This window comes from Proteiniphilum sp. X52 (genome assembly GCF_003712195.1).
GTDB lineage: Bacteria > Bacteroidota > Bacteroidia > Bacteroidales > Dysgonomonadaceae > Proteiniphilum.
Genome location: NZ_RDSD01000029.1, coordinates 1 through 47,947, shown reverse-complemented (window position 1 = coordinate 47,947; position 47,947 = coordinate 1). Strand labels below are relative to the sequence as shown.

Genomic DNA, 47,947 nt, shown 5'->3' with positions numbered 1-47,947 from the left:
TTTTTTTTCGTGGTAAATAGTTTACATTTATACTTTTCTTGCATACCTTTGTTTTGAATTATAATTTGTTACCAATAAATTAGATTCACTTCGTAGATTTTGCTATTGCTTGGCATGACCCCAACAAGTTTGGTCTCTGCTCTTGCTTAAGCGCAAAATTCACGCTCGGGTCGAATAATGCGGCAACATTATTCGACTTTTTTCATTTTTCATCTCTCATAGGCATAAAATATTTTTGAGTTGATATATTCATAAAAGTTAGATCCTTCCTTTGCTTGTGGTATAGGTAAAACTTGTTTTGCCTTTACTTATTCTACTTGATGAAATCATTGATTCTTTGGTTATTTATGGATGAAAATTGCTTTATCACTTTGTTTGTCATAGTGATAATAAGTCATTTTAGAAAAAGCTTCAAGCACATCGTTCAAGTTCTCCGAAAGGAATAGTTTTCCCGAACAACTCTGGTTATGCATATTCAAATCTGAAGCAAATTGAAACTCTATATTGTAGTATCTTCCTATTTTCTTCAATACCTCGTTGAGGGGCGACTTGTTAAATTGCATATAGCCCCTTGTCCAACCTATATAATCCGAGACATCCACCTCTTTTCGCATGATTTGTCCGTTTTCGATCTCTGCCATTTCATTGGGGTTTAATAATAGGGTGCTTTTTTTACTTTTCACCTCCACTGAACCATTGACCAAAACCACGGATTCCCTTCTATCCTCAGAATAGGAAGATACATTAAAGGAGGTGCCATGGACGGTGATTTGAGAATGTGGCGTGTGGATCACAAAGGGAGTGTTGTTTTGTTTTGCCACTTCAATGAAAATTTCTCCTTCCACATTGATTTCTCTTTTTTTGCCGGAAAATGTGGTGGGAAACTCCATTTTCGTACCGGAATTCAAATGTACTTTCGAGCCGTCTGCCAATATCATGGTCGATCTCTTTCCATAGGGAACCAGAAGCGTGTTTGTCCTGTTATCGTTTAAATTAATTTCTTGCTTTGTAAGGGGATTCCGGATCACTGCGCTGTGTTTCTTTTCAGACAGGTTCAGCGTGGAATTGTTATCTATTTCCAACACTTCGTTGCCGGTAAAAAGTTGAATATTGTTGTTACTCATCACTTCTCCGATGGAAGACATCCGGAGATCCGTCTCTTCGGGTTTTTCGCGGAATATAAAAAGGGTGGATATGATCATAAGGAGTAATACCGCAGCGGCAGAAGACGTGAGGATGATATTGGATTTGCGTTTCTTTTCTTTTTTAATCCTATTTTTTAATTTGAGCAGAACGGAAGTATCTTCTATTTGAAATGGATCTTGCTGGCTACGTATCGCGTCGAAAGTTTCAATGGCTTTATTGAACGCTTCCTTATATTCTTCGTTTTCCCTGATAAAACTATCCCAAAAGGAATTCAGTTCCCTTGTGGGGTGAATTCTCCAGTATACAAAAAGGTCGTCACACAAAAAATCCTTATAATCCATATTCAGGCTCTTTTATTATACTAAGGACTAAATAAAAGATAAAACAAGGACAAAATTAACCAATATTAACCATATGGGGGGGTTAAAAGATAGTAATAAACCGTCTCCCTTATCCATAATCCTGGTGGATGCATATTGAGGATAATGAATGAGCGGTCGTTACACAAAAAATTCATTTAGAGATATATCGATCACTTTTTCATTCAAAAATATCGAAAAAGACCAAAATATGGGTAATATTAATAAAAATTAACAGCTCAGGTCTAAATGAGAGGAAGTAGAAAAGTGAATATAGGATTCTTAAGTTGTTGACTTTCTCTCATTTTCTGTAGTGCCCTGTAAGTCGATTTTTTTACCGCTTCGGGAGTCATGTCGAGTAAGGCGGCTATCTCATCGAAAGAGAGGTTGAGCTGATAATGGTAGTAGATTATCTTTCTTTGTTTGGGAGGTAATGTTTTCAGCGATTGTTTGATCTTTCCTTCCAATTGTAATTCGGTTTCTTTTTCTATGATGCTTTCGATCACACTGTTCTCTCTTTCAACTATAATCTCATTATAATTTATATGGTTGATTTTAGTTTCCACATTATGGAGGTCGAATAACCGGTTTTTCAGACAGTGGAGCAGGTAGGATTCTATATTTCTGATATGGGACAATTGAGAACGGGAGGTGTATATCTTATAAAAGACATCCTGTATGGCATCTTTGCATGTCTCTTCGTCGAATCCGATTTTGAGGCCGTATGCCAAGAGTTCATTGAAATAGAAGCAATAGAGTTTCGAAAAAGCATTTTCGTCACCTTGCAAAAATTCTTGCCAACTGTCCACACACATTCTTTTACTACTCTCTTTTTGTATAGGTCAGAAACGAGTAATCATATTTGTGTTTTTCGTCCGCATCATGCGTTTGATTATGAATTAATTCCCATTCATCGGGATTGATTTCAGGGAAAAAAGTGTCGGCATCGTCGAACGTATGATGGATACGGGTAAGATAAAGCCTATCGGCCAGATGAAGGGATGAACGGTAAAGTTTTCCCCCACCGATAATAAAAACAGTCTCTTCACCTTTGCAGCGGGCCAGTGCTTCATCCACAGAACGGACAACAATGCATCCGGGGTAATTTTCCCTTTTATCGGAAGTAATCACTATATTCGTGCGGTTGGGAAGTGCCCCTTTGGGCAACGACTCATAGGTCTTTCTTCCCATGATGATACTGTGTTCGGTGGTAAGTTCCTTAAAATGTTTCAGATCGGCAGGAAGATGGCAAAGCAGTCCGCCATTGCGCCCGATACCATTTTGTTCATCGAGTGCGACGATAATGGCAATCTGTGGTTTGTTGTGGTTCATCATATACTGACAGCGCCTTTAATGTGTGGGTGTGGATCGTAATCTACCAGTTCGAAATCTTCAAATCGGAAACTGAAAATATCCTTGACATCAGGGTTGATCTTCATCTTTGGCAATGGTCGCGGTTCACGCGACAGTTGAAGATTCACCTGCTCAAGGTGGTTCAGATAGATATGGGCATCGCCGAAAGTGTGGATGAAATCTCCTTCCTGCAATCCGGTCACCTGCGCCATCATTTTCAGCAGCAGCGCATAGGACGCTATATTGAAAGGCACTCCCAGAAAGATATCGGCACTGCGCTGATAGAGTTGCAGGCTCAGTTTGCCATCGGCCACATAGAACTGGAAAAAGGCGTGGCAGGGAGGGAGGTTCATATTGGGGATGTCGGCCACATTCCACGAACTGACGATGATACGGCGCGAATCGGGATTGTCTTTAATGGTATTGACCACCTGCGATATCTGATCGATGTGACCGCCATTATAATCGGGCCATGAACGCCACTGATATCCGTAGATATGTCCCAGGTCGCCATTTTCGTCCGCCCATTCGTTCCAGATACGTACACCGTTTTCATTCAGATATTGTACATTGGTATCCCCGTTCAGGAACCAGAGTAGTTCGTGAATGATCGATTTCAGATGCAGTTTTTTTGTGGTGAGTACCGGAAATCCGTCGCTCATCCTATATCGACTCTGATGCCCGAAGATACTGATGGTACCGGTTCCTGTACGGTCTTCTTTTTTGACACCTTCATCAAGGACACGTTGTAATAAATCAAGATATTGTTTCATATTGTTGAACTTAGAACTTAGAACTTAGAACTTAGAACTTGGAACTGAGAACTTAGAACTTGGAACTTAGAACTTAGAACTTAGAACTTAGAACTTAGAACTTAGAACTTAGAACTTAGAACTTAGAACTTTGAACTTAGAACTTAGAACTTTGAACTTAGAACTTAGAACTTGGAACTTAGAACTGAGAACTTGGAACTTGGAACTTAGAACTGAGAACTTGGAACTTGGAACTGAGAACTGAGAACTGAGAACTGAGAACTTAGAACTTGGAACTGAGAACTTAGAACTGAGAACTGAGAACTTAGAACTTGGAACTGATTTTAGCCATTGTTCTTTTTATATTAAAAATTTATCATCCATAATAATGTGGATGGACAAAAATAACGCTTTTTTTTACAGTTGGCAATCCAATGTTGAAAAGTAATTGTAATTACTGCGATTCCAGTGTGTGGTTTTATTCCTCTTTACGCTAATTATAAGAACTCAACCGGGATAGAAATTGTTTAATTAGTATATATTTGGACTCTATTATTAATTACTCACGCAAATGGATCTATCAGAATTATTAAACAGCACGATGGGGCAATCGATCGTGAAAAGTGTTGCCGGTCAATTCGGCATGAATGAAAAAGAGGCGTCGGGAGTCGTCAATATGGCTGTACCGGCGATATTGGCCGGAATTACCAGAAATGCACAATCCAGCGATGGAGCGGAAAGCCTGAACAAAGCGCTCGAATCGAAACACGACGGTTCCCTCCTGAATAACCTTTCCGGCATATTGCAGGGCCGTACACAGGAATTGCAGCAGGATGGCAACGGGATACTGGGGCATGTGTTCGGGAACAACCTTCCCGCTGTAGAACAAGGCCTTTCACAAAAGACGGGTGTCAGTATGAGTAAGATAACTCCTTTGCTGGCTATGTTAGCGCCTATTGTGATGGCTTACCTTGGTAAAGAGAAACGCCAGGCCAATACCGGTGCCGGCGGTTTGGGCAATCTCCTGGGAGGCCTTTTGGGCGGCTCACAGCAGAACAGATCCGGCAGTGGAATTATGGATATGCTGGGCAGCGCGCTCGATAAGGATGGCGACGGCAATCCACTGAACGATATTCTCGGAGGATTTTTAGGAGGAAGATAATTTTGAGTACTAAAATTTTAGGATAAGTGCTTAAGAGTGTTAAAATCAGATGTTTATAGTGCAGGATTGAGCAACTTATTCAGTTTCCAGGTAGATATGTATATAGAGAGGGGAAAAGGAGTTAAACTTTTTTCCCTCTTTTACTGTTTTAAATTAAACGTAAGAGCTTTTTTCAAGTCTTTGCATATAAATAAGCTGTATGGGCTTCAAAATTCCGAATATTATGAAAAGAAAATTATTTTCCTCCCTATTTGCCGGTCTCCTATTTCTAGGCATTGGCTTTTTTGCCTCATCCTGTAGTGATAATAATGATGATATAATTGAAACGAAATGGGATATACAGGATTATGAAGTGAGGGCTTCGGACTGGAGTTGGAATCCTGCTTTCGAAAGATGGGAATCAGTACAACGAATGGATATCGATGAGTTTATCTACGAAAGAGGAGCAGTGATTGGTTATGTTTTTCTGGGTACGCAAAATCAAGATGAGGTGCAGACTCAACTTCCCTATACAAGGCGTGCTTATGTGGATGATGGCACTTTTTTTACTGAAACGCTGGGTTATGAATATAGCTTTTTGACCAACAAGGTAACGTTTTATATTGAACCAGCCGATGGCATTCAAGATCCAGTGGCAAGAGTAGGGTACGTATTCAGGCTTGTACTGATTTGGTGAGATTATATGCGTAATTTAAATAAAACACCTATTTTTGTGCCTAAGCTAGGCAACAGTAATTAAAAAAGTCTACATGAAAAATTTATTTAAAACAGCTATTGCATCATTGCTGTTTGCGGCCTTATTGATCGGAGGGTATTCCTGTTCCGATGATGGTCCTTATTATCCGGATGATTATCTGACTGAGGCACAAGTAAGGAGAATGATTGAAGAGGCATTAAGGCAGAATAACGAACAACTTGAATTTACGAAGTGGAAAATTGTAAATATCACAGTCGGGAATGGTCATTGGAGTTGGGACGATATTGCCAAACGTTATGAAGCGGTATATGAATTACTCGACCTAGAGGAATTTATTTATGAAAACGGTGCCGTGTTAGGATATGTTTTTATTGGGGAGAAGAATATAAATGAAGTACAAAAGTTACTTCCCTATGTGCAATCTTATGATGATGCGGATCCTCCCTATACCGAAACAATCAGTTTTGATGTACAATATAAAAAGGATGATGTAGAGAAGCCATCCGTTGCATTTTATATTCAGTCTTCAGACTTGTTCGGTAGTGAAGAATTGGCGGAATTTCTCCCTGCTTATAATTTTCGGCTCGTATTGATATGGTAATCACGCAAACAGTGGGAGTGCCTCCGCTACAATAAAAGAACTACCGCCGATGAAAATGAGATCGTTTTTATCGGCGTTTTCTTTCTCTCCAGTACAGGACAGCCAGCCTGAAAATGCTGAATAGGGATGAATGATGAGTTTTTTTGATTTTGAGAAATTGAGGATATGAGAACGAGTCAGTATTGTTTAATAAAGTCGGCGGCGGAAAGGATGGGAATACCTCTGAAAGGATGTAACTCCAGTAAATGATTATCGCCGCTAATGATGCATGAAGCATTAGCGGCGATGGCAAGTTCTAGGAATATGTTGTCCTTCGGGTTGCGTCATGCGGTAATTGTTTCTGTTGACGAAAAAATGCTCACTCTTCATCCCTGAGTATTTGTTGGAGAATTTCTTCCGTCAAGCCCCGTTCTTCCATTGTTTTTCCGACTTCGTCCAAAAACTGAAGGAATTCTTCGCGCGTATTCGACAGGTCCCTGGCAAGTTTCAGATTGATTTCCTGAGCTAACTGCGCTTTTCTGTGCTGGGAAGTAATACGCCATTTTTTCGCGGTTTCGCTGTCTACTTCCAATACGATTCGTTCCATATACATCAATGTTATAAGGATTGCACACTACATAATCAACAACAAAGATAATGAAAAGTTATAAACGATGTCGATGAGCTCTCCACTTTATAACCTTCGAATCTTTTCCCCGGACTCAATTCCCATTTTGGTAGAAGAAGGTAATCCTCTATGACTTTAAGAATAGCGGCAACGCGTCCGCCACCATAAAGGAACTACCGCCGATGAAAATGAGATCGTTTTTATCGGCATTTTCTTTTGCGGCTTCTATTGCTTCTTCTACGCTGCTGAAGCTTTCTCCCTTTAATCCACGGGCTTCGGCTTGCCGTGCCACTATTTTTTCATCCAAGGCACGCTCTACCGATGCTTTTGTAAAATAATAAATGGCTTTCTGAGGCAAGAGGGAAAGTACCGCATTGATATCCTTGTCGTTTGCCATACCGAACACAATATGAAGGCGATTGAAATTTTCTGATTGCAACTGTTCCGCCACATATCGTATGCCGTGAGCATTATGCGCGATGTCGCAGATGATCCTTGGTGAGGTTTGCAACTGCTGCCAGCGACCCATTAGTCCGGTAATCGCGGTTACGTTGGCAAATCCTTCGTACACCGCTTCCTTCGGTATATCATACCCTGTTTCGAGGAGAACTTCCACGGCTGTCAAGACCGTCCGGGCATTTTTATCCTGTGCCGGTCCTTTCAGTTCTCCCTTTACCTCCGGATATCCATTGGCATGAAAGAGCCACCCTGCCTCTTTTCTTTCCGCCTTAAAATTGTTCATATAGAGTTCTGCGAAGACAATAGGAGCATTTACCGACTGTGCTTTATCGATAAAAACCTGTGTTACTTCCGTATTGCCCGCTTCTCCAATCACCACAGGGGTATATGATTTTATAATCCCTGCTTTTTCAGCAGCGATCTTCGGCAACGTATTGCCTAATTGTTTCATATGATCGAAGCCGATATTGGTGATGACGCTAAGGTCGGGAGAGATGATATTGGTGCTGTCGAGCCGTCCGCCCAGACCGACCTCGATCACAGCTACATCCACCTCCCGTTGAGCAAAATAGAGGAAAGCCATCTCCATAGTCAACTCGAAGAACGAGGGCATTAACGGCTCAAACTGTTCCCTGTACTGCTCTACAAAATCCATCACGAACTCACGACTGATCATCTCTCCATTGACACGGATTCTTTCGCGGAAATCGATCAGATGGGGAGAAGTATATAATCCCACTTTGTAACCGGACTCCTGTAAGATAGCAGCCAACAGGTGTGAAACGGAGCCTTTTCCGTTGGTACCTCCCACATGGATGGTTTTATAACGTTGGTGGGGATGATCGAATATCTCATCTAATGCAAGGCTGTTGTCAAGCCCGGGCTTATAAGCCTTGTCGCCGATCCGCTGGTAGTCGGGCATCTGGCGGTAGAGGTAATCGAGTGTTTCGTCGTAAGTCATTGTTGGATGTTGGGCGTTGGATGTTGGGCGTTGGATGTTGGGCGTTGGATGTTGGATGTTGGATGTTGGATGTTGGATGTTGGGTGTTGGGTGTGGGAAAGTTGGCAAGGTGAGGAGTGAAATGAGGGTGGAACCAGATAAGTGATGCACCCTCATCGTATTGATCATTTCCTGCAGGATCAGTTTTTTAACGGTAATGCCGAATATTGTCTGGAGTAACGCAACTGCTGGTTCACATAGTTTTCGTCGTACGAAACGGTTACATTCGTTACCTTACCTTTGTCATCGGTTACGAGTTTATAAACCGGATTCACAAATCCCTTGTATGGAGCAATATTCAGCGCTTCATAGCGTACCAGCACCTCTTTGTGCAGATTCGCATTTACTTTCACGCCATATTTTTCCACTAAGTTCTTGCCTGCTTCGTAATCGCCTTCCGACTTGATACGCTGCACTTCGGCCAGTAACTCTCCAAAGAGGCTGCGCAGTTTGTCGTAATCGTTGATCACCACGTATGTTTTGCCGTCACGTTGCTGTAATTCCACTACCTTGTCAGCTTTTCCGTTTTCGATCACCCAGTTGGAGATCAATGCCCGGTTGCGCATATGCGCCTGCTCAATGTCTTTACCCGGTTGGATGCGGGTGAGCTGTGTCATGGCACCATTCATGACGTAGCCATAATACTCCGTTTTGTAAGCCTCGTTGTCCGGTAAAAGTCCCAGTTCTACTAATTTGGGGTCGGCAAGATAATAGAGCGCGAACAGGTCGGCCCTTGTCTCTTCCAGTGGTGAACCGTAGGCTTTGAGCGCGTCACCGTCCACCCCCGGAAGCAGTTTGCCTGATCCATGTCCAAGACATTCGTGCAGGTCGGTATGCAGGTTATCGGTCAGGGTGCCATATTTTTTGGCGCGTTCCCGTTCAGTATCGCTCCACATGAATTCTTCTCTGAATCCGTTCCCTTCGGCTGCTTTATCGTAAGCAAAGGTGATGTTATCGATGGTCACCGATTTGGATCCATGGTCGCGTCGGATCCAGTTGGAGTTAGGGAGGTTGATGCCGATGGGCGTTGCCGGATAACAATCGCCTCCCAGCATGGCGGCTGTGATTACCTTGGCCGATACCCCTTTCACCTCTTCTTTCTTAAAGCGGTTATCGATCGGTGAATTGTCCTCGAACCACTGGGCGTTTTCGCTGATGATCCGGGTACGCTCGGATGCCTCTTCGCTCTTGAAGTTGACCATGGACTCCCAGGTCGCTTTCATGCCGAGGGGGTCGGCATAGGTTTCGATAAAACCGTTGATAAAATCCACACGGGAAGCGGTGTCGGTCACCCATTTCACCGAATAGTCGTCGAAGGTTTTCAGATCCCCTGTTTGGTAATAGGAGATCAGCGAGTTGACCGCCTCTTTCTGCTGATGGTTCTCGGCGACGGCAGCCGCCTTCTCCAGCCATCCGATAATACGCTCGATGGCTTTGTCGTACATGCCGCCCCGTTTCCACACCTGTTCGGTAACAACGCCATCCTTTTTCACTACTTTGCTGTTCAGACCGTAAGAGACAGGCGTGTTGTCGTTAGGATCTTTCATCGCATTGTAGAACTCTTCCACTTCTTTCTGTGTCACCCCCTCGTAGAAGTTTACCGCCGAGGTTGCCACGATATCGGCGCCCGGGGTTTGGTTCATCCGTTTGGGCATGACATTCGGATCGAACATCACCGGGAGAATCTCGTTGAGTGTTTCATCGGCGGCCATCCCGTCACGAAAAGGCATACGCCCCGGATCCACCCCTTTTACGATAGAGACGAAGTAGTCCCGCGGGAATTCCGGTATAATTTTATCTTCAGAATAGTGATGGTGGATGCCGTTAGCCATCCATATCCGTTTCAGGTAGGTCTCGAAATGTTTCCAGTTCTCGGACGATTTGTCGCCCATGTAGTTCTCGTAAACTCCTTCGCAAACCCGTCGGATAGTCAAGTTGTAACGGTTGTGTTGATCCCAGAGGATATCGCGCCCTTCGAGCGCGGCCTGCGATAAATAATAAATCAGTTCTTTTTGTTGCAGCGACAGGCTGTTGAAGCCGGGAACCGGATATCGGAGTATTTCGATATCTGCGAACCGGTCTACCTTGTATTCGAAGGTAGCGTAGTCGATTCCGTCATCAGCCGGTATCTGCTTATCTGCTTTATTGCCGTTGTTACAGGCTGCCAGCAGAGTGAGGGTTGTAAACATAAAGAATATTCGTTTCATCTGTTTTTTAGTAAAGATTTTTAGAACCAAGAGCTTAGATGAATTACTGGTTATCAATTACCAAATACCAATTGCCAATTGCCAATTACCAATTACCAATTACTAATTAATCAATTACTAATTACCCATTATCCATTACATGGAAACTAAGAAACTGTTTTGAATTTTACGAGTAATTATTTTACGCTTGTTTTTCCACTCTTTCATATTGTTTTTTGCCCTTTTTCGCGCCTTTGAACTTTCATTTCTTTTAAGTGGCCCGCCACATTTCAATCAATGAAAATCCAAATTCATCAAAAAATGGCTAAAAAACAATGGATGAAAAAATTCAAAACAGCTTCTAAAAGTGAAAAAGTTGAAATTCTCCACTTTTTGGACTTTTTCACTTCCGACTTCTTCTTTAATTAGTCTTATTGGCATATTGACTCATTAGTCACATTATTAATCAGTTGGTTTTGAATTTGTAAGAAACGGAAGCCAATTCCTTGTTCGCCTTGGTGATCTTATTTTTCAGGCTTATTTTGTAGTCCGAGAGTTTTTTCTGTACCGACTCATCGCCTGTAGAGATCATCTGTAATGCCAGGATAGCCGCGTTCAACGCACCATTGATTCCCACGGTCGCTACCGGGATGCCGGGGGGCATTTGTACGATGGCGAGCAGTGCATCCATTCCGTCGAGAGACGATTTGATAGGTACGCCAATTACGGGAAGAGTAGTCATGGAGGCAATCACCCCCGGAAGATGTGCCGCCATACCGGCTGCCGCAATGATCACTTTGACACCTCTGTCCTTGGCGCCCTTGGCAAATTTTTCCACCTCTTCGGGAGTCCGATGTGCGGAAAGGGCGTTCATTTCGAACGGGATTTCCATGTCATTGAGGAACTGGGCTGCTTTTTCCATTATAGGCAGGTCGGAGGTGCTGCCCATAATAATACTTACGAATGGGTTCATTTTTATTTAAGCTATAAGAACCAAGAACCAAGAGCCAAGAATCAAGAAAATCCGGGATGCCGGGTATTCCATTGGCACATTGACACATTGGCACATTGGCACATTGGCCATTAATTTTACTTTCCAATAAATTCCTTGTATTCGGCAGCTGACATCAAATCCGCCAGCTCATCGGCATTATCGACTGCTATCCTGATGATCCATCCTTCACCGAAGGGGTCACTGTTCACTAACTCCGGAGCGTCTTCCAGTTTGGTATTCACTTCCAGGACTTCACCTCCGACGGGCATCATCAGGTCGGATACGGTCTTCACGGCTTCAATACTTCCGAAAACTTCTCCCGAACCCAAAGTTTCTCCTTCTGTGGTCACATCGACATAGACAATTTCACCCAATTCACCTTGCGCGAAATCGGTAATTCCAACGAACGCCTCGTTGCCTTCTACTCTTACCCATTCATGATCGGAAGAGTACTTTACATTTTCAGGGAAATTCATAATCATTATCATTTAAAAAAATATTTATGCGGTAAATATACTATTTAATTTTTTCATGTCAAAAAACAACCATTCTATTCAGGATTGAGCTCCTATCCATACAAAAACGAAGGAGAACAAAAAGCCCAATAAAAATCCCGCGATCACCTGTGCAAGGGTATGACGTTTGAGGATAAGCCTTGAGGTACCCACCAGTCCCGCGATAATGAACAAACCCATAAACATGAAATAGGGATTGGAATGCTCTACAAAATAGCTTACCGACATGGCGCCCCCAATAAGTCCGCCGATGCCGAACATATGCGCGCTGATCTTCCATTTCAGCGTGATGAGGATAGCCGCAATCATGATTGCCACTGAGGAGACCATGATCATCAAGAACCATAAAGGCATGCGCATCCTGTAATAGAAAAAGATCATCACAGAATAGGAGAGCAAGGTGACCATATAGGGGTAAATACGCTCGCGGCGTACTTTCAGCGAAAGGTCCGAAATAACTCTTATCTTGTAGAGCATGAAAATAAGAATGGCCGGGATCACAAATGAAAATAGGATCACCGGGGTAATGATCAACCAGAATTGCTGAAGATAAGTTACTCCAAAGTAGGTGTACACAAACAGGAGCATTACTCCATAGATGGGCATCAGCAGGGGTTGAAAGATTGTGGAAATGAGGCGTGCGATTGACTTCATCCTGTAACCAATTTTGAATCGGCAAAGTTATATCTTTTTTCTCAATCGTGCCACAGGAATATTCAATTGTTCACGATATTTGGCCACAGTCCGGCGCGCAATCACATATCCTTTTTCATTGAGTATTTTCGTGAGTTGATCGTCTGTGAGCGGTTTGACGGGATTTTCATTGTCGATACTTTCTTTGAGGATCCATTTAACCTCTCTTGAAGAGATATCTTCTCCGCTATTGGTCTGCATCGCCTCGGAGAAGAAAAATTTAAGGGGATAAATACCGGTATTGGTCTGCACATACTTGCTGTTGCTTACGCGGGAGACGGTTGAGATATCGAATCCTGTTCTTTCAGCCACATCTTTCAGGATCATGGGTTTGAGTTGGGTTTCATCTTCGGTAAGAAAAAAATCGTATTGTAGGCTTACGATCGCCTCCATGGTGCGCTGCAGGGTGTTCTGGCGCTGTTTCACCGCATCAATAAACCATTTGGCTGAGTCTACTTTCTGTTTCATAAAAAGGATAGCTTGTTTGTCGTCATGCGACATGCTCTCCTTGTTTTCGTTGTATCCCTTGAGCATTTCCGAGAAAGAGCGGTTCACCTGCAGGCTGGGAACATTACTGTTATTAAGTTGGATAGAGACCTCTCCATTATAAGAGTCCACAATAAAATCGGGAGTGATATTATTCATGGCGGTCTGCATTGTGCCGCCCAGCGCGTTGCCTGGCTTAGGGTTCAGTGAGGTGATTTCCCGGATGGCACCGCGTAGTTCGTCCTGCGTGATATTCATCTGCCGGATGATCTTATCGTAATGCTTTCGTGAAAACTCTTCAAAATAATGGGAGAGTATCTCTTTGGCATGTTCCACTGCCGGGGTGGATTCATGCCGATCCAGTTGAAGCAGAAGGCATTCCCGGAGATTCCTGGCTCCCACGCCCGCCGGTTCCAGATCCTGAATTTCATACAGCACATCTTCCATTTGCAGAGGAGATACCTCCATCTGTTGCTGAAACAACAGGTCGTCTGAGATCGATTGCAGGTCGCGTTGCAGATAACCATTCTCATCGAGATTTCCAATAATATACTCAGCGATCAATTGCCTTTGGTCATCGAGTTGCAATAATCCGATCTGTTCCTGTAGCGAGTCGCCAAGCGATTTGTCGTCGTAATAACTGATCTCGACAATGTTGGTCTCATTCTTCCGGTCGTTTCCGTTCAGTCGATAGTCCGGTATATCATCTTCAGAGGCATAGTCGCCAAGTATAATCTCTTCCTGGGACAAAACATCCTCCGGGGCCTCACTGTTCTCTTCGCCGCCAGGGGCGGAATCCGAGACTTCCAGGGCGGGATTGTCTTCTATCTCCTGTTTGATGCGGTCTTCCACCTCCACCGAGTTTAATTCCACCAGTTTTATCACCTGCATTTGCAGCGGTGAAAGACGTTGTGTTTGTTTTAGTTCCTGTTGTTGTTTCAGAGCCATAAACGCAGTTACATGTTATCATACTATCTCGTTTTCAGTCGCTTTTCCGAATATAGAAATAGTCCAAAGCATTTGAATAATCTAATGAAATTCAAGGCAAAGATAATGATTTCTATTCCATAAAACAATCGTCATAGCCTGCCTGGCAAGTAAGGGGCGCAAGGGCGTATGAGTCGTATTCATCATAAGCGGGGCCCGGTATTCCGTTGATCACGACAATTCTGTCGAGACGCACCCGATCGCCGTTCTCAAACTGGAGAAAATGACCCTCCCGGCCTTCATCATCTACCTTGATGATCTTTCCGCGCGACTCTTCCAATTCGGGCTCACTGGCAAAAGCAAAATAGATCACTCTTGCATCATTTTTTTCCATCTCCTGCTCAAAAAGTTCAAAATAGCCGGGATCGATGGGCATATATTTCGGTTTCATACGATTTTTTTATTTTTTATTTTTTATTTTCGCACCTCACCAAAACTCAAACAAGTTTGCTTTGGTTCCAATGAATTTAGTCGTTTTCTCGCTATGGCAGAGGAGAAGCTTGCTTCTTCCTCTGCTCATTTGGCTTAACGAAAAGGTTCGGTTTGTCGTGAGTTGAACTTCGTCATAACGAACCAATGACTCCATTATATCATACTTATAAAACAATTGCTTTTACATTAGGTTCATCCATGTGCCACATAGTATATTGGGTACGTTACATAATTACCTACAATGAATACATATGAAACCGGCCTGTTTAAAATAATCCTTACACACCCGAGGGGAATGAATATTTCCGTTAAGTTCAATGAGCAAAGGACAAACTTGTTTGGACTATGCCATAGCGAGGAATTGAAAATCGAGGCGCGAAGGCGACTCAAATATCTAACTTTAGTGAATATTTTGGACATCAAAGGTTCCACATGGCGAAATAAAACAATAAAACAATCCTGTGAAAAAATAAATCTTTTTATTACCTTTGAGATGTCTAATTAAAAACAATAATCAGCAAACGGAGATCACAATGATATTCAAATTTCTAATTCTGTCCGATGAAGTAGATAACTTCAAGAGAGAAATCAAAATCGATGCGGATGCCACGTTCCTGGATTTTTACAATGCAATTATGGGTTGCACGGGATTCAGTAGTAAAGAGATGGCGTCGTTCTTCCTTTGTGACGACAAATGGCGCAAGAAGCAAGAGATCACGCTGGTGGAGATGGACACCTATTCCGATGAGGATTCTTATATTATGGAAGAATGCATCCTGGGTGATTATCTGGAAGATGAAAAACAAAAGCTGATGTTTGTGTTCGATTATTTTAACGAACGCGCATTGTTTATTGAACTCTCGGAACTCATTCCCGGTAAAAATCTAAAATCCCCTGTCTGTACACTCTCAGTGGGTGAAGCTCCCAAGCAAATCGCAGACATAGAGGTGATGAAAGCGGAATCGGTGTCATTAGATATGGGGGAAACTTTTTATGGCGACGAAAGTTTTGAATTGGACGAATTGGATAGGGAGGGCTTTGATGGGTTAGACGACACTCCGGCGGAGCCGGACCCTAACGATTTATATTAATACAGTCGATCACACTATTATTGTTATTGGCTTCACGTTATTGAGTTAGGCTGTTATTCGCACTTCGTGCGTTATTCACTTCGCGTTATGAGTGCTGCGCATGTTGTTTGGCCTCGCCGTTATTCATTTGTCCCGCTTATGTTTAACAACCGAATGACAAACCAACAATTACTGGACAACAATTGAACAACAATCGAAACAATGAATACCCTCCTGGTGCTGCTTGGCCCCACAGGCGTAGGAAAAACTGAATGGAGCCTGCAAATAGCCGAAGCGTTAGGATCTCCTGTCTTATCGGCTGATTCGCGCCAGATCTACCGGGGAATGACCATCGGTACGGCAGCGCCTACAGAAGAGCAATTGCGGCGCATATCACACTACTTTGTAGGCACACTTTCCCCGGAAGATTACTACAGCGCCAGTGAATACGAGCAGGATGCGCTTTTGCTACTCCGGGAATTGCATGAACAATATCCGGTCGTGGTAATGACAGGAGGTTCCATGATGTATATCGATGCCGTATGCAAAGGAATTGACGATATTCCTACCATCGATGAAACCCTGCGCGGGGAGCTGCAGGATATTTACCGGAAAGAAGGGATCGATCCCATACGGCGGCAATTGAAGATCCTTGATCCCGTTTTTTATAATGAGGTGGATTTAAAAAATCCCAAGCGAGTGATCCATGCTTTGGAGGTGTGCCTGATGGCCGGAAAGCCTTACTCATCGCTTCGCACCAATCCTCAGAAAGAACGTCCGTTCCGGATTGTAAAGATCGGTTTTACCCGTGATCGTGAGGAATTGTATGAGCGTATCAACCGGCGGGTGGATTGTATGATTGGAGAAGGGTTGATCGAGGAGGCGAGAGCTTTCTATCCGCAACGTCACCTGAACTCACTCAATACAGTGGGATATAAAGAACTTTTCGACTGTTTCGATGGAAAATGTAGCCTTGAGTTTGCCATAGAAAAAATCAAACAGCACACTCGTAACTATGCCCGAAAACAACTCAGTTGGTTTAAGAAAGACAAGGAAACGATCTGGATTGACCTTTCCGATGGGGATGAAGACGTAATGAAAAGAGTAATGCTATCTGTTTCTTAGTCACCTTTGCTGTTGCATACAGATTAAGATGACAGCCAGTGGTTCTTTTGTCACAAAAGCCTGCACTTAATTTTTTTCCGTGAGTTATTGGTTTATTCGGAAAATTATACTACTTTTGCATCGCTTTTCGGCAGAGAGAATATTCTTCCTTAGCTCAGTTGGTTAGAGCATCTGACTGTTAATCAGAGGGTCCTTGGTTCAAGTCCAAGAGGAAGAGCGGAAAACGGGTCGAAAGGCTCGTTTTTTTTGTTATAATTAATTGATTGACAATTGATAATTTGTAGTTGATAATTTGTAATTGATAATTTGTAATTGATAATTCGTAATTCGTAATTCGTAATTTGTAATTTGTAATTTGTAATTTGTAATTTGTAATTTGTAATTTGTAATTTGTAATTTGTAATTTGTAATTTGTAATTTGTAATTTGTAATTTGTAATTTGTAATTTGTAATTCGTAATTCGTAATTCGTAATTTGTAATTTGTAATTCGTAATCCGTGATTCTTATGAGAAAAGTATTGATTGCATATCGGCTGAAACCTGAAGGGTTGAAGGCCCTGGAAGGAAAATATGATATCACACTTCCTGTGGATAAATCCTATTTTACCAAAGAAGAGGTACTGGAAATGATCCCTGACTATGAGGTGCTTGTCCCCAACTTCAGTTTTTATACTGATAAGCAGATCATGGATAGGGCAAAAAAATTAGAGTTGATCTCCAATTACGGTGTGGGATTCAACAATATCGATGTGGATTACGCTACCAGAAAAGGAATTGCGGTCACCAATATACCCAACAGCACGCGTGAGCCTACGGCTGAGTTCGCTTTTGCGCTTCTGCTGGCAGCCGGCCGTCGTATAGGTTATTATGATCGTAAATTGCGCGCACCCGAAGGAGTAAGCTGGGGTGTTTATGCCGAGAGCGGCATGCGGGTATATGGAAAAACGTTGGGTATTATTGGTATGGGACGTATCGGACAATCATTGGCGCGTCGTGCCGTGGCATCGGGTATGGAAATCATTTATCATAACAGGAATCGATTGGATGAAACCATCGAACAACAATATAACGCCCGGTATGTGGCATTTGAGGAGCTGTTGAAAACGGCCGATTATATCTCGTTGAACGCGCCATATACGCCTCAAACGCACCATATGATAGGTGAAGAACAATTGAAGATGATGAAATCCACCGCCGTATTTATCAATACGGCCCGTGGCAGCATGGTGGATGAGAAAGCCCTGGCAAAAGCGCTGAGAGAAAATACGATCTGGGCAGCCGGATTGGATGTGTACGAGAATGAGCCGCGTATATTACCGGAATTGCTGGAACTCGATAATGTCGTGCTTGCTCCCCACGCCGCCACCAAAACCATAGAGGATCGTATCAATATGTCGATCGAGATGACACAGAACATTGTGGGATTTTATGAAGGTACCTATTCCGTATCACGGGTGAATTGATTTTTTTGTGATGACACATACACACACTTTATCGAATGGTCTACGCCTCATTCACCGTTCTTTTCCATCCGAGATATCCTATTGCGGGATTGCCGTGAACAGTGGAACCCGGGATGAATTTCCTGCTGAGCAGGGTATGGCTCATTTTGTGGAACACATGCTGTTCAAAGGTACGGAGAAGCGCAGGGCACATCATGTTGTCGATCGGATGGAGAATATAGGAGGAGAGCTGAATGCGTACACTTCCAAGGAGGAGACGTTTGTCTATGCCGCATTTCCGGAAGAATATTTATCCCGTACCATGGAACTGTTGAATGATATTGTTTTTCACTCCCGGTTTTCCGACCGGCAGATCGACAGGGAACGGGAAGTGATCATCGATGAAATTCTTTCTTATGAAGACTCTCCTTCGGAGCAGATATATGATGATTTTGAGAATCTGGTGTTTGCCGGCCATGATTTGGGGCACTATATACTCGGTGATCCTGAGACACTGCGATCATTCAACAGCGGGAACATGAAGCGTTTCGTTGAGAGGCAGTATCGTCCGGATAATATGGTCTTTTTTTCTTTCGGGAAAACCTCTTTTTCAAAAGTCGCGCGGCTGGCCGAAAAGTATTTTTCATCTGCATCTAACCCGACGAATGGGGCATTGCCACTTAAGCAGCGTATATCTCCGGCTATTCTGGTTCCCGAAAAGACGGAGATGCAAAAAGAGACATCCCAGTCGCATGTGGTGATGGGATGGCCCACATTCAATATGCATCATCCGGATAAATATGTATTGTATATGATCAATCATATGCTGGGTGGAGGAAGCCTCAACAGCCGGCTCAATGTCTCCCTCAGGGAAAAGCGCGGATTGGTCTATCATGTGGAGTCAAACCTGACATTGTACTCCGATACCGGCCTGTTCACCATCTACTTTGCGTCTGATCCGAAATTCAGGGAAAGATGCCTGAGACTTATCCACAAAGAAATTGAGAAAATCATACAGACTGAGTTGACTCCCACACAATTAATGCGGGCCAAACGGCAGTGGAAGGGGCAGATGGGTATTGCCGCGGAAAATCATGAAAACAATACGTTGGCAATGGGAAAAGCTTTTCTGCATTTTAACTGCTACATCCCGTTGAACGAGGTCTATGCCCGGATTGACGGCATCACACATCAGGAAATCAAAAAAGTAGCCAACGAAATATTCTCCACATCCCCTTTTCAGTTGAGTTATGTGTGACCTGCCGGATAGGTATTTGTGGAATTTTACCCTTTGATACAATAATCCGATAAAACAATATTCGGCTGCCAGGTGTTGTATATGTAGTTTTTAAACTATTTCCGGAAGAAATAGTCAGAACAAAAATGAAGACATGATCTTCAAACAAACTGGATTTTTAACTAAAAGAATGAAATTATGAGAAAAGTGAAATTTTCGCTGATCGCGGCGATGCTTATCATGGTAACGGCAGCAAGTGCCCAGGTAAACCTTGGAATAAAGGGAGGTGTGAACATGTCGAACTTCTATGGTGACGAACTGAACGACAAAAATGCAAAGATCGGGTTCCATATAGGTTTGGCGGCCGACTATGAGTTTATGTACAACAGTGCTATCCAAACGGGGCTGTTCTTCACTACCAAAGGTGCAAAATACCAAGGTTCCCTCGGATCGGTATCCGGTGAAATTTCGGTCAACCCGATGTACCTTCAATTGCCCGTTCATTATGCGTATAAACTGGATGTTTCACCCGGAACGCGCATTGTTTTTCACGCAGGTCCCTATGCAGCCTATGGAGTAGGGGGGAAAACGAAATTCAAAGTGTCTGCGGGAAGTGGTTCTGCCGAACGTGACGGGGAAAACGTGTTCGGAAAAGACAAGTTGCTCAAACCCTTTGATGCCGGCTTAGGCCTTGGTGTGGGCGCCGAATTCGGCCAGATACTATTTGATCTGGGCTGGGATATGGGATTGGTCAATATCTCCAATGTTTCGAACGGGAATATCAAAAACCAAAACGCCTACCTCTCTGTAGGATATAAATTCTGATCATAGGATAAGTCCAATAATGATTATAAAACGGGATGGCTCTCTAAACGGGGTCATCCTTTTTTATGTGTTTCATTGAATTATTTATATATTTGCAGTTGAGGTGTATGAAATGGGGGCTTATGAAGGCCCTATCTGTGGAATAGAAGATGAACCTCCGTGGAAGTAAATGGATATCCGAGAAAGGTAAATTGAAAAATGAAACCGGGGAATCCGGTCATTCCGGTCAAAATCAGTTTAATCCATCTGTCTGAATAATCAATTGAAAATTAGCATATTAAAAAAGAATAATAATATTAACCAATTCGTATTCCGCACTTATGACAAAATATTTCCTTTTGCTCATTCTGATTTTAGGAACAGGGTTTGTGTACTCACAAACCGCATTGCAGCGTTTTATCAACCATCCGGCACTGAAGCACGCTTCGGTAGGAGTGTCTGTCGTGGAACTGGAAAGTGAGAAAAGTATTGTTGGGCATGATGCCGAAAAATCACTTACGCCCGCATCCACATTAAAACTGCTTACTACAGCCACGGCTTTGGAAACGTTGGGGGATAATTATCGTTATAAGACAGAGGTGGCAATCGATGCCAATGATCCGTCGCGTATCCTGGTGTTTGGCTCAGGCGATCCCACACTGGGCAGTGATGTCTTCGGGGAAAACCGGAACGCTTTTTTTATCAATTGTGCCGACGCGCTTGGCAAGTCGCTTCCAAAAGAGAGGAACTATTCTGTTTTCGTGGTGGATAACCTGTTCGGGTATGACGGAGTTGCGCCCGGATGGACATGGATAGATATGGGGAATTATTATGCGGCAGGCGCTTATGGTATCAGTGTTTTTGACAATAGCTATCGTTTGTTTTTTAATACCACCGACAGAAACGGTTGTCCCCGCATCCTGCGTACAGAGCCGGAAATTAAAGGATTGACTTTCCGGAACTCGCTTTCGTTGAACAGTAGCGGACAAGATAACGGATATATCTATGGAGCACCTTTTTCTTACGAGAGGGAGGTGAGAGGGAATATCCCGGCCGGTAGGACGGAATTCAGCATCAAGGGTGATATCCCTGATCCCGGGTTGTTGCTGGGAGAAATGCTGGCTGATTATCTTTCCCGGATCGGTTTTCAGATTGAAAAAGTGGAAACTGCCCGTAATGATTACCTTTCGGCAATTTGTGCCACAGACCGGAAGTCAGCTTCCTATCGTGTCGGGAAAGTGATATTTACACAAGTGTCGCGTCCCATGAAGGATATTATCCGGGAGATAAATGTGGAAAGTAACAATCACTTTTCGGAGCACCTTATCCGTACCATGGGGCGTTATAGTAAAGGGGACATATACATTGATCCGTTAGAGGCCGGAATCGAATATGCGAAAGGGTTCTGGAAAGAGAGAGGGATTTCAACTTCCTCATTGCAGATGTTTGACGGTTGTGGACTGGCTCCGCAAAACGCAGTAAGCGCGCAATTCCTGACCGACCTGTTGGTATACATGTACAAAAGAGGCAGTCATTCCTCAGTATTCTTCAACTCGCTGCCGAAGGCGGGGCAGGAGGGTACGCTCCAATATTTCCTGCGTAGTACAAAACTGAGCGGTAAGGTTGTCGCCAAGAGCGGAAGCATCGGAGGTGTCCAATGTTTTGCCGGTTATCTGATCGACGGCAGTAAGAAATACGCATTTGCCGTGATGGTAAATAAATTCAACGGCACGCGCCCCCAGGTCAGAGGAGCCATCGAGCAGTTTTTATTATCGGTAGATCACAATATTTGAAACCCAATTACCCATTCATCCTGCTTTATTCTACCTGGCTGATGTCATCGCGTCCGGGCCTCCCCGGGGAGTGGGATGTCCCTGCTTGATGCCGCTTCTACCAGAAGCATGTCGCAAACCTCTTTGCTCAATGTGGCCCTGGCCCCCTCATTGTATCGAATGCTGATGCTTTTGTCGAAAGGCTCAATGTTCTCGATGATGAAGGTGGTGTGCAAGGATATTCTTTTTTCGTTGAGATAGTTCAATAAATCTCTATCGTCGCTATGCAATCTCCTGAGAATGACAACGGAGCCATTCCTCGCGTCCGACAATCGCATATATTTTTTAGGGGTGATGATCCCGTTTTGATTCGGAATAGGCGAACCGTGAGGGTCTGAGGAGGGGTTGCCCAGCATTTCATCCATTCGCTCAAAAAATATTTCCGAATTCACATGTTCTATTTGTTCAGCAATATCGTGGACCTCTTCCCAACCAAAATTCATTTTATTCACCAGGAACATTTCAACAATCCGGTGTTTGCGCACGATAAGCGCGGCCTCTCTCTTCCCTTTGTCGGTCAACGTTACAGGCTGGTATTTCTCGTAAATAACCCACCCGCCATGGTGAAGCTTCTTTACCATGCTGTTGACCGTAGGGATACTTACTCGTAAGCGTCGGCCAAGTTCCGACAAAGAAATGATGCCCATTTCCTCATCGATCATATACATGTTTTTTAAGTAATCTTCTTTTGTTTGAAAAGCCATAGCCTGTTTTTCGTGCAAAGATAAAGAATATTCTTTTATTTTTTTGTTAGATTGGTCTAAATATATATCTTTGCATAGTCTAAATCGGGGTTGGGTCGCATAACGAATTATAACAAACATCGTATGGGGAATTTTTTACATGCCCTCGTTTGGGTATCGATTTTTGCTTTGCTTGTAGTTTTCCTGTCTTGGGTGCTTTGGCCCGAGAAAGGGTTGCTGGCAAAATTAAAAAAGATGGGTGCCCATAGGCAACGCGTGTTGCTGGAAGACGCCCTAAAGTATTTATACGATTGCGAATACAAAGGCGCGGCATTCAAACCGGAAAACCTTTTGCACAATTTGGACTTGTCGCAAGAACAATGGAACCGTCTTTCAAGGCGCCTTCAGTCGCTGGAGCTGGTCTCCTCGGAAAACGGCACCTATATGCTGACCGAGGCGGGACGCTCTTACGCCTTGCGCGTCATCCGGAGGCACCGCCTCTGGGAGCGTTACCTCGCCGATGAAACCGGGTTGCCCCATACCGAATGGCATACCCAAGCCGATTATCTGGAGCACACCCTGTCGGGCGAAGATATTGACAAGCTTGCTGCCCGAATCGGTAATCCGGCTTTTGACCCGCACGGTGATCCCATTCCCACCGCCTCGGGGGAGCTCCCCACCCATAAAGGGAAACCGTTGAGCGGGTTGAAGGAGGGTGATGTGGCACGTATCATCCATATAGAGGATGAACCGGTGGAGATTTATCGGCAACTTGCCATGAAGGGGCTCTACCCCGGATTGCAAGTCCATGTGTTGAAATCGGATGAAGAGGGGATAACATTCGCCGCCGACGGCGAAGAGCGGACACTGATCCCCCCATTCGCAAGGCAAGTCACGGTGGAGACGGTGGCGGCTGAAAAGGTCGCTTGTCTCAAACCGGAACGGCTCTCGTCGCTCAAGATTGGGGAAAAAGCCGAAGTTGTGGGAATTTCACCCCATTTGCAAGGGCCACAGCGTCGCCGATTGATGGATTTGGGCATTGTTCCCGGACAGCGGATTTCCGCCATCATCCAAAGCGCGTCGGGCGACCCGGTCGGTTATCGCATCATGGGCACCACCATCGGGATTCGAAGGAACCAGTCGGATCAGATTTTCATCGGCAACAAAGAAAAGGAGTATTATGGACATACAGAATAATTGCGCGGCCTGCCCGCTATACCACAAGGAAAACCTGATGCGTTTGGGGGTGGACCTGGAAAATACCGATTACGTCATTACCCTGGCCGGAAACCCCAATACGGGAAAAAGCACGGTCTTCAACAACCTCACGGGATTGAGGCAGCATACGGGCAACTGGCCGGGCAAGACGGTCACCCGTGCTGAAGGAGCCTATTCCTATGGCGGGAAACGATATAAAGTGGTTGACTTGCCGGGAACCTATTCATTACTTTCCACGAGTGTGGATGAAGAGGTGGCCCGTGACTTCATACTGTTTGGCCGACCCGATGTTACGGTTATCGTCGCTGACGCGACCCGCCTGGAACGCAATTTGAACTTGGCCCTCCAGATCCTTGAAATAACCGATCGGGCCATACTCTGCCTTAACTTGATGGACGAGGCCCGGCGAAATCATGTCGAAATAAATGCGCGCGCGCTCTCCCGCGAGCTGGGTATTCCGGTCATCGCCGCCTCGGCGCGGAGCAAGCAAGGGATGGACGAGTTGCTGGCTGCCATTGAAGAGGTGGCCTCAGGGAAATATGTCTGCCGGCCCCGCCGGACAAAAAAACAGCCGCCCACTTTGAAACAGGCAATCTCGGTGGTTGCCGAAAAGATAAACGGGGTTTTCCCTGATCTTCCCAATGTGGGTTGGGTCGCTTTGCGGCTACTCGAAGGCGACCAGAGCATTATCGACGCCATTCGCTCGGGTGACCTGGGCCTGTTGAAGCAAGACTTGCCTTCTACCCTTCCGGACAACGCGGATAGTCCCCAGGCCAAACTGCCGGCAGAGAAAGAGCGGGAGGAGATATTGTCCGCGGCAAACGCCGAGCGTTGGAATCTGGGGCTCAACTTCCACGATGCCGTCGTCGAAACCATTTACTCGGAAGCATCGGCGGTTGCCCGGAAAACAGTTTCCACCTCGGGGAGCGGCCCTTACAGCCTCGATCTGAAGATCGATAAAATCGTGACGAGCAGGTGGTTGGGCTTTCCCATCATGTTCCTGCTGCTGGCCGGTGTTTTCTGGATAACCGTCTCGGGCGCCAATTACCCTTCGGGTTTGTTGTTTTCCCTGTTGGTCGACAAGTTGCATCCTTTATTGAAGGAATTGTCCGTCTCGGCCCATTTTCCATGGTGGCTGAGCGGCGTCTTAATTGACGGGGCCTATCTGTCGATGGCATGGGTGATATCTGTCATGCTTCCGCCAATGGCTATCTTCTTCCCCCTTTTCACGCTGCTGGAAGATTTCGGATACCTTCCCCGGGTGGCCTTCAACATGGATAATCTCTTCCGCAAAGCGGGAGCGCACGGCAAACAAGCGCTTACCATGAGCATGGGGTTCGGATGCAACGCTGCCGGGGTGGTGGCGGCGCGGGTCATCGACAGCCCCAGGGAGCGTCTCATCGCCATTATCACCAATAATTTTTCGCTGTGCAACGGACGGTGGCCCACCCAAATCCTGGTGGCCACCATCTTTATCGGGGCACTCGTGCCGGCCGGCGTGGCCGGAATTGTTTCCGCCGGCGCGGTTGTCGCTGTCGCCTTGTTGGGTATCTTCCTGAGCCTTGTCGTTTCGTGGGGACTGAGTAAAACCGTGCTGAAAGGGGAAGCTTCCACATTCAGCCTGGAACTGCCCCCGTATCGTCCTCCACGGATATGGCAAACATTGTATACTTCGCTCATCGACCGGACCATTTTCGTGTTGTGGCGGGCCATTATTTTTGCTATTCCCGCCGGGATGATCATCTGGTTGGTGGGCAATGTTGAAATGGAGGGGATGAGTCTGGCCGAATATTTCATCGACTGGTCAAACCCATTCGCGTTGGTTTTCGGTTTAAATGGCGTTATCCTGCTGGCTTATATCATTGCCATCCCGGCCAATGAAATTGTGATTCCCACCATACTGATGCTCACGGTGCTGATGACCGGCATGCCGGATGTGGGAGAGGGCGCCGGAGTGATGTTCGATGCCGCTTCCATCAACCAGACCCGGGATATTTTACATGCCGGGGGCTGGACAACACTGACAGCTGTCAATCTCATGCTGTTCAGTCTACTCCACAATCCCTGCTCCACCACCATTTTCACGATTTATAAGGAGACCAGGAGTTGGAAATGGACGATGTTTTCCACTTTCCTGCCTTTGGTGATGGGGTTCGCGGTTTGCTTCCTGACCACTCTCTGCTGGTCTTTGGCGCGCCAAGTTATTTGAATTTCCCCGCCCTGTCATGGTTGACGGGCTCTCCGAGACCCTGAGCCGCCATTCCCATAAGCATGATGCTTTGCCGAACGCGAAATCTCTTTGCATGGGGTTTTGAAAGTTATATCTCATTGTTCGGAAAGGAGTCCAAGATTATTTCACTGAGTGTGCGCGCCTTTATAATTGCAAGATAGGCATAAGGACATTATCTTTGCGGCAGTATAAAAATACCGGACAGAATTTTCGTCAGTCCATTCAGTGGAATGTATGCCACTGAATATGCAACTGGCAAAAGCTGAATACTGAATAAAAGAAGATGGTGCGCAAAATCCGGCTATTATGCCTGTTCATGATGTTGCTGCCGGCCGTTTTATCTGCCCAACAGATTAAAACAGCCTATGGGCAAACGTATGCCATATTCGAAGACGATACCCACACCCTGCCCGATGCCCACATCTCGGTACTCGATGCAAAAGACTCCACACTGGTAAAGGGGGGCGCCAGCGGTGCAGACGGACGTTTCACTATCCGGTTCACTGCCGCAAAAGATAAGCGGTATCTGTTGAAAGTCTCCTACACCGGTATGGAACCCGCTTTCCGTAAATTAGACAGCGAGGCGGATACCGTCGATATGGGGCGTATCCTGTTGAAAGAAGGGGTGGAACTGGCCGAATTCACTGTTACGGCACCGATGAGTGAGATCGCGCAGGTAGGCGATACCACCATAATCAACGCGGAAGCCTATAAAACCCCTGAAGGGTCCTACTTGGAGGAACTCGTGAAGCGTATTCCGGGACTGGAATACGACGCGACTGACAAATCCCTGCGCTATAACGGAAAACCCATCTCCTCCATCCATGTGAACGGAGAGGAATTCTTCTCCGGCAACAACCGTATGGCGCTGGAAAACCTGCCCGTGGAACTCATCAGTAAAATAAAGGTATATGACAAACGAAGTGAGTTGGAAAAGGTGACGGGCGTCCGCTCAGGAGGGGAAAATTTCGTGTTGGACATACAGACCAAAGGCGAACTCGGCGGTGCTTTGATGGCATCGGCAAAAGCGGGGCGCGGGAACAACGGTAAGAAGGAACTGGAGCTGGTGGGCAACTATTTCAGGCAGAGCGGCGAAAACCTGTCGCTTATCGCCAATTCGGGCAACCGGCACATGACAACCCGCCATAAGGATAACATCCAAAATATAGTGGGGACAAATTTCACCGTGAAGCCGGTTGAGAGAATTTCGGTGAACGGGAATCTCTCTTATATGGGCAATCGAGACGGAAGCCAAGCTACCGGATTTGCCGAAGAATATCTCACATCGGGAAACCGCTATCGGCTATCCGGCGACGAAAGCACCAACCAACAACGCGCCATAAATTCATATGCCGGTTTGATCTGGGAGATAGATGACAAGACCTTCTTCAATCTCTTCGGCAATTTTAACCTGATGCAGGCGGACAATGCGAACAGCAACCGCCAGGTGATGTTCGATGCCGATCCGGGAGCCGACTTGTCAGATCCGTTCGCGCATACCGATAACCTTCCGGAAGAGATGAAAATAAACGATATCCGTATGCGGTCCCTTTCGTCCAACAGGATGAGCAGCTATTCGCTCAGCGCTAACCTGACACGTAAGGTCAACGAAAAAGGAAGCAGCGTCAGCCTCGTCTTTACGCATTCCCGCAACAGGAGTGACAACGAGAGCTTCATGAAATCGTCTACCACCTATTACCGCCTGCGGGACGGCATGGGGAACGACTCCATCCTTCACCGCGTGCAATCCCATCTCAGCCCGTCCGCGGGCCGCGACCAAAGTATCGGGTTGATGTTTACGCACCCTTTCACCGGGAAATTCAACCTGCAGCTCTCTTACAATCTGGCACGCAATACCCAGGGGAGCGACCGTAACACCTACGACCTTTCCGCTTTTATCGACGGCGAAACCGACGATATACGCCCAGGACACTTGCCTGCGGGTTACGAAACGGGTTATATCGACAGCCTGAGCAACCGCAGCGAGGGCCGCACACTGGCACATGAACTGGCCTTGCGTATGCACTACTCCGATGACAGGTGGGACGTCAATGCCGGCCTTTCCGTCCGGCCCGAGCAGCGCGGTATCGACCAGAAGACCGGTCTTTTGCAAGCCGATACCGCCACCCGGATTATCGGTTTTCAGCCTTCCATGATGGCGGTATGGAAAAAAGAGAAGTTCCAGATCCGGTTCAATTATCAGGGCAATACGCAGCAACCCGCATTGACCGATTTGCTATCGCTCACCGACAACAGCGACCCGCTCAACATCACCCGGGGTAATCCCGGCCTGAAACCCGCCTACAACCAATCAATCCATTTAGATCTGAACGACAGCCGCCGTGATATCGGCGCATATCTCAACTGGAATAACACCATCCACAGCTTCACCCGCACCGTGATTTACAACCTCCAAACCGGTGGACGAGAAAGCTATCCTGTCAATATCAACGGCAACTGGGGCGGCAACGTCACGGTAAGATACCAGAAACGTATCCGCAAATTCAGGATCGGTGCCCACACAGGGAGTTCGTACAACCGCAACGTAAACTTGGTCAATGAGGGTCAAAGTGAACAACCCGAGCGCAGTATTACCCGAAGCACGGGATTGAACAGCAATTTAAGACTGTCATTCCTGCCTCAGTGGGGAAGTTTCGATCTGATCGGCCACTGGTGGTTCCAACACTCCCACAATTCTTTGCGGAAGAACGATAACTACACACGCAATTATTCCATCACATTGAATAATTTCGCCAACCTGCCCGGTAACCTGCAACTGAGGAGCGATGCCACCTATCTGTTCCGGAGCGGCACCAATATCAGCAGTGGTGATGACCAGTTTATCTGGAACGCCGGTGTAACGTGGCGGTTCATGAAAAAGAAACAAGGCGAATTGTCCGTTTACTGGTCGGATATCCTCAGCAGAAAGAAGGACTATAACCGCAATGTCACTGCCGACGGTTTCTATGAACGCCGTACCCAACAGATCGGGAGTTACTTCATCGTATCATTCAGGTACAGTTTTAACCGCATGTTGCAGAAATAAAAAGATCCTTTTTGATGATATAATATCAACAAAGACTGGTTATTGCCCTTTTTGAATATTAGTAATACGAATTCCTCTAAAACAATCGTCCATACATCCGTTTGGCACGTATCCGCATGACGATATGAGTCCTTCGTTGTTTGTTTCAAAATATGTCTGTACATCTTTTCGTTTTACAAGCCACTCTTTTTGTGCTTTGGCATATATTTCATCTAATGTTAAAGGTTCGGCAGCCGCAGTGCTTCCATGTGAATTGATCTGATTTTGATATTCGATCCATTCTAAATCCTCTTTTTGCATATTTTCTGGTAAACCCTGGGTGAAAGTATATTTGAATTCCCTTTGTGAGATTACACCTTTTGATACTGTTATTTTTGTTTCCCATGCTATTCCCACCCATGAAACTCCGGTTACTGTATAATTGTATGTATTGCCGGATGATTCTTTGAAATCCAACCATGCCCGATAACTTTTCTTATATTCATCTTCAAAATCGATGTCGTTTTTCTCACAAGAGGAAATTAAATAGCCTGTTAATAAAAGGGTTAAGAGAAAGATTGTAGGTTTCATAATAATAAATTAAAAAAAAAGGTGTTACATTTTAATGACGAAATGGAATGATGGAATGCTGCATTGATAAGGTTAAATAATATTAATAAATATTGTGCGATAGGGGAGTGTTTTTTACAAAAAAAAGAGCGCTACTTTATATAACACTCTTTTTTCAATTCTACAAAAATCTTGGTCTCCGCTTGACGAGTTATCTTACAATACTCACCAATTCAACTTCAAAAACCAGTGTTGTATAGGGTTTTATATCTCCTCCATTTCCGGCAGATCCATAACCTAAATTCCAAGGGATCCATATCTCCCATTTATCTCCTACCTGCATGTGTTGCAGCGCCGTAGAAAATCCATCTATGAGTCCTCCACCTGTAGCCTTGGGATTGATGGCGAATGTGCTGGGATTATCATTCCTGTTTTTGGTAGAGTCGAAGATATATTTGTTAATGACGGTTTGGCCCTGATTGTCGGTATAGGTATCTCTCTCTTCCAACCAGTCATATTTAAACCATCCGGTATAAAGCACTTTTACCTTGTCGGTGAAATAAGGGGTTTCCCCGTCTCCCGACTTGAGTTCCTTATACATGATATAGCCGGCGGTAGATGCGGAGTTGATCCGGGTATATTCCGAATTAGCCGTAATAAGCGCGAACTGTGCTTCATTCGCGTTTTTCCATTGATCGTCGAATGTTTCCGTCTTGTCGCATGCGGCAAAGAGCATACATGCGCAGAAGCTGAAAACCAGTGATAGTTGTTTTTTCATCGGGGTGTTTTTTTATACTTTATACAGCCAGTTGTTTCAACAAATTTTTCATATCCGTTTTTTCGGAGATGGTTTGTTGCAGTGAATCGATAGAAACTCTTTCTTGCTCCATCGTGTCGCGGTAACGGATGGTCACCGTGTTGTCTTCCAGCGTCTGATGGTCGATGGTGGCGCAGAAAGGAGTGCCGATGGCATCCTGACGGCGGTAGCGCTTGCCGATGCTGTCTTTCTCGTCGTATTGGCATGCGAAGCTGAATTTGAGCTCATCCATGATCTCACGCGCTTTTTCGGCCAAACCATCCTTTTTCACCAGCGGAAGTATGGCCAGCTTGACCGGCGCAAGGGTGGGAGGGAGCTTCAACAGCACACGGATCTCACCGCCTTCCAGTGTCTCCTCATGATAAGAACCGGCAAGGATTGAAAGGAACATCCTGTCCACCCCGATGGAGGTCTCCACCACATAGGGGACATATGATTTTCCCTGTTCCGGATCGAAGTATTGGAGTTTCTTTCCGGAATACTTTTCATGCTGGCTCAGGTCGAAATCGGTGCGGGAGTGAATGCCTTCCACCTCCTTAAAGCCGAACGGCATCTCAAACTCCACATCGGTGGCGGCATTGGCATAGTGTGCGAGCTTGTCGTGGTCGTGGAACCTGTACTTCTCTGCACCAAAGCCCAATGCCTGGTGCCATTTCATGCGAAACAGCTTCCAGTGCTCAAACCATTGCAATTCCTCACCCGGAGCGACGAAGAACTGCATCTCCATTTGTTCGAACTCCCGCATACGGAAGATGAACTGACGAGCCACGATCTCGTTGCGGAACGCTTTCCCTATCTGGGCGATACCGAACGGGATCTTCATACGACCTGTCTTCTGCACGTTCAGGAAGTTCACGAAAATACCTTGCGCCGTTTCAGGACGGAGATAGACCTTCATGGCTCCGTCGGCCGTCGATCCCATCTCGGTAGAGAACATCAGGTTGAACTGACGCACTTCCGTCCAGTTACGCGTGCCGCTTATGGGACAGACGATCTCACAATCGAGAATGATCTGTCGAAGCTCATCCAGATTATTGTCGTTGAGCGCTTTGGCAAAACGGGCATGGATTTCGTCGCGTTTCTGCCGGTTTTCCAGCACACGGGGATTGGTCTCGCGGAACATCGCCTCATCAAACTGGTCGCCGAACCGTTTCGCCGCTTTCTGTACCTCTTTCTCAATCTTTTCGTCGTATTTCGCGAGATGGTCTTCAATCAGCACGTCGGCACGATACCGTTTTTTACTGTCCCTGTTATCAATCAGGGGATCATTAAAAGCGTCCACATGTCCCGATGCTTTCCAGATGGTAGGGTGCATAAAGATGGCGGAGTCGATCCCCACTACATTTTCGTGCAACAGCACCATGCTGTCCCACCAGTATTTCTTGAGGTTGTTCTTGAGTTCCACCCCCATTTGTCCGTAATCATACACGGCGCTCAATCCGTCATAAATCTCACTCGACTGGAATACAAATCCGTATTCCTTACAATGCGATACCAGTTTCTTAAAAACGTCCTCCTGTGCCATAAACTTCATCTGCATGCTTTCGGTCCGTATGGTGACAACCGTTGCCTGCCTTACATATTGTTGGTTTAATTTCAACCTGCAAAGTAAGCTTTTTTTTTCTATATTTTAGCCATCATTCTTCATAAAGATAAATAATGATGGGCTACAGAGCAGATGCTTCTGGGAAAAATCGTATATTTGTACCCGCATTATACGATGGATGTGTCAATAAAGAACTACCGTGTAAGTATACGGTATTTTTGTTGATACCTTTTGCTTTTCGTATTCACTATTAGTTTTTCTACAACCAATCTTCAAAATTTTCAGGGAAATATGGCAGGAGGAATGAAATCATTGGCAAAGGAGACTTTCTTCTATGGGATAGGGAGTGTCTTGCCTAAACTCCTTAGCTGGTTATTGTCACTTTATTGGGCGTTCGCTCTGCCGCAGATCTCCGACATCGGGGTGCTGACCAACTTTTATGCCTGGGTGGCACTTTTGCAGGTGATCCTCACTTACGGCATGGAAACCGGATTTTTCCGTTATGCCAATAAAGAGAATGACCCCGTGAAGGTTTTCTCCACCACCTTTATCAGTATCGCCTTCACAACATTGCTCTTTTTCCTGGCTGCACTGTTGCTGTTGGAACCCGCGGCGTTCGCATTGGGAGGCGCGGCCATGAAGCCGCGTTACCTGTTTATGCTGGTGATCATTCTCTGTTTCGACGTGTTGGCTGCTATCCCCTTCGCAAACCTCCGCTTCAAGAAGCGGCCTATCCGGTTTGCGGTGATCAAGCTCATCAATGTGGTGATGACCATCCTTTTCAACCTCTTCTTCTTCCTGGTTTGCCCCTGGCTGCAAACCCTGTTTCCGGATGCCTTTTCATGGTTCGATATCAGTCGCGGGGTCGATTACGTGTTGATCTCCAATCTTGCCGCTTCGCTTATCCAATTCCTGATGGTGTCGCCGGAACTGAAGATCAGGTTCACATTCGACCGGGCATTATTACCCCAGATGCTGCGATACTCATTTCCCATCCTTATCCTGGGCGTGGCCGGGATATTGAATCAGACGGTCGACAAGATCATCTTCCCCTGGGTCTATCCCAACGAGGCAGCCGCGTTTACCGAATTAGGCATTTATGGACAAAACTTTAAGATCGCCGTCATTATGGTGATGTTTACCCAGGCTTTCCGCTATGCTTTCGAACCCTTTATCTTTGCGAGGAACAGGGAGGCTGCCGACGACCGACGGTCATTCAGTGACGCCACCAAATTTTTCATCATCTTCGGATTGCTGATCTTTTTAGTGACCACCGGTTATATCGATATTATCAAGAAGCTGATCCCCGAAAATTATCATGTGGGGCTGAAAGTGGTGCCTATTGTCCTTCTGGGTGAGCTCTTCTTTGGTGTCTATTTCAATCTCTCGTTGTGGTATAAACTCACCGACCAAACCAGGTGGGGAGCATATATGTCAATCTTTGGATTTATCGTCACCATAGTCATCAATATTCTTTTTATTCCCCGATTTGGCTATATGGCTTGTGCATGGGCTTCCTTTATCGCTAACCTTGCCATGATGCTGGTCTCTTATTTCCTGGGACAAAAAAACTATCCTATTCCTTACAACCTCAGATCGGCCGGGTTCTTCTTCCTGTTATCGATGATCCTTTTCGCGGGGATTGCACTGACATACAATAATATATCAGGCCTATGGCTCCGACTGCTGATCAATACACTGTTGATTGCGGTATATATCTTCGGGGTTGTTAAAAAGGAAGTGCCTCTGCGGGAATTGCCGGTGATCGGAAAGTGGTTTAAGGGAAAAACGAAAAATTAAGAGTAAGAAATGAAAATGAAAAGTTAAGAGTGAAAAATGAAAAATTAAGAGTGAAAAATGAAAAAAGAAAAATTGAGTCTGCTCCGAAATCCCAAAAACCGATTTGACCAGTTTCCAACTCATTGAAAATCAATGGTCGTTTAGAGGAGCATTTGGATAAAAAAGACTTTTCGGAGGGTACTCATGATTGAGGAATGGGAAATCAGGAGTGGGAAGTTAGAAGCCAAAAGTGAAGAAGTTGGAATTTGGGATTTTGGAATCTTGAAATAAATAATAATAGGATAATCAGAAGTCTGCTTCAAAAATAAAAGTGAGTGGACACGTGCAAAAGGAAAGTAATTTATGAAGAAGTTAGGTTTGTGGGTCGCGATATTGTTTGCGGCATTGACGGTGAAAGCCGATGAGGGTATGTGGTTGCTCAAGGAGTTGAACAGCGAAAGTGTTGCCCGTATGAAAGAGTTGGGATTTATTTTTCCTGTAAATCAGTTATATGATGAGGATAACCCGTCGTTGAAAGATGCGGTGGTGATCTTCGGCGGAGGATGTACCGGCGTGGCGGTATCCGACCAGGGATTGATATTTACCAATCACCATTGCGGATACGGAGCTATCCAGAAGTTGAGCGCGGTAGAGCATGACTACCTGAAAAACGGCTTTGTGGCACAACAGCGGATCGATGAACTGCCTGCCGATGGACTGACCGTGTCGTTCCTCAGATCGATGACGGATGTGACTGACCGGATCATCTCCCAGGTGCCCTCCGTGCTTAACGAGATACAACGTGAACAGGCTATCGACTCTCTTTCTACTGCCCTGATAGAGGAGTATGAAGAAGATCCTTTCACCCATGCCCGCATCGTTCCTTTCTATTCCCGCAACAAATACTACGTTGTGCTGTATGATCAGTTTCGTGACGTGCGCCTGGTTATGGCACCTCCCTCTTCAGTCGGGAAATTCGGCGGGGATACCGACAACTGGATGTGGCCCCGCCACACCGGCGATTTCTCGGTATTCCGTGTCTATGCGGATAAGAATAACCGTCCGGCCAATTACAGTGGCGAAAATGTACCTTATCAACCTAAATACGTGGTTCCTGTGTCGCTCGACGGTGTGGGCGATGGAGATTACGCGATGACAATAGGCTATCCCGGCAGTACGCAGCGTTACATGTCGTCGTGGGGGATCCGCCAGCGGATGGAGTCGGAGAACAAACCCCGCATCGAAGTGAGAGGAGCCAAACAGGATATCTGGTGGGACGCGATGACCAAAAACGATACCATCCGTATCAAATATGCCAATAAATATGCCGGCAGCTCCAATTATTGGAAGAACTCCATGGGAATGAACGAGGCGCTCACCAATCTGAAAGTGCTGGCCGAAAAGGAGAAGCTGGAAGCAAGATTGGCCGAATGGATCAAAGGCAGTCCTGTCCGCCAGGCCCGATATGGCAGTACGCTTTCACGGCTGGAGAGTGCCTATACCGATTCCGGTGATCTGGCACTTTATACCACCTATTTTCTGGAAACATTCAATAACGGGATTGAACTGATACGTTTCGCCAATACCATCCTGCAATTCGACAGCGACGGTACCGAAGAGGAGAAACAGAATTTCATTCACGACCGCTTTATCGAGTCGTATAAAAATTATGAGCCGGCACTGGATAAGAAGGTACTCCCCACATTGATGAAACTCTATGCCGAACGTGTGCCAGAACAGTATCATCCTGATATCTACCAAAAGGTGAAGGAGGAATTCGGTGGCGATTATGAACAATATGCCGAGTGGCTGTTCGCCCACTCACGGTTCACATCGTTAGAAGAGTTGCTGGAGCTGTTGAAGACGGCAGATACCCAGTCGCTCACCCGGGATCCGGCCATGGAACTGGCCTTGTCGACTGCTGATATGGGTTATGAATTGTCGGGACAAATGATGCCCTATTATGAGAAAATGCTCAGGGGCGAACGGGAATTCATGGCTGCCCTTATGGAAATGGACGCAGATAAGACTTTCTACCCCGATGCCAATTTCACCCAGCGTATGAGTTACGGGACAGTGGGGGGCTACCATCCGCGCGATGCGGTCTGGTATGGTTATTATACTACCTCGCGGGGGATATTGGAAAAACAGAAGCCGGGCGATCCCGAATTCAATGTGCAGGAATATATCCTGGATGCTATTCGTTCGGGCGATTTCGACCATTACGCTGACCCCGAAGGGGTGATGAGAGTGAATGTTCTGTCCAACAACGATATCACCGGAGGAAATTCCGGCAGTCCTGTGCTGAACCGGAATGCGGAGTTGATCGGGCTGGCTTTCGACGGAAACTGGGAGTCGCTAAGTGGTGACATTCTCTTTGAACCGGAAATGCAACGCGTGATCAGTGTGGATATCCGTTACGTATTGTACATCATCGATAAGGTGATGGGAGCATCCCATCTGATTGATGAGTTGAAGATGGCGGGGAAATAAGGGGCTGAATTCATGGATGAGATGATTTGTAATTGATGGAGGGCTACAGAATCGCAAGCTTGCTCTCTTCCCGTTTGACTAGACAGAATAACGAAAATGTTGACTATCTTTGTCCCCCGTTTCAGATTTGTGCTCGGTGGTTAGGATGCACAAGACACGCAAATGAGGATTATAAATCAATCAAAACAAGTCAAATCAGCAAATCAATTAGCAGCCAGTTGTAAGTCATTGGTCATTGGTCATTGGTCATTGGTCATTAGTCATTAGTCATTGGTCATTAGTAATTGGTAATTGGTAATTGGTAATTGATCATTAGTAATTTGTAATTAAAAAAATATGTCCGACGATAAGAAGATTATTTTTTCCATGGTGGGTGTGAGCAAAACGTTTCCGCCCCACAAACAGGTATTGAAAGATATTTACCTCTCCTTTTTTTATGGTGCCAAAATTGGTATTATCGGTCTGAACGGCTCGGGAAAATCGACGCTGTTGAAAATCATTGCCGGGATCGAGAAAGAGTACCAGGGCGAAGTGGTGTCAGATAAGAGTTTCTCGGTGGGATACCTTGAGCAGGATCCGGCGCTGGATCCGGATAAAACGGCGATCGAAGTGGTCCGCGAGGGAGTGCAACCGGTGATGGACTTGTTGAGTGAATATGAAGAGATCAACCTGAAATTCGGCTTGCCTGAGTATTATGAAAATGAAGATAAGATGAACTCCCTTTTCGCTCGTCAGGCCGAATTGCAGGATAAACTGGATGCTGTTGACGCATGGAATATAGATAACCGGTTGGAAAGGGCGATGGACGCCTTGCGCTGCCCCCCGGAAGAACAACCGGTCCGTGAACTCTCGGGAGGGGAACGCCGCCGGGTGGCACTCTGCCGCCTGTTGCTGCAGGAACCCGACGTGCTGCTGCTCGACGAGCCGACCAACCACCTCGATGCCGAGTCGATCGATTGGCTGGAACAACACCTTCAACAGTACAAGGGTACGGTGATCTGCATCACGCACGACCGTTATTTCCTCGACCATGTGGCCGGCTGGATCCTCGAACTCGACCGCGGCGAAGGGATACCCTGGAAAGGAAATTACACCTCATGGCTCGAACAGAAGACCAAGCGGATGGAGCAGGAAGAGAAGCAGGTGAGCAAGCGGCGCAAGACGCTGGAACGGGAGCTGGAATGGATCAACCTGGCGCCCAAGGCGCGCCAGGCGAAAGGAAAAGCGCGCCTGAATTCTTACGAGAGGCTGTTGAATGAGGATCAGAAAGAGCGTGAGGAGAAACTGGAGATTTTTATTCCCAACGGCCCCCGGCTGGGAAACAAGGTGATTGAAGCGGTGAACGTGAAGAAAGCCTTTGGCGACAAGCTGCTGTTCGACAACCTCAACTTCATGCTTCCGCCCAACGGTATTGTGGGGGTAATTGGCCCCAACGGTGCCGGAAAGACGACTCTCTTCAGGCTGATTCAGGGAATAGAGACGCCCGACGCGGGAAAATTCGAAGTGGGTGAGACCGTGGTAACGGCTTATGTGGATCAGGCGCACGAAGCCATCGACCCGGAAAAAACGGTTTACCAGGTAGTGTCCGGCGGTTCGGAATTCGTGCGTGTAGGCGGAAAAGAGATCAATGCCCGTGCCTATCTTTCCCGTTTTAACTTCTCCGGCGCCGACCAGGAGAAACTGTGCGGCGTGCTGTCGGGCGGTGAGCGGAACCGTCTCCATCTGGCGCTGACGCTCAAAGCCGGTGCCAACGTATTGTTGCTCGACGAGCCGACCAACGATATCGACGTGAACACCCTCCGCGCGCTGGAAGAGGGGCTGGAAAACTTTGCAGGATGTGCCGTGGTGATCTCGCACGACCGGTGGTTCCTGGATCGTATCTGTACCCATATCCTCGCCTTCGAAGGCAATTCTGAGGTGTTTTATTTCGAGGGTTCCTATAGTGAGTATGAGGAAAACAAGAAGATGCGACTCGGGAACGTGGAGCCGAAACGGGTGCGTTACAGGAAACTGTGATAGAAAGTGGAAAAGTGGAAAGGTGGAAAGGTGCCAGAATGGAAAGGTGTACTGATGTAGGTTCTTGATTTTCAAACCGGAGAAGATGAGAAAAACTTCAATACTGTTTTTACTGTTTTTGGTGAGTGCCGGTGTTCCGGTGTTTGCGCAAAACACGCTACTCAAAGGAGTGGTGATGGATGCAAAGTATCACACTCCGGTACCTTACGCGGCACTCTTTATCCGGGGAACCGCTATCGGAACCGTAGCCGATAACACAGGGGAATTTTCGCTTTCCGTTCCCGATTCAATTCCCGACAAGGCACTGATGGTCGCGAGAGAGGGCTTCCAACTGATGTCCTTTTCTTTGGATGAACATGAGACGGAGAGACTGGTCGTGGCGCTGGAACCGGACGATCCTGTGGACAGAGTTCTTGCATTACAAGAAAGTATAGCCGTGAATTCGGGAGCCTTCGGCGCGTTTCTGGCCGAAGCGGTAAAGCTCGTGACCAACGACTGGATTCCGCTCGGGGATCCGCTAACCAACCGGTTCGACTTTGGACGGATCCAGACTATCCCCACTTATAACCCTGTTGAAGGAATCCGGCTCAGGGCGGGCATTGCCTCTAATTCGAGGTTGAGCCCCCATTTTTTTGTGAGGGGATACGCCGCCTACGGATTTAAAGACCAGCGATTCAAATACCGCGGTGAGGCCATCTACTCATTCAACAAAAAAGCCTATCATGAGGATGAGTTCCCGAAAAATACACTGAGATGGGTCTATGAAAACGATCTCTATTCTCCGGGCGAAATGCATCCCTATGCCCTGAACGACCTGCTGCTGGTCACTTACCGGCGTTCGAAGAACGAAGCGACCTATCGGAATTTTGCGGAGCTCACTTATGAGAAAGAGTATAAAAACGGACTGGCACACACCTTGCGGGTGAGACGGTCACGGTTGGTTCCCCAGGGAGAGTTGCAGTTCGAGCCGGATCTTGAGGAGGGGATAGCCGTCACGAAAGGTGAATTACATACTACCGATGTGGGTGTGCTGTTACGTTACTCGGTGAGAGAGGCCTATCATCAGCGGAAACGGAAAAGAATACCGTTGGAGATGACTTCTCCGGTCTTTTTTCTTTCCCATACGATGGGAGTGAATGGCTTCATAGGCGGTGAAGTAGCCTATCACAGGTCTGAGTTTTCAGTCCAGAAGCGTTTTTTGTTGGGGAGTGCCGGCCGTTTGGATGTGGTAGGCGAGGTAATGAAGGTGTGGGATAAAGTGCCTTTTCCATTACTGGTGTATCCCAATCAACGCTACCGCCATCAGATTGAGAATAACTCCTTTTTCCTGAATCGGGCATTGGAGTTTGTGGCCGACGAGCAATACACCCTGCGGATGACTTTCGTGGGAGATGACCTCCTGTTGGCAAAAATGCCTGTCGCGGACATGTTGCAATTAAGGGAGCTGGCCTCATTGAGGGTCGCCCATGGCCGGCTCAGTGATAAGAACAATCCGGCGGTTTCTTCGGATGGACTGTATCACTTTCCACCCCTTTTACATCGATACGACAATGTTCCTTATGTGGAGGGAACCATCGGTATCACCCATATTCTCGGGCTTTTGCGTGTGGAGTATGTGCATCGTTTCACCTATCGGGATCATCCCGACGCCCTTCTCGGTGCTTTTAGGGTAGACGTGACGTTCTGATTGGATGATTGGATGATTGGATGATTGGATGATTGGATGATGTTTGGTGTACCAATTAATTGGCAATTGGCAATTGGTAATTGGTAATTGGTAATTGGTAATTTCCTGCACAGATATGTCAAAAGATAAAGAGATGAGTAATGGAGTAGAATCGATAAAAGATAGGATAGCCGACCTCTGGATCAATGTGTTCTGGAAAAGCCCCGATCATTTGTGGGCGTTGAAGGTGACCGTATCCATTGCCTTCCTGCTGATCCCCGCCGAGTTGATATTCCATCACTCCTTTTTCGGGACGACCCTTGCGCTGGGAGTGGTGGCGATGGCGTTGGGGGAGACCGACGTGCATCCGAAAGGAAGGGTCAAATCTTCCGCCATGGCGCTTATACTTTACGTAATCACCAGTAGCTTGGTGGCTATCTTTCTCCCTTCACCGGCCTGGTTTGCCATTGTGCTGCTGCTCCTCTCCTTTTCCCTCCTTTTGATGGGAGGTGTCGACTCACGGATGCAGGGCGTCACTTTCGGGACAATGCTTATTTTGGTCTATTCCATGCTGGCGGCTGAAAACAGTGAAAAATGGTATTATCTTCCCCTGTTCTTCACCCTTGGAGCCTTCTGTTATGCCGTGATCTCTATCCTGCTACTTTACTTCAGGCCTTATCGGCTATTGCAACAACAGCTTGCCCGCGGGTTTCACTTCCTGGCAGAATATATCGACCTGAAGGCGAATTTATTCCCTAGCGATCCCCACGTCCAAAAAGGGATCAGGATCCAGCTGGCACAAAAAAACACAAATCTGGCGCAACAGATCGAAGCATGCAAGAACGACCTTTACAGCTACTCGGAAGAATGCACTCCTGAAGCACTTCCGGTGGTGGATCATTACTATCGCCAATGGTTTTTGTTGCAGGCCATGCAGGAAAGGGCCATATCGAGCCATGAGCAGTACGATTTGTTGTCGCGGCAGGTGAAGAGCGGCGATTTGCTGGAAGGGTTCGGAAAGCTGATGAGGGAGATTGCGGCGGCAGTTCGCCTCTATGCCGACTCGCTGCTGACCGAACGACCTTACAGGCATCCATTCTCGTTGAAATGGACGATAACGGCGCTACGGGCAATGCTCGATGCGGAGAAAGACCAACCCTATTATCATACTTTGTCGTTACTGCTGAGAAACCTGACGGGATTGGAAGAAAATCTCCGGGAGAATGAAAAAACTATCGACCAGATAGATGTGACGGTCTTTCATTCCCGGAAGCCGGAGAGAACCGGTTTGAAGTCACTGTTGCATGCCGCTCATCCCCGTTTTCGCTTTGCAGTGAGGCTTACCTTGTGTTGGATGCTGGGATATGGGATCATGCTTTATTTGAATTTCGGGAAGGGTTCGTGGATACTGATGACATCGCTGATTGTCGTCCAGCAAACCTATAGCGCCACGCGTATCCGGCTCTTTCACCGCGTCTTCGGCACCTTGCTGGGGGTCGTTGGAGGGGTCGCCCTGGCACAACTGCTGCCCACCACGCCCGGACAGACACTCTTGCTGCTCACCTCCATTTACTTCTTCTTTTACTGGCTGAAGAAAAACTATACGATCGCTGTCGTCTTTATCACTATCTTCGTGCTGGCAGCTTTCAATTTGCTTTCCAACCAGGGAGTAGCCGTAATGATCCCCCGCGTCATCGATACGTTGGTGGGCGGCGCGCTCGCCTATCTGGCTGTGCGCTTTATCTGGCCCGATTGGCAGTACAAGCAGCTCCCGGGGTTGATGCTGAATGCGGTGGCAAAAAACAGGCGTTATTTCGAGAGCATCTATGACGGTGCCGTCTCCGAGGAGGATTATCTTCACAACCGTCGTACCGCTTACAATGCCGACAACGCCTTGACTTCGGCCTGGAAATGGATGAGGCTGGAACCCAAGAGCAGGCGCCGGTACCAGGATAAGGCTTTTAACCTCACTAACCTGAACCACGCCCTGTTGTCTTATATCTCCGCTTTCGGTGTCCATAAGTCGGCCGGCGACCTGTCGGAAACAGAACTTGCCCTTTGCCGTGACGTGAGCGATGTGCTCCGGCTGGTTTCGGAGATGTTAACCAACAACGCCGATGAAAAGCAGATTGAGGACAGTTTCCGGAAAGCAAACTGTTGGGATGAACAGATCGACAAGATGATGGGCGATGCCGGAAACCGCAGGGCAAGGCTTATCAACAATATCGCACATGTTGCGCGCGAGTTGCTGACAGAGGCCAAAGGGATTGTGGGTCTGTATCAGGGGCGGTAGAATTATCCTTTCTTTATTTCCTTTTGCAGAAAAATATATATATTTGTCCTGTTGAAACCAACAGGACTGAGATGTTGTAGATGCGTGAGATATTTTATACCATAGCAATCACACTCGGAGCGTTCATCTTCGCGGCGTGCAGGCCCCAGCCCGAAGCACCCGGGTTGCTGGTGGAGGCCCAACGCCTTGTGGAAAGCAACCCCGACAGCGCCATGCGGCTGATCGATTCCATTTTTTATCCGGAAAAAAGCCTCCGCCATGAACATTATATGCATTTTCTGGTAACGCAGGTGCAGGCGAAATACAAAACCCGGCGTTCCATACACGAAGATACGCTGATCTTTCTGGCGCGCGATCATTTCTCAGCCCGGAATAAGGATTCCCATACAACTACCTTGGCCTGGTTCTACAGCGGCTGTGTGCACCGTGAACGGCAGGAATACGAAAAAGCGACGGAACATTATCTGGCTGCCGGGGATTATGCCGCGGAAGCAGGCGACTACGCCTTGCAAGGGTTGGTACAATATAATCTCGGGGATTTATTTGCGGTGCAGGATTTGTATACCAAGGCGCTGGAGAGATATAAAGCGGCCGCCCGATTCTACAATGCATATCCCGAGAAAGAAGCCTATAGTTTAAGCGCTGTGGGGCGGATGTTCCTGCTGGACAAAAATCCCGACAGCGCATTTTTTTATTTTCAAAAGGGACTGAATTCCGCAAAGTCGACTAATGATGGAATATTGCAAAGTTTATTGGCACAAAATATTGGCGTGGCTTATCAGCAAACAGGACAATTTACCGAGGCGGAAGGATATTTCCTTCAATCCTACCAATATAACCCGGATAAGAAGGATCAGACCCGGTACTATTTGAATTTCGCAACATTATATTCGCAAATGGAACGGCCCGATTCGGCCGCCTTCTATACCGGAAAATTAAAGGACAGCATTGACTCAACGGATAACAATTACCTCAAGGCAAGCGCTTACAGGTTTTTGGCTGAGTGGGAAAAAGCAAGGGGGCATGACAATGACGCGTTCGCTTATCAAGATAAACGGATAAACAGCCTTAACCGGATCATGGACGACCGGAAAAATCAGTCGGTTTACGAAATAGAGCAAAAATACAATTATGAGCAACAGCAGAACCACTATAATCAACGGTTTATCCGTTTTCAGCAATTGCTGATGATGTTGATGGGTGTTTTGCTGGTCGTGGCAATCGCCTTTTTGTTTCTCTTCTGGCGGATGTTGGGGGAAAAAGCGGCTAATCTGAGAATACAGGAAAATGTAAATACGTTGCGAAAAACCACGAGAGACCTCTTGTCCTCGGGGAAAGAGAGTGAAACGGCATTGGAAGAAGCGTTGCATTGGAAGTTGGATGTGTTGAAGAAAACAGTACGACTGAAATACAGGATGAGCGAAAAGGAGCAGAAAACCCATCAACCTTTGATTGACAGGCTGGATAAAATCCTATTCGCCAAAAGCATAAAAACACCCGGACTGGATATACGGCAAACCGTGGAACACCTTAATCCGGGAATACGGCTTTTTATCAGACAGCATTGCCCCACGCTTTCGGAAACCGAATATAACGTGTGCCTCCTCTCGTATGCTGGATTGAGCGTACAGGAAGTCGCTTTTGCACTCAACCAGAGCGAACATACCGTTTACAAGGCCCGCACCAACCTCAATAAGAAGATAGGGGTTGATTTCTGCTCCGTGTTGCGGAAAGCCTGCTTGACCTTCAACCTCACTCGTTAAAATTTTGTGCCGTCTTGTATTCTTATGGTAAGTGTCTTTGGTTATCAGGGGGGTATGTCGATGGCTGTAGTTAAATTTTTGTATCTCTCAATATCCTGTTTCGCAAGAGAAATATATTATTTAGATTTGAGGCAGAAATTTCATAATAGGTGCCATCATGAAAATGAAGAAAATCGTATTGTCGTCGGGAATATACACTATCACGTTCACCAACGGGTGCGGCGCCATGTATGGCGATTTTGAGATTTGACCGGAATACGTCTGACCGTTATGATAACTGTCGGAACAGGATTGCGTAATTTGTCCCAGCGGCCTCAGAAACCGTAAGTACGGACATTAAAAAGCCTTCCCTTGCCAGGAAAGCGAAACAACCAAATTGAGACGAATCAACCCTGATGTTTAACTAAACTTACAAGAAAAGGCACTGCAAAGATAACACAACACACGGTAATTTCAAACACCCACGGGTTTGGGGATGACTGATTTTGCCGGAAGCCGCCCAAACAGTGAAAAGTAGTAGCTAACAGGCAAAAATTATGATGTTTGTGGTATGCACGATAGATGTGTTTCATATAGAGATATAGCTATCTGATGAAATTTTAGTAAATCATAATCGTAAATCTTCCAAATAGCCAAACATGTAGAAGAGCCAATAAAAAAGACAAACAAATGAAAACTTTAGATTTTATAGTAGAAAACCAAGACATTCTATCTGAACAAATGGATAAAATCATTGGAGGGCAATATGATCAGGTGTCTGACGAATGTAAGAATGATGGAATTATTTATAGATGCACTGATGGTACTACAGAACCTACATTGAACGCAGGAGTAGCCTTTAGTATCTTCTAAAAGTCAAGTTTGAAGCCGATCACAACAGATCGGCTTCATATTCAAAATCCTAAAATTTATATTAAATATGAAGTGGTCAAGATACAATTATTTATATGAATCAAAAAGACATAATTGTTTTTTACTCTATAATTCTATAACCAATGTGCTAATATCTTTATCAATAGATGTTTATAGGAAATTGTGCCTGATAAAAAATGGAAAAGATAGTGAACCCATTTTTCGGGTTTTGGAAGAGGAAACTCTAGACAAGTTAATAAAAGCCAAGATTTTTGTAGAAGATTATGATGATGAAAATTTTATTCTTCAAAAAAAGTTTCTTAAATATAAAAAAAGTTTTCAAGAAAAAATTCTTAGTTTGGTTTTATTACCCACTTATGCATGTAACTTTAATTGCCCATACTGTTATGAGGCAGGTTTACCCTACATTTTTATGAAAGAAAATGTAGAGGACATGATTATTGATTTTATCAATTCATTTGAGGTTTCTTCAAAGCTCCAGCTTTGTTGGCATGGAGGGGAGCCATTAATTGCATTCAATAATATAAAAAGGATATTAACTAAGATTGAAAAGAATGAAAAAAAAGAATTAAAAAGCCATGCGCTGGTAACAAATGGCTATTTATTAGATAAGGATAAGTGTTTATTTTTTAATGATCATAATCTAAATTTAATCCAAATCACAATAGATGGATTAAAGGAAAATCACAATAAAAGCCGTATCCATAAATCAGGATATCTAACCTATGATGTTATTCTAAATAATATTGAAAATGTTTTTAAATATATCCCACAATGCTCCATTACAATTAGGATGAATGTGCATGCTGAAAATGAAGAAGATTTTCCTTTATTATATGAAGAACTTAAAAATCGGTGGGAAGGTCAGAAATATCATTTAGTTATGAAATATGCCAACAAACACAACGATAGTTGTAGAGTGGAATGTTTTAATGAAAAAGATAAAATATTTTATGCGAAAAAATTATTTGAGAATTATAATTTTACTAACTTCAATCTTTATCCAAAATTTCAATTGGGAGGATGTACCGCAACTTATTCAAATTCATTTGTGATTGATCCTGAAGGGGATATCTACAAATGTTGGGTCGATGTAGGTAAAAAAGAACGCAGAATTGGAAACATATTTACCCGAAAATATAATAGTTTTTTATTAACAGAATATATACTGGGAACTGATATGTATTCAGATCCTAAATGTTTGAAATGCCTTCTATTTCCTGTTTGCGATGGTGGTTGTAATCTAAGGCGGTTAAATTTCAAATTGAATAAGGCTCCTTATGATCTTTGCCCTATCGATATTGAAAATTTAGATATTCTTTTCGATATGTTTTATGAGCAGCAATTAAATACGAAAGTGTCCAAAACCAGAGAAGTGAAAATTGATTGAGATATTGGGATGGAAATTCATCTCTACAATTGCCCCCCTCTTTTTTGATAAGGGTAGTTCTGGAACAAAAGAATTAAACAATGAGAAATTTTTCTTTAATATCAATTGCGATAATAACATTTATGTTCTTATTCTCTTCCATTGAAGCCCAAACCGTTCTAAATGGACTGATTATGGATAATAAAAATGAACCCGTTGAATTTGCCAATATCGTATTTTTCAGTATGCCTGATACCGTTTTTGTGACTGGCACAACAAGTTTGAAAGACGGCTCATTCGGCCTGACCATTCATACTCCGGGGAGTTATTTGTTGCAAATTTCTTTTATAGGGTATAAAAAACATCATCAAGAAATAACGATCAGGGAAGGAAATATCACGTTGCCTGCCATTATTTTAGAAGAAGAAAGTCAGGCATTGAACGAGATCACAATAACTGCGAGTCGGCCTGTCTTCAATATCAAAAACGGCATATTGACGACGGAAGTGGAGAATACGTTGTTAAGCAGGGAACATTCAATGGATGATGTCCTGGCCCAAATACCCGGCATTATCAATAATCGTGGCACATTGGAGGTGTTCGGGAGCGGTCAACCGGTTGTTTACATCAATAACCGGAAAGTACAAAACATGAATGAAGTCTCGCAACTTGATGTGAAAAACATCCGGAATATTGAATTGATTACTAATCCCGGTGCCCGATATGATGCCGGCGTCAATGCTGTTATCCGGATTTACACATTAGAAAAGGAGGAAGGAATTGCCGTTAAAGTAAATTCCGCATTAAGACAAAGCGAAAAAGCATCTCATTATGAAAATATACAAATTGACTATAAAAAACAGAAATTGAACACATCGGTTTACTATAACCTTTTTGGATACAAAAATAAATCCTTCCAATACCTGATAAAGGATATCCAGACGGACACATTATGGCAATACGTGACCGATAGGACAAGTTACCCATTTCAGAAGTTCCATACGTTTCGCATGAACGTCGATTATGAGTTTTCTCCCAACCATATAGTGGGGATGCAACTCAATGAAGAATACAGCAATGTAGATGATAATTCGAGGGAGGTAAATACCGTAAATGCAAATCAAAAAAGATATCTGGATTTTTTTGTGACAAGTGATTATGGAGGTACCATTCACAATTCGCAACTGAATGCTTTCCATAATGCCAGATGGAATGAACATCTGACGTCGGAATTGAATGCCGATTATGTCTTTTATAAGAATACCCTCAAACAGGATGTGAAAGAGGAAACTGAAAACAATGAGCTGCTTACCCAAATGAATAGTTTGTCGCGTTATACAATATATGCTGCCAGATATGCGGCAAATTATCATCCATCCGAGAAGCATGCTATTATTGCAGGAGCGGATGTCAGCAGAATAAACGGAGAAGGGGATATGACGACTGAACCCGCTCTGGTTGGATATTTGAATTATAAAAGCAAGGAGACAAAGTGGGCCGTATTTACCGAATATAATTGGACAAATACCAAATTGTCGCTGAATACCGGACTCCGGTATGAGGTGTTATCTTCCATGTATGACGATCTGACAAGTGTTGAAGATAATGTGAAAAAGAAATACCATAATATCTTTCCATCCTTTAAAATCTCATATTCCGACAAGGGA

The 47,947-nt window shown here is 45.4% G+C and carries 37 protein-coding genes and 1 tRNA gene; 22 read left to right on the top strand and 16 right to left on the bottom strand.

The features are described 5' to 3' along the window. Positions 1–341: 341 nt before the first annotated feature. From D7D25_RS16135 to D7D25_RS16120, 4 genes are all read right to left on the bottom strand, one after another. Entirely contained in the window at positions 342–1,487 is a 1,146-nt protein-coding gene (locus D7D25_RS16135) for a FecR family protein (protein WP_122969957.1), read from the bottom strand. A 263-nt stretch (positions 1,488–1,750) separates the two neighbouring features. Continuing rightward, positions 1,751–2,314 (bottom strand): RNA polymerase sigma factor, encoded by a 564-nt coding sequence (locus D7D25_RS16130; protein ID WP_158602650.1) that lies wholly within the window; start codon positions 2,312–2,314, stop codon positions 1,751–1,753. Positions 2,315–2,327: 13 nt separating this feature from the next. Next, the gene (locus D7D25_RS16125) at positions 2,328–2,840 is read right to left on the bottom strand and encodes a dihydrofolate reductase (protein WP_122969955.1); all 513 of its coding nucleotides are present in this window, start codon (positions 2,838–2,840) and stop codon (positions 2,328–2,330) included. Beyond that, complete coding sequence (locus tag D7D25_RS16120; RefSeq protein WP_122969954.1) at positions 2,837–3,631, bottom strand: thymidylate synthase; 795 nt, start codon at positions 3,629–3,631, stop codon at positions 2,837–2,839. Before D7D25_RS16120 ends, D7D25_RS16125 begins: the two co-directional genes overlap by 4 nt. A gap of 550 nt (positions 3,632–4,181) precedes the next feature. On the opposite strand from D7D25_RS16120, the gene D7D25_RS16115 reads away from it, so the two are divergent. The 3 genes from D7D25_RS16115 (at position 4,182) to D7D25_RS16105 (ending at position 6,070) form a co-directional block, all read left to right on the top strand. Beyond that, on the top strand, positions 4,182–4,772 hold the full coding sequence (locus tag D7D25_RS16115) for a DUF937 domain-containing protein (RefSeq protein WP_122969953.1): 591 nt from the start codon (positions 4,182–4,184) through the stop codon (positions 4,770–4,772). 223 nt (positions 4,773–4,995) lie between these two features. After that, a complete protein-coding gene (locus D7D25_RS16110) occupies positions 4,996–5,448 on the top strand; it encodes a hypothetical protein (protein WP_148038964.1) in 453 nt (150 codons plus the stop codon). A gap of 73 nt (positions 5,449–5,521) precedes the next feature. Continuing rightward, positions 5,522–6,070, top strand: coding sequence for a hypothetical protein (locus tag D7D25_RS16105; protein WP_122969951.1), 549 nt, complete (start codon positions 5,522–5,524; stop codon positions 6,068–6,070). Between the two features lie 358 nt (positions 6,071–6,428). Here the strand turns inward: D7D25_RS16105 and D7D25_RS16100 are convergent, their stop codons facing one another. The 8 genes from D7D25_RS16100 to D7D25_RS16065 all read right to left on the bottom strand — a co-directional run bounded on the left by D7D25_RS16100 (position 6,429) and on the right by D7D25_RS16065 (position 14,388). After that, a complete protein-coding gene (locus tag D7D25_RS16100; protein WP_148038963.1) occupies positions 6,429–6,656 on the bottom strand; it encodes a hypothetical protein in 228 nt (75 codons plus the stop codon). A 148-nt stretch (positions 6,657–6,804) separates the two neighbouring features. Continuing rightward, positions 6,805–8,097, bottom strand: a complete 1,293-nt coding sequence (locus tag D7D25_RS16095; RefSeq protein WP_122969949.1) for a folylpolyglutamate synthase/dihydrofolate synthase family protein — start codon at positions 8,095–8,097, stop codon at positions 6,805–6,807. A 179-nt stretch (positions 8,098–8,276) separates the two neighbouring features. Next, entirely contained in the window at positions 8,277–10,343 is a 2,067-nt protein-coding gene (locus D7D25_RS16090) for a dihydrofolate reductase (RefSeq protein ID WP_370453865.1), read from the bottom strand. Positions 10,344–10,788: 445 nt separating this feature from the next. Further along, complete coding sequence (gene purE, locus D7D25_RS16085; protein ID WP_122969947.1) at positions 10,789–11,295, bottom strand: 5-(carboxyamino)imidazole ribonucleotide mutase; 507 nt, start codon at positions 11,293–11,295, stop codon at positions 10,789–10,791. 116 nt (positions 11,296–11,411) lie between these two features. Next, entirely contained in the window at positions 11,412–11,792 is a 381-nt protein-coding gene (gcvH, locus tag D7D25_RS16080; RefSeq protein WP_122969962.1) for a glycine cleavage system protein GcvH, read from the bottom strand. A gap of 78 nt (positions 11,793–11,870) precedes the next feature. Next, complete coding sequence (locus D7D25_RS16075; RefSeq protein ID WP_122969946.1) at positions 11,871–12,485, bottom strand: hypothetical protein; 615 nt, start codon at positions 12,483–12,485, stop codon at positions 11,871–11,873. Positions 12,486–12,512: 27 nt separating this feature from the next. Then, positions 12,513–13,958 carry an RNA polymerase factor sigma-54 gene (gene rpoN / locus D7D25_RS16070; RefSeq protein ID WP_122969945.1) on the bottom strand — a complete coding sequence of 482 codons (1,446 nt, stop codon included), beginning with the start codon at positions 13,956–13,958 and terminating at the stop codon, positions 12,513–12,515. A gap of 112 nt (positions 13,959–14,070) precedes the next feature. Then, positions 14,071–14,388, bottom strand: a complete 318-nt coding sequence (locus D7D25_RS16065) for a hypothetical protein (RefSeq protein WP_122969944.1) — start codon at positions 14,386–14,388, stop codon at positions 14,071–14,073. 574 nt (positions 14,389–14,962) lie between these two features. Here D7D25_RS16065 and D7D25_RS16055 point away from each other — a divergent pair. The 7 genes from D7D25_RS16055 to dacB all read left to right on the top strand — a co-directional run bounded on the left by D7D25_RS16055 (position 14,963) and on the right by dacB (position 21,900). Beyond that, positions 14,963–15,520 carry a hypothetical protein gene (locus D7D25_RS16055; protein ID WP_122969942.1) on the top strand — a complete coding sequence of 186 codons (558 nt, stop codon included), beginning with the start codon at positions 14,963–14,965 and terminating at the stop codon, positions 15,518–15,520. Between the two features lie 201 nt (positions 15,521–15,721). Beyond that, positions 15,722–16,624, top strand: coding sequence for a tRNA (adenosine(37)-N6)-dimethylallyltransferase MiaA (miaA, locus tag D7D25_RS16050; RefSeq protein ID WP_122969941.1), 903 nt, complete (start codon positions 15,722–15,724; stop codon positions 16,622–16,624). Positions 16,625–16,767: 143 nt separating this feature from the next. After that, positions 16,768–16,841 (top strand) — tRNA-Asn (locus tag D7D25_RS16045). Positions 16,842–17,130: 289 nt separating this feature from the next. Next, positions 17,131–18,087, top strand: coding sequence for an NAD(P)-dependent oxidoreductase (locus tag D7D25_RS16040; RefSeq protein ID WP_122969940.1), 957 nt, complete (start codon positions 17,131–17,133; stop codon positions 18,085–18,087). A 10-nt stretch (positions 18,088–18,097) separates the two neighbouring features. Continuing rightward, positions 18,098–19,324: a pitrilysin family protein gene (locus D7D25_RS16035; RefSeq protein WP_122969939.1), complete on the top strand. Its 1,227-nt coding sequence runs from the start codon at positions 18,098–18,100 to the stop codon at positions 19,322–19,324. 177 nt (positions 19,325–19,501) lie between these two features. Further along, a complete protein-coding gene (locus tag D7D25_RS16030) occupies positions 19,502–20,128 on the top strand; it encodes a porin family protein (protein WP_122969938.1) in 627 nt (208 codons plus the stop codon). A 338-nt stretch (positions 20,129–20,466) separates the two neighbouring features. Next, positions 20,467–21,900: a D-alanyl-D-alanine carboxypeptidase/D-alanyl-D-alanine-endopeptidase gene (gene dacB, locus D7D25_RS16025; protein ID WP_158602649.1), complete on the top strand. Its 1,434-nt coding sequence runs from the start codon at positions 20,467–20,469 to the stop codon at positions 21,898–21,900. Positions 21,901–21,944: 44 nt separating this feature from the next. Here dacB and D7D25_RS16020 read toward each other — a convergent pair whose 3' ends face one another. Further along, positions 21,945–22,643 (bottom strand): metal-dependent transcriptional regulator, encoded by a 699-nt coding sequence (locus tag D7D25_RS16020; RefSeq protein WP_122969961.1) that lies wholly within the window; start codon positions 22,641–22,643, stop codon positions 21,945–21,947. Positions 22,644–22,766: 123 nt separating this feature from the next. Between D7D25_RS16020 and D7D25_RS16015 the strand changes: the two genes are divergently transcribed. The 3 genes from D7D25_RS16015 (at position 22,767) to D7D25_RS16005 (ending at position 29,116) form a co-directional block, all read left to right on the top strand. Beyond that, a complete protein-coding gene (locus D7D25_RS16015; RefSeq protein WP_122969936.1) occupies positions 22,767–23,819 on the top strand; it encodes a metal-dependent transcriptional regulator in 1,053 nt (350 codons plus the stop codon). Next, complete coding sequence (feoB, locus tag D7D25_RS16010; RefSeq protein WP_221408020.1) at positions 23,803–26,049, top strand: ferrous iron transport protein B; 2,247 nt, start codon at positions 23,803–23,805, stop codon at positions 26,047–26,049. The genes D7D25_RS16015 and feoB overlap by 17 nt, the downstream gene beginning before the upstream one ends. A gap of 304 nt (positions 26,050–26,353) precedes the next feature. Next, positions 26,354–29,116: an outer membrane beta-barrel protein gene (locus D7D25_RS16005; RefSeq protein WP_255417353.1), complete on the top strand. Its 2,763-nt coding sequence runs from the start codon at positions 26,354–26,356 to the stop codon at positions 29,114–29,116. A 39-nt stretch (positions 29,117–29,155) separates the two neighbouring features. Here D7D25_RS16005 and D7D25_RS16000 read toward each other — a convergent pair whose 3' ends face one another. The 3 genes from D7D25_RS16000 to D7D25_RS15990 all read right to left on the bottom strand — a co-directional run bounded on the left by D7D25_RS16000 (position 29,156) and on the right by D7D25_RS15990 (position 32,007). Then, the gene (locus tag D7D25_RS16000) at positions 29,156–29,686 is read right to left on the bottom strand and encodes a hypothetical protein (protein WP_122969935.1); all 531 of its coding nucleotides are present in this window, start codon (positions 29,684–29,686) and stop codon (positions 29,156–29,158) included. A 190-nt stretch (positions 29,687–29,876) separates the two neighbouring features. Further along, the gene (locus D7D25_RS15995; protein WP_122969934.1) at positions 29,877–30,443 is read right to left on the bottom strand and encodes an FKBP-type peptidyl-prolyl cis-trans isomerase; all 567 of its coding nucleotides are present in this window, start codon (positions 30,441–30,443) and stop codon (positions 29,877–29,879) included. Between the two features lie 19 nt (positions 30,444–30,462). Then, on the bottom strand, positions 30,463–32,007 hold the full coding sequence (locus D7D25_RS15990) for a glycine--tRNA ligase (protein ID WP_122969958.1): 1,545 nt from the start codon (positions 32,005–32,007) through the stop codon (positions 30,463–30,465). Between the two features lie 324 nt (positions 32,008–32,331). Here D7D25_RS15990 and D7D25_RS15985 point away from each other — a divergent pair, with 324 nt between their 5' ends. The 9 genes from D7D25_RS15985 to D7D25_RS15945 form a co-directional block, all read left to right on the top strand. Continuing rightward, positions 32,332–33,828 (top strand): polysaccharide biosynthesis C-terminal domain-containing protein, encoded by a 1,497-nt coding sequence (locus D7D25_RS15985; RefSeq protein ID WP_370453864.1) that lies wholly within the window; start codon positions 32,332–32,334, stop codon positions 33,826–33,828. Positions 33,829–34,170: 342 nt separating this feature from the next. Next, positions 34,171–36,300 (top strand): S46 family peptidase, encoded by a 2,130-nt coding sequence (locus D7D25_RS15980; RefSeq protein ID WP_122969932.1) that lies wholly within the window; start codon positions 34,171–34,173, stop codon positions 36,298–36,300. A gap of 336 nt (positions 36,301–36,636) precedes the next feature. Then, positions 36,637–38,316 carry an energy-dependent translational throttle protein EttA gene (gene ettA, locus D7D25_RS15975; RefSeq protein ID WP_122969931.1) on the top strand — a complete coding sequence of 560 codons (1,680 nt, stop codon included), beginning with the start codon at positions 36,637–36,639 and terminating at the stop codon, positions 38,314–38,316. 85 nt (positions 38,317–38,401) lie between these two features. Continuing rightward, positions 38,402–40,003: a DUF5686 family protein gene (locus D7D25_RS15970; protein WP_148038962.1), complete on the top strand. Its 1,602-nt coding sequence runs from the start codon at positions 38,402–38,404 to the stop codon at positions 40,001–40,003. Positions 40,004–40,136: 133 nt separating this feature from the next. Next, entirely contained in the window at positions 40,137–42,275 is a 2,139-nt protein-coding gene (locus D7D25_RS15965; RefSeq protein ID WP_158602648.1) for an FUSC family membrane protein, read from the top strand. 80 nt (positions 42,276–42,355) lie between these two features. Then, positions 42,356–44,038: a hypothetical protein gene (locus D7D25_RS15960; protein WP_122969928.1), complete on the top strand. Its 1,683-nt coding sequence runs from the start codon at positions 42,356–42,358 to the stop codon at positions 44,036–44,038. Between the two features lie 669 nt (positions 44,039–44,707). Further along, complete coding sequence (locus tag D7D25_RS15955; protein WP_122969927.1) at positions 44,708–44,890, top strand: hypothetical protein; 183 nt, start codon at positions 44,708–44,710, stop codon at positions 44,888–44,890. Positions 44,891–44,957: 67 nt separating this feature from the next. Next, positions 44,958–46,301 (top strand): radical SAM/SPASM domain-containing protein, encoded by a 1,344-nt coding sequence (locus tag D7D25_RS15950; protein WP_122969926.1) that lies wholly within the window; start codon positions 44,958–44,960, stop codon positions 46,299–46,301. A gap of 80 nt (positions 46,302–46,381) precedes the next feature. Next, positions 46,382–47,947, top strand: a 1,566-nt coding sequence (locus tag D7D25_RS15945; RefSeq protein WP_148038961.1) for a TonB-dependent receptor domain-containing protein, incomplete at its 3' end; no start/stop codon positions are given.

Excerpts from the sequence above, each read along its gene's own strand:
- D7D25_RS16135 (WP_122969957.1), bottom strand. The coding sequence starts at position 1,487 with ATGGATTATAAGGATTTTTTGTGTGACGACCTTTTTGTATACTGGAGA.
- D7D25_RS16125 (WP_122969955.1), bottom strand. The coding sequence starts at position 2,840 with ATGATGAACCACAACAAACCACAGATTGCCATTATCGTCGCACTCGAT.
- D7D25_RS16120 (WP_122969954.1), bottom strand. The coding sequence starts at position 3,631 with ATGAAACAATATCTTGATTTATTACAACGTGTCCTTGATGAAGGTGTC.
- D7D25_RS16115 (WP_122969953.1), top strand. The coding sequence starts at position 4,182 with ATGGATCTATCAGAATTATTAAACAGCACGATGGGGCAATCGATCGTG.
- D7D25_RS16110 (WP_148038964.1), top strand. The coding sequence starts at position 4,996 with ATGAAAAGAAAATTATTTTCCTCCCTATTTGCCGGTCTCCTATTTCTA.
- D7D25_RS16105 (WP_122969951.1), top strand. The coding sequence starts at position 5,522 with ATGAAAAATTTATTTAAAACAGCTATTGCATCATTGCTGTTTGCGGCC.
- D7D25_RS16100 (WP_148038963.1), bottom strand. The coding sequence starts at position 6,656 with ATGGAACGAATCGTATTGGAAGTAGACAGCGAAACCGCGAAAAAATGG.
- D7D25_RS16095 (WP_122969949.1), bottom strand. The coding sequence starts at position 8,097 with ATGACTTACGACGAAACACTCGATTACCTCTACCGCCAGATGCCCGAC.
- D7D25_RS16090 (WP_370453865.1), bottom strand. The coding sequence starts at position 10,343 with ATGAAACGAATATTCTTTATGTTTACAACCCTCACTCTGCTGGCAGCC.
- purE (WP_122969947.1), bottom strand. The coding sequence starts at position 11,295 with ATGAACCCATTCGTAAGTATTATTATGGGCAGCACCTCCGACCTGCCT.
- gcvH (WP_122969962.1), bottom strand. The coding sequence starts at position 11,792 with ATGAATTTCCCTGAAAATGTAAAGTACTCTTCCGATCATGAATGGGTA.
- D7D25_RS16075 (WP_122969946.1), bottom strand. The coding sequence starts at position 12,485 with ATGAAGTCAATCGCACGCCTCATTTCCACAATCTTTCAACCCCTGCTG.
- rpoN (WP_122969945.1), bottom strand. The coding sequence starts at position 13,958 with ATGGCTCTGAAACAACAACAGGAACTAAAACAAACACAACGTCTTTCA.
- D7D25_RS16065 (WP_122969944.1), bottom strand. The coding sequence starts at position 14,388 with ATGAAACCGAAATATATGCCCATCGATCCCGGCTATTTTGAACTTTTT.
- D7D25_RS16055 (WP_122969942.1), top strand. The coding sequence starts at position 14,963 with ATGATATTCAAATTTCTAATTCTGTCCGATGAAGTAGATAACTTCAAG.
- miaA (WP_122969941.1), top strand. The coding sequence starts at position 15,722 with ATGAATACCCTCCTGGTGCTGCTTGGCCCCACAGGCGTAGGAAAAACT.
- D7D25_RS16040 (WP_122969940.1), top strand. The coding sequence starts at position 17,131 with ATGAGAAAAGTATTGATTGCATATCGGCTGAAACCTGAAGGGTTGAAG.
- D7D25_RS16035 (WP_122969939.1), top strand. The coding sequence starts at position 18,098 with ATGACACATACACACACTTTATCGAATGGTCTACGCCTCATTCACCGT.
- D7D25_RS16030 (WP_122969938.1), top strand. The coding sequence starts at position 19,502 with ATGAGAAAAGTGAAATTTTCGCTGATCGCGGCGATGCTTATCATGGTA.
- D7D25_RS16020 (WP_122969961.1), bottom strand. The coding sequence starts at position 22,643 with ATGGCTTTTCAAACAAAAGAAGATTACTTAAAAAACATGTATATGATC.
- D7D25_RS16015 (WP_122969936.1), top strand. The coding sequence starts at position 22,767 with ATGGGGAATTTTTTACATGCCCTCGTTTGGGTATCGATTTTTGCTTTG.
- feoB (WP_221408020.1), top strand. The coding sequence starts at position 23,803 with ATGGACATACAGAATAATTGCGCGGCCTGCCCGCTATACCACAAGGAA.
- D7D25_RS16005 (WP_255417353.1), top strand. The coding sequence starts at position 26,354 with ATGGTGCGCAAAATCCGGCTATTATGCCTGTTCATGATGTTGCTGCCG.
- D7D25_RS16000 (WP_122969935.1), bottom strand. The coding sequence starts at position 29,686 with ATGAAACCTACAATCTTTCTCTTAACCCTTTTATTAACAGGCTATTTA.
- D7D25_RS15995 (WP_122969934.1), bottom strand. The coding sequence starts at position 30,443 with ATGAAAAAACAACTATCACTGGTTTTCAGCTTCTGCGCATGTATGCTC.
- D7D25_RS15990 (WP_122969958.1), bottom strand. The coding sequence starts at position 32,007 with ATGGCACAGGAGGACGTTTTTAAGAAACTGGTATCGCATTGTAAGGAA.
- D7D25_RS15985 (WP_370453864.1), top strand. The coding sequence starts at position 32,332 with ATGAAATCATTGGCAAAGGAGACTTTCTTCTATGGGATAGGGAGTGTC.
- D7D25_RS15980 (WP_122969932.1), top strand. The coding sequence starts at position 34,171 with ATGAAGAAGTTAGGTTTGTGGGTCGCGATATTGTTTGCGGCATTGACG.
- ettA (WP_122969931.1), top strand. The coding sequence starts at position 36,637 with ATGTCCGACGATAAGAAGATTATTTTTTCCATGGTGGGTGTGAGCAAA.
- D7D25_RS15970 (WP_148038962.1), top strand. The coding sequence starts at position 38,402 with ATGAGAAAAACTTCAATACTGTTTTTACTGTTTTTGGTGAGTGCCGGT.
- D7D25_RS15965 (WP_158602648.1), top strand. The coding sequence starts at position 40,137 with ATGAGTAATGGAGTAGAATCGATAAAAGATAGGATAGCCGACCTCTGG.
- D7D25_RS15960 (WP_122969928.1), top strand. The coding sequence starts at position 42,356 with ATGCGTGAGATATTTTATACCATAGCAATCACACTCGGAGCGTTCATC.
- D7D25_RS15955 (WP_122969927.1), top strand. The coding sequence starts at position 44,708 with ATGAAAACTTTAGATTTTATAGTAGAAAACCAAGACATTCTATCTGAA.
- D7D25_RS15950 (WP_122969926.1), top strand. The coding sequence starts at position 44,958 with ATGAAGTGGTCAAGATACAATTATTTATATGAATCAAAAAGACATAAT.